The organism is Frigoribacterium sp. PhB160, from assembly GCF_003751785.1.
Taxonomy (GTDB): Bacteria; Actinomycetota; Actinomycetes; order Actinomycetales; family Microbacteriaceae; genus Frigoribacterium.
The window spans coordinates 1-55,890 of record NZ_RKIE01000003.1; the positions used below are offsets into that span (position 1 = coordinate 1).

Genomic DNA, 55,890 nt, shown 5'->3' on the forward strand with positions numbered 1-55,890 from the left:
TGACAAGAAAGAACATTACAGGCACACCAGCCCCAACGTCCAAACCCCCACACATCCCGGGCGTGTCGCAACACACTCCCCCGGAAAATCAAGGGTCCCAGGGCTGAACGCCCGCCCACGAGGCACACACGGCGTCCCTGGCCCCCGTGAGGCGAGCGACCGCCGGCCCCTCCGGACGCGATCCGACCGAGTCGGCCCCGGACGATCGACCGGACGGGAGCACCCGGCTCAGCCCAGGGGCAGGACGCGGACGACCACGAGCGAGAGCCCGGCGATGAAGACCCACGACGCGAGTCCGACCCCGACGGCCCGGGCCCCGGTGCCCACGAGCTTCTCGAGCCGGACGCTCGTGCCGAGCCCGACGAGTGCCAGGGCGAGGAGCAGGGTCTGGACCGTGTCGGCGACCGTGAGCACCGCCTCCGGGAGGGGCAGCAGGGTGCGGATCGTCACCGCGACGAGGAACCCGACGACGAACAGGGGCACCACCGGAGGCCGCGCGCCGGCTCCCCCGCCCCGGCGCCGGACGACCAGCGAGGTCACCGCCACCAGGGGAGCGAGCATGACCACGCGGGTCAGCTTGACGACGACCGCGATGGCGAGCGCCGTCGCGCCCGCGGTCTGCGCGGTCGCGACCACCTGGCCCACGTCGTGCACGCTCGCGCCGGTCCACGCGCCGAACTGCACCTCGGTCAGGCCGAACGCGCTGCCCAGGAAGGGCAGCACCACGATGGCGGCCGTGCCGCACAGGGTGACGAGGGCCACCGGGGTGGCCGCGTCCTTGCCGCGATCGCGCGTCACCGCGCTCATCGCCCCGATCGCCGACGCCCCGCAGATCGCGAAGCCGGCCGCGAGCAGCAGGGGCTGGTCACCGGGGAGCCGGGCCCACCGACCCAACGACCAGGTGACGGCGAAGGTCGCGAGCAGGATGCCCACCACCGAGACGATCGTCAGCCAGCCGAGCGACGCGACGTCGACGAGGCTGAGCTTGAGGCCGAGCAGCACGACCCCGATCCGGAGCAGGCGCTTCGCGGCGAGCGTCAGGCCGGGCGCGAGCACCCCGTCGAGCGGCGCCCGGGCCGGTCGCACCTGCCCGAGGACGATGCCGAGGACGACGCTCGCGGTGAGCAACGGCACCGCCGGCACCACCAGATGCACGGCCCACGCGAGGCCGACGACCACCGCGGCGACGCCGACGCCCGGCAGCCACGGCGCCCGGTCGGGCGCGGCCGAGCCGCCGGGCGTCGTCATCGACGCGGGGTCAGACGCGGTTCTTGGCGGGGTTGATCAGCGAGCCGATGCCCGAGATCGCGACCTCGACGGTCTCACCCGCGGCGATCGGGCCGATGCCGGCGGGGGTGCCGGTGAGGATCACGTCGCCCGGCAGCAGGGTGAACACCTCGGTGACGTACTCGATCAGCTCGGGGATCTTGTGGATCATCTGCAGCGTCGACTCACGCTGCTTGACCTCGCCGTCGACCCGCGTCTCGATCGTGATGTCGGTCCAGTCGAGCTCGTTCTCGATGTACGGGCCGAGCGGGAGGAACGTGTCGTAGCCCTTGGCCCTGGTCCACTGGCCGTCGGCGGCCTGGACGTCGCGGGCCGTCACGTCGTTCGCGATCGTGTAGCCGAAGACCACGTCCTGGAAGTCCTCCGCCTTGACGCGCTTCGCGATCGACCCGATCACGATGGCGAGCTCGCCCTCGAAGTCGACCTGGCCGACGTCGGGGGGCAGCTGGATCGAGTCGCCGAACCCGATCACGGTCGTGTTGGGCTTGATGAAGAGCAGCGGCGCCTCGGGCGGCGTCTGCCCCAGCTCGTCGGCGTGGTCGTGGTAGTTCAGGCCCACCCCGACGATCTTCGAGCGCGGGATCACCGGCGCGAGGATCTTCGCCGAGCGCAGGGACACCCGCTCGCCCGTGGTCTCGTAGCCGCTGTACATCGGGTCGCCCGCGAGCACGATCAGCTCGCGCTCGTCGACGATGCCGTAGCGGGGGTCTTCTCCGGGGGTCGCGAACCGTGCGATCTTCATGCGTCGAGCCTCGTCATCCATCCGTGCGTGTCAGGTCGTCGGCCGTACTGGATGTCGGTGAGCTCCTCGCGGAGCGACATCGTGAGCGGACCGCCCTCGGCGGCGGGCGAGCCGACGTGGAAGCCGTCGCCCTTGAGCTCGGCGATCGGGACGACCACCGCTGCGGTGCCGCAGGCGAACACCTCGACGATGTCGCCGTTCTCGACGCCGTCGCGCCACTCGTCGAGCGTCACGCGTCGGCGCTCGACCCGGTGACCACGCGCCTCGGCGAGCTCGAGGATCGAGTCGCGCGTGATGCCCTCGAGGATCGAGTCGCTGTCGGGGGTGACGAGGGTGCCGTCGGCGTACACGAGCACGACGTTCATGCCGCCCAGCTCTTCGATGTACCGGCTCTCTGACGAGTCGAGGAAGAGCACCTGCTGGCACCCGTTCTCGTAGGCCTCCTGCTGCGGCAGCAGCGACGAGGCGTAGTTGCCGCCGGTCTTGGCCGCGCCCGTGCCGCCCTTGCCGGCGCGCGCGTAGTTCGTCGTCAGCCAGATCGAGACGGGGCTCACGCCGCCGGTGAAGTACGCCCCGGCCGGGCTCGCGATGACGTGGTAGTCGACCTGCTGCGCCGCACGGACGCCGAGGAAGCTCTCGCTCGCGATCATGAACGGCCGCAGGTACAGGCTCGTCTCGGGCGCCGAGGGCACCCACGACGCGTCGACCCGGACGATCTGCCGCACGCTCTCGACGAAGTCGTCCGTCGACAGCTCGGGCAGCGCGAGGCGCCGGGCCGAGCGCTGCAGCCGCCGCGCGTTCGCGTCGGGGCGGAAGGACCAGATCGAGCCGTCCGCGTGGCGGTAGGCCTTCATGCCCTCGAAGATCTCCTGCGCGTAGTGCAGGACGGACGCCGCGGGGTCGAGCTGCAGCGGCCCGTACGGGTGCACGCGCGCGGCGTGCCAGCCCCCGTCGAGCGTCCAGCGGATCGACACCATGTGGTCGGTGAAGTGCTTGCCGAAGCCGGGGTCGGAGAGGATGACCTCCCGCTCGGCGGCGTCGCGGGCGCTCTCGGAGGGGGTCAGCTCGAACGTCAGCCCGAACTCGGTCGACGCGGTGTCGTCGGTGGTCGTCATGGTCTTCTCCTCAGCCGGGCCGCGGGTCAGGCGCTCGGGGTGGACGTCGTGGTGCGCACGCGGTCGGCGATCGCCGTGCCGACCTCGGCGGTGCCGCGCGGGCCCGACCGCTCGGCGATGTCGGCCTCGACGGCACGGGTGACGCGCCCGGCGGCCTCAGGCAGGCCGAGGTGCTCGAGCATGAGCGCCGTCGAGAGGATCGCGGCGGTCGGGTCGGCCAGCTGCCGGCCGGCGATGTCGGGTGCCGAGCCGTGCACGGGCTCGAACATGCTCGGGAAGGCGCCGGTCGGGTTCAGGTTGCCCGAGGCCGCCAGGCCGATGCCGCCGCTGATCGCGCCGGCGAGGTCGGTGAGGATGTCGCCGAAGAGGTTGTCGGTGACGATGACGTCGAACCGCGCGGGGTCGACCACCAGGTGGATCGTCGCGGCGTCGACGTGCTGGTAGTCGACGGTCACGTCGGGGTACTCGGTCGCGACGGCGTCGACGACGCGCTGCCAGAGGCCGCCGGCGTGCACGAGCACGTTGGTCTTGTGCACGAGCGTCAGGCGACCGCGGCGCGAGCGGGCCTTCTCGAAGGCGAAGCGCACGACGCGCTCGACCCCGAAGGCGGTGTTCACGCTGAGCTCGTTGGCGATCTCGTGCGGGGTGCCGGTGCGGAGCGACCCGCCGTTGCCGACGTACGGCCCCTCGGTGCCCTCGCGCACGACGACGAAGTCGACGGCGCCGGGGTCGGCGAGCGGTGACGGCACGCCGGGCCAGACGGTGGTCGGGCGCAGGTTGACGTGGTGGTCGAACGCGAAGCGCAGCTTCAGCAGCAGCCCGCGCTCGATGACTCCGCCCGTCAGGCGGGGGTCGCGCGGGTCGCCGCCGACCGCCCCGAGCAGGATCGCGTCGTGCGTCGCCAGCGCCGCCAGGTCGTCGTCGGTGAGGACGTCGCCCGTCTCGAGGTACCGCGCCGCGCCGAGGTGGTACGTCGTCACGTCGAAGACGGCGTCGTCGCCGGCCGCGACCTCGAGCACCTTGAGGGCCTCGGCGACGACCTCGGGGCCGATGCCGTCGCCGGGGACGGCGGCGAGGCGGACGGTTCGCGACATGGGGCTCCTGCACGGGCGGGGGTGGACGCACCTACATTACCCGCCGGGGCCCCGCCCCCGCGGCCCCCGCCCGACCGCGGCCCGACGCCCGCCGGAGGCGCGGCCTCAGTCGTCCGCGGAGGCCCGGCGGAGCGTCGTCAGGGCCACGAGCACGGCGAGCAGCATGATCCCGGCGCCGACCGCCGCGGTGGCCACGAGCCCGGCGTCGAACGCGTGGGTCGCCGCGTCGAGGAGGGAGGCGGCGGCCGAGGCGGGCAGTCCCTCGGTGGCGGACACCGCGCCTCCCAGGGTCTCGCGGGCGGCGGCGCCGGCCTCGGCCGGCACGCCCTCGGGCACGACGAGCGTGCCGCGGTAGATGGCGGTGAGCATGCTGCCGAGCACGGCCGTGCCGAGCACCGCGCCCACCTCGTAGGCGGTCTCGGAGACGGCCGAGGCGGCACCGGCCCGGTCGGCGGGGACGGCGGCGATGATCAGGTCGTTCGAGATCGTCTCGGCCGAGCCGACGCCGAGGCCGACGAGCGCGAAGGCGATGACGAAGGTCGCGACGGAGGCGTCGGCCCCGGAGATCCAGACGGTCGCGTAGGCGACGCCCGCGGCGGCGAGCCCGACGGCCACGATGGTGCGCGGCCGGACGTGCCGCACGATCGGCACGACGACGAGGCCGGCGACGATCATCACGGCGAGGCCGGGCAGCAGCGTGAGCGCGGCCGGCAGCGGACGGAGCCCCACGACCAGCTGCAGGTGCTGCGTCGTGAAGAAGAGGAAGCCGACGAGCGAGGTCACGGCCAGCAGGTTGACGAGCACCGACCCGGCGAAGACCGAGTTCGTGAAGAGGCGCACGTCGAGCAGCGGGCGGGGGCGCCGCAGCTGACGGCGGACGAAGAGCCAGCCGGAGGCGCCTCCCACGACCGCGAGGACGAGCACGTCCCAGCCCGGTCCGTGGGTGGCGAGCAGCTTGATCGCCGCCACAACGGGGGCCATCGCCGCGAGCGAGAGCAGCACCGACACGAGGTCGAACGGACCCGGCTCGGGGTCGCGGCTCTCGACGAGCAGGATCGGCGCGGCGATGAGCAGGGGCACGAGCACCGGCACGGCGATGAGGAAGATCGAGCCCCAGGCGAAGTGCTCGAGCAGCACGCCGCCGACGATCGGGCCGAGCGCAGACCCCGCCGCGAAGCCGCTCGCCCAGACGGCGATGGCGAGGCGGCGCTGGTCGCGGTCGGTGAACGTGCTTCGCAGGAGCGACAGGGTGGCGGGCATGATCATCGCCCCGAAGAAGCCGAGGACGGCACGGGCGGTGATGAGCGCCTCCGCGCTGGGGGCGAAGGCCGCGAAGACGGAGACCGTCGCGAAGCCGGTCGCGCCGATCAGCAGCAGGCGCCGGCGGCCGAAGCGGTCGCCGAGCGAGCCCATGGCGACCAGCAGGCCGGCGAGGACGAGGGAGTAGGCGTCGACGATCCACAGCTGGGCCGCGGCCGACGGGCGGAGCGCGGTCGAGATCTCGGGCAGGGCGAAGCTCAGCACGGTGTTGTCGACCGACACGAGCAGCACGGGCAGCATGAGCACGACGAGGGCGGCCCACTGGCGGGCCCCGGCGCGGGCGGGGGCCGGGGCGGCGGCGGGTCGGCGGGCGGTGGTGCTCATGGCGTCTCGGTCTCGTGGTCGTGGGCGGGGCGGGGCGGGCGTGGTCGCAGACCGTCCGGACGGTGCAGTATTACCGTCCGGACGGTACAGTAACAGGATGAGTCCACGCCCGTCAGCCCGAGGATCGATGCTCGACGCGTTCGAGCGCCTCGTCGTGGCGACGGGCGAGCGCAGTGCGACCTTCGACGCCACGGCCGCCGAGGCCGGCGTCTCGAAGGGCGGGCTGCTGTACCACTTCCCCTCGCGCGAGGCGCTGGTCGACGGGCTGGTCGACCGGCTGGGGGCCCTCCTCGACGCCGACGTCGCCGCCATGACGAGCGCGCCCGACGGCGTCGTCGACTACGTGCTCCGCACCTCGTCGCCCTCGGCGATCCCGGCCGACGACCCGCTCGACCGCTGCATCACCGCGGTGGCCGGCCTCGCGGCGAGCGGGCTCTGGCCCCGGGCCGCGTCGGCCCTCGCCTCGATGCAGCAGCGCTGGCACGACGTCGTGCTCGACGAGGTGGGCGACCCGGCCGTGGCGCAGGTGGTCAGCCTCGTCTCGGACGGCCTCTACTTCACGCCCGGCCAGTTCAGCTCGGACGGCTCGGGCAGCCCGGACCCGGCCCGGCCCCGGGCCTCGCTCGACGAGGTCATCGCGCTGCTGCGCGGCCTCGGTCGCTGAGCGCGGCCCGACGGCTCAGGCGACGACGATGCAGGCCGGGCTGCCGAGCGAGAACACGTCGATCGGCTCGCCGGGCACGCCCGTCTCGGGGTCGAGCGGCAGCACCGCGACGGTGTCGGACCCCTGGTTGGCGCAGTAGAGCACGCCGGGCGTGATCGCGAAGTGGCGCGGCCAGGCGCCGCCGCAGGGGGCCTCGCCCACGAGCCGCAGCCGCCCGTCGTCGCCGACGGCGAGGACGCTGATGGTGTCGCGGCCGCGGGTGGCGACGTAGGCACGCCCCGCGTCGACCGCGAGGTGCGACGGGAAGACGCCAGGGGTCGAGGACGAGCCCTCGAAGACCTCGACCGAGTGGTCGAGGACGAGCTTCTCGCCGACGTGCTGCAGCACGTGGAGGCGCGCGTCGAGCTCGCCCGCGACGACGAGGCGTCCGTCGTCGAGCCAGGCCAGGTGGCGCGGGCCCGCACCGGCGGGCAGCGGGTGCACGGCGACGACCTCGGGGTCGAGCGAGACGGGGTCGACGGTCAGCTCGACGAGCCGGTCGGTGCCGAGGTCGGCGACGAGCGTGGTGCCCCACGGGGTCGCGACGGCCTGGTGGGCGTGCGGACGCTCTTGTCGCTCGAGCACCGGGCCGTGGCCGAAGGGCAGCGCGACCGTGCGGGCGACGCGGCTCGGGTGCGACGCGTCGGCGGAGAGCACGCTCACGGTGCCCCCGACGTAGTTCGAGGCGACGAGGGCGCCCGAGGCCGGGTCGTGGTGGACGTGGCACGGCGAGGCGCCGCCCGACGGTGCACTCGAGGCCGCCACGAGGCGACCGGCCGAGATCGTGTACGAGAGCACGCGGCCCTCCGTCGTCTCGGAGGCGGCGTGCAGCGCGCCCTCCGTCACGACGAGGAACGACGGGTCGTCGGCCTCGACCGTCTGCACGGCCTGCCAGTGCGCCCCGGGCGCGGCGCGCTCGAGCACGGTGATGCCGGTGCCCGACCCGCCGCTCGTCGCCGTGTACGACCCGATGTAGAGGCGCTGCGGCTCGACGCCGGGCAGCGACCCGGCGACGTCGGCGTCGCTCACGCCCCTGCCCCGCCGCCCGGCGCGACGGCGCTCGAGGCCGTGTCGGCCGCGATGCGCTCGTGGTGGTGGATGACCTCGCCGACGATGAAGTTCAGGAACTTCTCCGCGAAGGCCGGGTCGAGCCGCGACTGCTCGGCGAGCTGGCGGAGGCGCTGGATCTGCACGCGCTCGCGCTCGGGGTCGCTCGCCGGCATGCCCGCGGCCGCCTTGAGGTGGCCGACCGACTGCGTGAACTTGAAGCGCTCGGCGAGCAGGTGCACGAGGGCGGCGTCGATGTTGTCGATGCTCTGCCGGATGTCGGCCAGCTGGTCGATCGCGGACTGGTCGTCGTCGCTGAGCGGGCTGTCCGCCCCGAGGGGACTGTCGAGTGCCATTGCACGAGCCTATCGGCGGACCGTCGCCGAGGGCACCCGCCGGGGGACGGACGAGGAGGCGCGCCCCGCTCTCGCAGGACGCGCCTCCTCGAGGGGGCGGTCGCCTCGGCTAGTCGACGAGGGTCAGCGTGACCTCGACGTTGCCGCGCGTGGCGTTCGAGTACGGGCAGACGTGGTGGGCGGCGTCGGCCAGCTCCTGCCGACGCTCGGCAGGCACGTGGGGCGTGTAGATGTCGAGCTCGACGGCGAGGCCGAAGCCGCCCTCGCCGTTGCCGCCGATGCCGACGCTCGCGCTGACCGAGCTGTCGCTGGTGTCGACGTCGAGCTTCTTGGCGATGCTGTGCATCGCGCTGAGGAAGCACGCGGCGTAGCCCGCGGCGAAGAGCTGCTCGGGGTTGGTGCCCTCGCCCGAGCCGCCGAGCTCCTTGGGGGGACGGGTGTCGAAGTCGAGGCGGTCGTCCTCGCTGCGGACGTGGCCGTCCCGGCCGCCGCCCGTGGCGTGGGCGATGGCGGTGTATGCGATCTCCAGAGTCATGCCTGCCAGCGTCGCCCTACGATCTGGACGGTTCCTGGGAGTTCTCCAGACGAATCGTGAGCCCCTCTCGGATGCCGGGCCACTCGTCGGCCAGCACCGAGTAGACGGCCGTGTCGCGCCACGATCCGTCGGCCCTCGGCTGCGTGCGGCGCAGCACGCCCTCGAACGTCGCGCCGAGCTTCTCGATCGCGGCACGCGACCGCCCGTTCGCCGCGTCGGCCTGGATCTGCACCCGACCGAAGCCGTGGTCGAAGGCCTGCCCGAGCACGAGCAGCTTGGTCTCGACGTTGACCGCGGTGCCCCAGGTCTCGGGCGCGTAGGCCGTCCAGCCGAGGTGGGCGCTCTCGTTCGCGAGCTGGAACTCGCCGAGCGTCGTCGTGCCCACCAGCTCGCCCCGGGCACCGTCGGAGGACGCGGAGGCGCGGCGCACGCCGTAGACGTTCGCCGCCCCCCACAGCAGGTAGCGCCGCATGAACTCGGCCCACTGCTCGTAGTCGTCGCGGTAGGCGCCCGGCCCGCCGCCCCAGCCGCCGGCGAAGACCTCGGGCCGGCCGATCGCGCGGAACAGCTCGGGCAGGTCGTCGTGGGTCAGCGGGCCGACCTCGACGACGCGGCCGGACAGGGTGGCGAGGGGCGGGCGCACGGCGGTCACGGGGCGATCCTGCCAGCACCTGTCACGATGTGCGGATGAGCAACGCCGTGGCCTTCAGCCAGTCCGCCGAGTCGTTCGTCGACCTCCTCGCCCGGGTGCGCCCCGAGCAGTGGTCCGAGCCGGGCCTCGACCGCTGGACGGTGCGCGACCTCGCGGGGCACACCTCGCGCGCCGTGCTGACCGTGTCGACCTACCTCGCCCTCGACGAGCCGAGCGACGTCACCATCCCGTCGGCCGAGGCCTGGTACTCGGCCTACGCGTCGCAGTTCACCGACGCCGACGGGGTGCACGCCCGGGGCGTCGAGGCGGGGCGCTGGCTCGGCGACTCCCCCGCGACCGTGGTGGCGGCGGCGCTGACGGAGTCGCGGGAGGCGCTGCGACGTGCGCCGGGCGACCGCGTCGTGTCGATCGGCGGCATGGGCATCCTGCTCGACGAGTACCTCCGCACCCGCGTCTTCGAGCTCGTCGTCCACACGATCGACCTGTCGCGGGCGACCGGGCTCCCCCACACGCTGCCGACGGCCGCCGTCGCCGACACGGCGGCGCTGGCCGCACGCTCCGCCACGCTGCAGGGCCACGGCGAGGAGGTGCTGCTCGCGCTGACGGGACGCGGCCGCCTCACGGACGGGTTCAGCGTCGTCTAGCGGCGCCGCGCCTCCGGCCGGCCCGGGTCTCAGCCGAGCAGGTCGTGACGGACGACGATCGCCTCGCGGCCCGGACCCACGCCGATCGCGGAGATGCGCGCGCCGCTGATCGCCTCGACGGCGAGCACGTAGTCCTGCGCGGCCTGGGGCAGGTCGCTGAACTCGCGGGCGCCGGTGATGTCCTCCGACCAGCCGGGGAACTCCTCGTAGATCGGCACGGCGTGGTGGAAGTCGCTCTGCGACACGGGCACCTCGTCGTGACGGACGCCGTCGACGTCGTAGGCGACGCAGACGGGGATCGTCTCGAGGCCGGTGAGCACGTCGAGCTTCGTCAGCACGAAGTCGGTCACGCCGTTGATGCGGGCCGAGTAGCGCGCGATCGGGGCGTCGTACCAGCCGCAGCGACGCGGCCGGCCGGTCGTCGTGCCGAACTCGAACCCGTTCGCGCGGAGGAACTCGCCGGAGGCGTCGAACAGCTCGGTCGGGAACGGCCCCGCGCCGACGCGAGTCGTGTAGGCCTTGACGATGCCGATGATGCGCTCGAGCTTGCCCGGGCCGATGCCCGAGCCGGTCGCGGCGCCGCCGGCCGTCGCCGACGACGAGGTGACGAACGGGTAGGTGCCGTGGTCGACGTCGAGCATCGTGGCCTGGCCCGCCTCGAAGAGCACCGTCTTGCCGCCCTCGAGGGCCTGGTGGATCTCGAGCGCCGTGTCGGCCACCATCGGCTTCAGCCGCTCGGCGTACGACAGCAGCGACTCGACGACCTCGTCGGCCTCGATCGCGCGGCGGTTGTAGATCTTGACGAGCAGGTGGTTCTTCTGGTCGAGGGCCGCCTCGACCTTCTGGCGGAGGATGCCCTCGTCGAAGATGTCCTGCACGCGGATGCCGACGCGGTTGATCTTGTCGGCGTAGGTCGGGCCGATGCCGCGGCCCGTGGTGCCGATCTGGCGCTTGCCGAGGAAGCGCTCGGTCACCTTGTCGAGGGTGCGGTGGTAGTGCGTGATGACGTGCGCGTTGGCGCTGACCTTGAGGCGCGAGACGTCGACGCCGCGGGCGATGAGCGCGTCGAGCTCGTCGAAGAGCACCTCGATGTCGACGACGACGCCGTTGCCGATGACGGGCGTGACGCCGGGCGACAGGATGCCCGACGGCAGCAGGTGCAGCGCGTACTTCTGGTCGCCGATGACGACGGTGTGGCCCGCGTTGTTGCCGCCGTTGAACTTGACGACGTAGTCGATGCGGCTGCCGAGCAGGTCGGTCGCCTTGCCCTTGCCCTCGTCGCCCCACTGGGCTCCGATGATCACTACTGCGGGCATGGCATCTCCTCACGTCGGGGGAACGCACCCCGGTGAGGTGCACCTCAGCCTACAAGGACGGGTGTGGGCACGACAGGGCGGCGCCGGTCCCGGGGACCGGCGCCGCGCCTCCCGCAGGTCACTGCAGCCGGGTCACCGTGGCGTGGGCGCCGTCGTCGACGAGCCCGGCGAGCGCGTCGAGGTAGGGCTCGGTGAAGCGGGGCTCGTCGACGAGGTCGCCGAACAGCTCGCGGTCGCGGAGGAACGCGAGCCGGTCGTCGCGCTGGGTCAGGGCCGTCTCCGTCAGCCGCTCGGCCAGCCGGTCGACGACGGTGATCTGCTCGCCGTTCTCGTCGGTGCCCTCGGCGTAGCGTGCCCAGCTCGCCACGATCGCGGCCGACCGGGCCACCTCGCCGCCCGAGGCCAGGTTCTCGCGCACCACCGGCAGCAGCCACTTCGGGATGCGGTCGCTCGACTCGGCGCAGAGCCGCGCGAGCGTGTCGCGCACCTCGGGGTTGCGGAAGCGCTCGATCAGCGTCGCCTTGTAGTCGTCGAGGTCGATGCCGGGCACGGGCGGCAGGGTGGGCGTGGCCTCGCGGTCCATGTAGCTGCGGAGGAAGGTCGCGATCGCCGGGTCGGCCGTCGCCTCGTGGGCGTAGCGGTAGCCCGACAGGTAGCCGAAGTAGCAGAGGCCCTGGTGGCTGGCGTTGAGCAGGCGCAGCTTCATGAACTCGTACGGCTCGACGTCGTCGACGAGCTGCACGTCGGCCTGCTCGTACGGCGGGCGGCCGAGCGGGAAGTCGTCCTCGAGCACCCACTGGAAGAACGGCTCGGCCACGACCGGCCAGGCGTCGTCGACGCCGAGCACGTCGCGCACCTCGGCGCGGTCGTCGTCGCTCGTCACGGGCGTGATGCGGTCGACCATGCAGTTCGGGAACGAGACCGACTCGCGCATCCACGTCGCGAGGTCGGGGTCGACCAGGTCGGCGTAGGCCGAGAACATCTTCTTGGCGACGTGGCCGTTGCCCGGGATGTTGTCGCACGACATCACCGTGAACGGCTCGACGCCGCGCTCGCGACGACGCTGCAGCGCGGCCGCGACGAGCCCGAAGGTCGTGTGCGGCAGCCCGCCCGCGGCGACGGCCTCGACGTCGGCCCGCACGGCCGGGGTCGACTCGTCGAATTCGCCGGTCACGTGGTGGAAGTTGTAGCCGCCCTCGGTCACCGTCAGCGAGACGATGCGGGTCTCGGGCGACGCCATCTTCTCGATGACGGCCTCGGCGTCGTCGACGGCGAGCAGGTACTCGACGATGCTGCCGATGACCCGCGCCTCGCGACGGCCGTCGGGGTGCTTGAGGACGAGCGTGTAGAGGCCGCCCTGGGCGTCCATCACCTCCTTCATGCGGCGGTCCTGCTCGAGGACGCCGACGCCGCAGATGGCGAGGTCGCGGGCCTCCCCGGCGGCGAGCAGGCGGTCGACCACCATCGCCTGGTGGGCCCGGTGGAAGCCGCCGACGCCGAAGTGGACGATGCCGGCGGTGAGGCCCTCGCGATCGTAGGTCGGCACGGCCACCCCGCGGGCGGCGATCTCGTCGAGGGTGTCGGGGCGCAGGGCGATCGGCTCCCGGGCGGCGGTGCCGGTCGCGGCGTCGCTGCCGGCGGCCGGGGTGGTCTGGTCGGTGTCGGTCATGGTGTCTCCGTCGTACGGGGTGAGTGTGTGGGTGGGGTGCGCGCGCCGGTGCCGGCTACTTGACCGCGCCGAGGCTGAGGCCCTGCACGAGCTTGTCCTGCGCGGCGAACCCGGCGACGAGCACGGGGAACGAGACGGCCACCGCCGCGGCGCAGACCTTGGCGAGGAAGAGCCCCTGGCTCGTGACGAAGCTCGTGAGGAAGACCGGCGCCGTGAACGCCTGCGTGCTGGTGAGCACCGACGCGAACAGCAGCTCGTTCCAGCTGAAGATGAAGCAGATCAGCGCCGTGGCCGCGAGCCCGGGGCCGGAGATCGGGATGATCACCCGGCGGAAGATCGACGGCAGGCTCGCCCCGTCGAGCGCGGCGGCCTCGAGGATCTCGACCGGGATCTCGGCGAGGAACGACCGCATCATCCAGACCGCGATGGGCAGGTTCATCGACGTGTAGAGCACGATCAGCAGCCCGACCGAGTCGAGCGCGCCGATGCGCGAGGCGATGAGGTAGATCGGCAGCAGGCCGGCGACCATCGGCAGCATCTTCGTCGAGAGGAAGAAGAACATCACGTCGGACCACTTCTGCACGGGCCGGATGCTCAGGGCGTACGCGGCCGGCAGGGCCAGGCAGAGCACGAGCAGGGTCGACACGACCGACGCGGTGGCGCTGTTGATCAGCGGCGGCCAGGGGCTGGCGCCCGAGTTCGCGCCGAAGAAGTTCGCGTAGCCGTCGAGGGTGAGCGGCGCGAAGATCGAGGGCGGGTTCGTCGCCGCGTCGGTCTCGGAGTGGAAGCTCGTGAGGACCATCCAGGCCACCGGGGCGAAGAACGCGAGCCCCACGATCCAGGCGAGCAGGCCGAGCAGGCCCCCGCGGGCACGCCCGCCGAGGGTGCGTCCGGCGACGACCCCCGGGGCCGAGGAGGCGCGGGTCGAGCGGACGCGCCGCCCCCCGCCGGTCGTCGGGCCGGCCGGGCGCTCGAGCGTGGGTGCGCTCATCGGTTCTCCTCCTTCAGAAGGGTCGAGACGCTGCGGAGCGCGAACGTCGCGATGGCGATGGTGCCGATGACGACGACCACGCCGGCCGCGGACGCGGCGCCGTAGTCGTGCGCCTGGAAGAACTGCTGGTAGATCGTGTACGGCAGGTTCGCCGTGCCGAGGCCGCCCGAGGTGATCGTGAAGACCGCGTCGAAGTTCTGCACGATGTAGATCGAGCCGAGCAGGGCCGCGAGCTCGAGGTAGCGACGCATGTGCGGCAGCGTCATGTAGCGGAACAGCTGCCACGACGTGGCGCCGTCGACCCGGGCCGCCTCGATGACGTCCAGCGGCCGGCTCTGCAGCCCGGCCAGCAGGATGAGCATCATGAACGGCGTCCACTGCCAGATGAGGGCCGCCTCGACGGCCATCAGCGGGTTGTTCGTGATCCAGTCGGGCTGCGGCGCCTGGAGGCCGACGAGCCCGAAGAGCCAGTTCAGGGCCCCGTTGAAGAGGCCGTACTCGGGGTTGAAGAGGGCGTGCTTCCAGAGCAGGGCCGCCGCGACCGGCACGACGAGGAACGGCGCGATCATGATCGTCCGCACCACGCCCCGGCCCCAGAAGGTGCGGTCGAGCAGCAGCGCCACGACGAGGCCGATGACGAGGCTGACCAGCACCACGGTGACGGTCAGCGCGATGGTGGTGAGCACCGACGAGCGCATGGCCGAGTCGGTGAAGACGTTGACGTAGTTGTCGAACCAGCCGAACGCGATGTCGTTCGGGTAGAGCGAGTTCCAGTTGACGAACGAGACGATGATCGTGATGACGAACGGCACCTGGGTGACGGCGATCACGAAGATCAGGGCGGGCAGCAGGGGGGCCCGGCGGGCCCACGCCCCGGCCCGGGCCAGGGCTGCCGCATCCTTGCGAGGGGTGCGGAAGCCCGGGGCCGCGGGCCGGGGCTCGTGCGGAGCCGGTGCTTCGACGGTGGCGGTCATGACTACTTCTGGTACTTCTCGCTGACCTTCTCGGCGAGGCCCTGGCCGGTGGTCAGCGCCTCCTCGACGGTCTCCTTGCCGGCGATCGCGGCGCTGACGTCCTGCGAGACCTGCGTCGCCATGTCGGCGAACTCGGGCACCGCGACGAACTGGATGCCCGCGGCGGGACGCGGCTGCACCCCGGGGTCGTCGGGCTTGGCGCTCGTGATGGCGTCCTCGGTCTGCTGGTAGAACGGCGCGGCCGCGGCCTGGTAGTCGGCGTTGTCGTACGTGCTGGCGCGCTTGCCCGCGGGGACGCTCGACCAGCCGATCTCGTCGGCCACCAGCTCCTCGTACTCCTTGCTCGACGCCCACTCGACGAACTTCGCCGCGGCGTCCTGGTTCGCGCCGGCCTTCTGGATGCCCCAGGCCCAGGTGTAGAGCCAGCCCGAGCTGTCGGTCTCCTTGACGGGGGCCGCGGCGTAGCCGATCTTGCCCTTGACGGGCGAGTCGTCGGCCTCGAGGCTGCCGGCGGCGCTGGTGGCGTCGTACCACATGGCCACCTTGCCCTGCTGCAGGTTGTTGAGGCACTCGGTGAAGCCGGCCTGCGGGGCGCCGGACTCGCCGTGCTCCTGGACGAGCTTCACGTAGAAGTCGACCGCGGCGGTGAACTCGGGGCTGTCGACCTGGGCGTTCCAGTCCTCGTCGAACCAGGTGCCGCCGAAGGTGTTGACGACCGTGGTGAGCGGGGCGAAGATCTGGCCCCAGCCGGGCTGGCCGCGCAGGCAGATGCCCTTCATGCCGTCCTGTGCCCCGTCGACCTGGGCCGCGAGCTCGGCGACCTGGTCCCACGTGGGCTTGTCGGGCATCGTCAGCCCGGCCGCGTCGAAGACGTCCTTGCGGTACATGAGGAACGAGCTCTCGCCGTAGAAGGGCTCGGCGTAGAGCTTGCCGTCCTCCGCGGTGAGGGCCTTCGTCATCGGCTCGAGGATGTCGCTCTGGTCGAAGTCGGCGCTCGCGGCGACGGTGTCGTCGAGGGGCGTCAGCCAGCCGTTCGCGGCGTAGCTCGGCACCTCGTAGTTGCTGAGCGACGCGACGTCGTACTGGCCGGCCTGGCTCGAGAACTCCTGGCTGATCTTGGCGCGGACGTCGTTCTCGGGCAGGACGGTGTAGTTGACCTTGATGCCCGTGTCCTTGGTGAACGAGTCGGCCGTCAGCTTCTGCAGGTCGACCATCTGCGGGTTGTTGACCATGAGGACGTTGACCTCGTCGGAGCCGCCGCCGGCCGCGCTTCCGCCGCCACCGCCCGCCCCTCCGCAGGCGCTCAGGCCCAGTGCTGCTGCGACGCCCACCGACATCGCGATCGTGAGCTTGCTGGCTCGGTTGATGGATCTCACGGGACCTCCATTGGTCGTGACAGGGCGGTGCGTCGGGGGTGCTGCGGGTGTGCGTCGTCCGGGGACGGGACCGAGGGAGGCGCGGGGTGCGTCGCTCAGATGAGCGCGCCTCCTCAGATGTGAGGGGAGTCTGACACGGCGTTCACAGATGTGCAAGGGGTCTCAGATGAGCCATGATGAGCGGATGGAACGACGAACCGGACCCGACCGCGAGCGCTGGCTCCTGCTCGCCGACGTCGCCCGCGCCTACTACCTCGACGACCTCTCGAAGGTCGACATCGCGGCCCGCTTCGACCTCAGCCGCTTCCAGGTCGCGAAGCTGCTCAAGCAGGCCCGCGACCAGGGCGTCGTCTCGATCGAGATCCGCGACCCGCGACGACCCTCGCGCGACGACGACCTGGCCCGCCTGCTCGGCGTCGAGCGCGTGCAGGTCGTCGACGTCACCGGCACGACCGAGACGGAGGGAGCCGAGCGCGTCGGCACGGCCGTGATGGGGGCGCTCCGCCACACCCTCCGCAGCCGCATGACCGTCGGCATCTCGTGGTCGCGCACGATGGACCTCGCCGCGAAGTTCCTGCCCGACCTGCCGCCGTGCACCATCGTCCAGCTGGCCGGGGCCCTGCAGGTGCCGGGCTCGGGCACCCTGCCCCAGGTCATCTCGAACCTCGGCTCGTCGCCCGGCATCCGCACGTTGCCGATCCACGCCCCGCTCGTCGTCGACGGCGCCGCGACGGCCCGCGACCTCATGCGCCAGCCCGAGATCGCCCAGGCCCTCGAGCGCGCCGACGACCTCGACCTGGCCGTCGTCGCGATCGGCGCGTGGCAGGCCGGGGAGTCGAGCGTCTGGGAGAAGGTCTCGCCCGCCGACCGCGACGAGGCCGCCGCCGCCGGCGCCGTCGGCGAGATCTCGGGCCGGCTCTTCGACGTCGAGGGAAGCCACGTCGCGACCGCGCTCGACGACCGCCTGATCGGCGTGCGGTTCGACCAGCTCGTGCGGACGCCCCGCGTCGTGGCCGTCGCCCACGGCCCGGGTCGCGCCGCCGCGGTCGTCGCCGCCGCCCGCGCCGGGTTCGTCACGCACCTGATCGTGGACAGTACGCTGGCCGAGGCGTTGGCCGACCTGCTCGACGACGGGTCGTGACCGCGCCCGCCCACCCGCTCGAAGAGGAGTAGTCCGTGACGATCGACAACCCGACCCCCCGCGTGCTCGTCGCCGGGGTGGACTCGTCCACCCAGAGCTGCAAGGTGGTCGTCCGCGACGCCGCCAGCGGCGAGCTCGTGCGCCAGGGGACGGCCAAGCACCCCGACGGCACCGAGGTGCCGCCCGCCGCGTGGTGGGACGCCCTCGTCACCGCGATCGAGGCCGCCGGCGGCCTGGACGGCGTCTCGGCGATCGCCGTCTCCGCCCAGCAGCACGGACTCGTCGCCCTCGACGCCGAGGGCGAGGTCGTCCGCGACGCGCTGCTCTGGAACGACACCCGCAGCGCCGACGCCGCCCACCAGCTCATCGCCGAGGTCGGGGCCGACGAGTACGCCCGCCGCACGGGATCGGTGCCCGTGGCCTCGTTCACGGCGACGAAGCTCCGCTGGCTGCGCGACGCCGAGCCCGAGAACGCGACCCGCGTCGCCGCGGTGGCCCTGCCGCACGACTGGCTGACCTGGCGGCTGCTCGGGTACGGGCCCCGCGCCTCCTCGGCCCTCGGTCCCGACCTGGAGGCGCTGGTCACCGACCGCAGCGACGCCAGCGGCACCTCGTACTGGAGCCCCGTCGACGACGACTACGACCTCGAGCTGTTCGAGCGCGCCCTCGGCCGCGCCGGGCGGGTCGCCGCCGGGGCCGGCTCGACCGCGGAGGGCGACGCCGTCGTGCTGCCCCGCGTGCTCGGACCGTCGGAGGCGGCGGGCACGACGACCGCGCACGGCCCCGTCCCCGAGGGCCTCGTCGTCGGCGCCGGGGCCGGCGACAACGCCGGCGCGGCCCTCGGCCTCGGCGCCGCGGTCGGCGACCTCGTGATCAGCATCGGCACGAGCGGCACCGCCTTCGCCGTCACCGACGCGCCCGTGTCGGACGGCAGCGGCACGGTCGCGGGCTTCGCCGACGCGGCCGGCGGGTTCCTGCCGCTCGTCGCGACGCTCAACGCGGCCCGCGTGCTGTCGTCGATCGGCACCCTGCTCGGCGTCGACCACGACGAGTTCGCGCGCCTCGCCCTCGCCGCCGAGCCGGGCGCGGGCGGCGTCTCGCTCGTGCCGTACTTCGAGGGCGAGCGCACCCCCGACCTGCCCGACGCGACCGCCACCCTCTCGGGCCTCACCATCGCCTCGACCACCCGCGAGAACCTCGCCCGGGCCGCGGTCGAGGGCATGCTCTCGGCCCTCTCCGACGGCGCCTCCGCGGTGCGCGACCAGGGCGTGGAGGTGCGGCGCGTGCTGCTCATCGGCGGAGCCGCGCTCAACCCCGCCGTGCAGGCCGTCGCGGCCCAGGTCTTCGACGCGCCCGTCACGATCCCGGCGCCGGGCGAGTACGTCGCCGACGGCGCCGCCCGGCAGGCGGCCTGGGCCCTCTCGGGGACCCGGCCGACGTGGGCCGTGTCGACCCGCGCCTCCTCCGAGCCCGACCTCGTGCCCGCGATCGGCGAGCGGTACCGCGCGGCGCGGGGGCTGGGGTCGCTGCCGCGCTGAGGCGGTCGCGGACCAGGACGCGGAGGTGGGCCCGGGCGGCGGCGAGCGGCGCCCGGCGGGTGCTCGACGACGGCGGCCGGACCTAGGATCGGCTCATGCCACCGGAACCGGGACCCACCCGCTCGACGATGACCGAGGACTACCTCAAGGTGATCTGGAAGGCCGAGGAGTGGGCCGTCGAGGTCGACCCGGCCGCCGCTTCCCCCGGCTCGGCGCCGGCCCGCGGCATCACGACGAACGAGATCGCGGCGACCCTCGGCGTCGGGGCCTCGACCGTCTCGGGCAACCTGCGCAAGCTCGAGCGCGAGGGCTGGATCGACTACGAGCCGTACCGGCGCATCGCGCTCACCGAGCTCGGGCGCAGCGTCGCCGTCGGCATGGTGCGTCGCCACCGGCTGATCGAGACCTACCTCGTCGAGCGGCTCGGCTACGGCTGGGACGAGGTGCACGACGAGGCCGAGGTCCTCGAGCACGCCGTCAGCGACCGCCTGCTCGAGGCGTTCGACGTCGAGCTCGGCCGCCCGACCGCCGACCCGCACGGCGACCCGATCCCCGCCGCCGACGGCACCGTCACCCGACCCGTCGCGCACACCCTGCAGGAGTTCCGCGAGGGCGAGTGCGGCTTCGTCGTGCGCGTCTCCGACGACGAGCCCGAGCTGCTGCGCTACCTCGGGTCGCTCGACCTGCGCGTCGGCGCGCACGTGCGGGTCGGCGAGCGCCGCGACTACGCCGGGTCGCTGCAGGTCGTGCTCACCGACCAGCACGACGTCCCGGTCGGCAGCGTCGAGCTCGCCGGGCCGGCGGCGGCGTCGGTCTGGGCGAGCTCCGAGCCGCACACGCACGCCTGACCCGGCGGCGTCGCGCCCGGCGGGCGGGGCGATCGGCCGCGCGGCCGGTCAGCGCCGCGGCGCCGCCGCAGGGTCGTCGAGGAGGCGCGCGAAGGCCAGCTCCGCCGCCCCGATCACGAGGCGGTCGGCTCCCAGCGCCGCGCGCACGAGCCGCACGTCCTCCGCGGGCCCGGGCAGCGCCTGACGGGTGACGCCCGCGAGCAGGCGGTCGGGCTCGGCCGCCAGCAGCGACCCCAGGAACCCGCCGAGCACGACGAGCGACGGGTCGAAGGCGTTGACGACGGTGCGCAGGGCGACGGCGAGCTGGTCGACCTGGCGCTCGACCTCGCGGCGGGCGGCGGAGCCGGGGGGCGCCTCCTGCAGGGCGGTGTCGAGCTCGTCGGCCTGGCCGCGGTCGAGGCCGGTCGCCGCGAGGAGCGACGCCTGGCCCACCTCGGTCTCGAGGCAGCCGGTGGCGCCGCAGTGGCAGACCCGGCCGACCGAGTTGACGAGGGTGTGGCCGATCTCGCCGGCGTAGCCGCCGACGCCGCCGAGCGGTCGTCCGGCCGAGATGACGCCGCCGCCGACGCCGCTCGCCCCGCCGTTGAGGAAGACGAGCTCGTCGACCCCGCGACCCGCCCCGAACCGGTGCTCGGCGACGGCCGCGAGCGAGGCGTCGTTCGCGGCCTCGGTGAGCAGCCCCGTCGCCTCCGCGAGCAGGGCGGCGAAGGGCTCGTCGACCCAGCCGAGGTGCGGGGCGAGGCGGACGAGCCCGCCGTCCGCCCGGACGAGGCCCGGCACCGCGGCGCCCACGCCCACCTCGACGAGCCGGGGGCCGAGCTCGGCGCGGAGCTCGGCGATGACGGCGGCGGCGATCCCTGCGGCCTCGGCGGCCGTCGGCACTCCCTCGGTCTCGCGGCGGACGCGGCGACGCACGACCCCGTCGAGCCCGACGACGCCGACCGTGACGGCGTCGATCTCGGGGTTGACCGACCAGGCGACGACGTCGGGGCTCGCCGACACGACGGGGCTGGGGCGGCCGACCCGCGAGACGCCGACCGGGTCGGCCTCGGTCGCGAGGCCCCGCTCGACCAGGTCGCCGACGAGCGAGGCGATCGTCGACCGGTTGAGCCCGGTCGCGCGCGTCAGCTCGGACCGCGAGACCGCGCCGCCCTCGTGCACGAGCCGGAGCACCGTCGCGAGGGTGCCGCGGGTGCGCTCGACCCGTCCTGCCTGCTCGAGCGTCACGTCGCCTCCCCGTCTCGGTCGTCGGTCGACCCTACTGCGGCGCGGGTGCCGCTCGGACCTCCTCGACCCGCCAGCCGGAGGCGGTGGTCTCGACCGCCACCGCGCCTCCGGCCCGGGTGACGACGAAGTCGGCCGCGGTGCCCTCGGGCGTCGTGACGGTGACCGTGCGCTCGCCGTCCGCCCCCGGGAAGACCCTCAGCACGAGGCCGTCGAGGTAGTCGTGGTCGGGGCGGTCGTCACGACCGCCCACCGGCACGACGGCGCCCTCGCGCACCCAGAGCGGCAGCGTCGTGACGTCGTGCACCTCGGTGCGCCAGCCCCCCTGGCCGGCGTCGACCACCTCGCCTGTGAACCAGTCGGTCCAGCGCCCCGCGGGCAGGTAGACCTCGACCCGTCCGTCGGCCGAGAAGACCGGAGCCACGAGCAGGTCGGGCCCGAGCATGTACTGGGTGTCGACGTGGGCCGCGCCGCGGTCGTCGGGGAAGGCGAGCGCCATCGGTCGCATGACGGGCAGGCCCGTGCGCGAGGCCTCGAGCCCGGCCGCGTAGAGGTACGGCATCAGCGAGAGCTTGAGCTTCGTGAAGCGACGAGTCACCTCGACGGCCTCGTCGTCGAACGCCCACGGGACCCGGTACGAGCTGCTGCCGTGGAACCGGCTGTGGCTCGAGAGCAGGCCGAAGGCGGTCCAGCGCTTGTAGACCTCGGGGTCGGGCGTGCCCTCGAAGCCGCCGATGTCGTGGCTCCAGAAGGAGAAGCCGCTCATCGCGAGCGAGAGCCCGCCGCGGAGGGTCTCGGCCATCGACTCGAAGGTCGACGTCGAGTCGCCGCCCCAGTGCACCGGCAGCGCCTGGCCCCCCGTGGTCGCCGAACGGGCGAAGACGACGGCGTCGCCCTCCCCGCGCACCTCCTCCAGCACCTCGAAGACGGCCTGGTTGTAGAGCTGCGCGTAGAGGTTGTGCATGCGCTCCGGGTCGGAGCCGTCGTGCCAGACCACGTCGGTGGGGACGCGCTCGCCGAAGTCGGTCTTGAACGCGTCGACGCCCTGCGCCTGCAGGCCGCGGAGCTTCCCCTGGAACCAGGCGGTCGCCTCCGGGTTCGTGAAGTCGACGAGGCCCATGCCGGCCTGCCAGAGGTCCCACTGCCAGACGCTGCCGTCGGGGTTCCGCACGAGGTAGCCCGCGTCGGCCGCCTCCCGGAACAGCCGCGAGCGCTGGCCCACGTAGGGGTTGATCCACACGCAGACCCGCAGGTCGCGCTCGTGCAGGCGGGCGAGCATGCCCTCCGGGTCGGGGAAGACCCGAGGGTCCCACTCGAAGTCGCACCACCGGAACTCGCGCATCCAGAAGCAGTCGAAGTGGAAGACGCTCACCGGCATGTCGCGCCGGGCCATCTCGTCGACGAACGAGGTCACGGTCGCCTCGTCGTAGTCGGTCGTGAACGACGTCGACAGCCACAGGCCCCACGACCAGGCCGGCACGTGGGCCGGGCGGCCGGTCAGCCGGGTGTACCGGTCGAGCACGTCGGCCGGGGTCGGGCCCGCGACGACGTGGTAGGTCAGCGACTGGCCGGCGACCGAGAACTGCACGCGCTCGACGGCCTCCGAGCCGATCTCGTACGAGACGTGGCCCGGGTGGTCGACGAGCACCCCGTAGCCTCGGTTCGTCAGGTAGAAGGGCACGTTCTTGTAGGCCTGCTCGCTCGACGTGCCGCCGTCGGCGTTCCAGACGTCGACGGTCTGGCCGTTCTTCACCAGGGGCCCGAAGCGCTCACCGAGCCCGTAGACGAGCTCGCCCACGCCGAGCGAGAGCTGTTGCGACACGTAGTCGGAGGAGAAGCGTCGGCCGGTGCCCGCCCGGGCGTTGCCGGTCATCGCCCCGTCGAGCTGCGCGTCGGGCGCCACCGCGTGCCAGGCGACCGACTTGGCGCCCGAGCGCGTGAGCACCTGGTCGCCGTCGTGGAAGGCGAGGTCGAAGGGGGCTCCCGGGGCGACGGTCGCGGTGAGGCGTCCCGAGGTCAGGGACGCGCCTCCGGAGTCCGTCGTCGTCACGGTGCCGACCCCGGCCCGGCCGCCCTCGGCCCCGACCAGGTCGAAGCCGATCTCGTCGCGACCGCCGGAGAAGTGCTCGACGGTGACGCTGACGACGCCGTCCATCGGCGATCGGAGGGTGATCGTGAGCACGGGCCGGTTGAGGGTGTCGCCCCGGCTCGCGATGACCTTGGTCGGCGCGGTGACGACCAGGCCGTGGCCGTCGTCGGTGGCCTCGACGTCGTAGGCCTCCTGCCCGAACGAGGAGGTGACGCCCGGGCGGGTCTGCCAGAAACCGTCGGTGAACTTCATGTGGTGCCTCTCGGAGGTGGTCGCGTCACTTGACCGCGCCGGCGGTGATGCCGCGGGTCAGGGTGCGCTGGAAGATCAGGAAGAAGACGAGCGTCGGGATGAGCCCGAGCAGCGCCGACGCGCTGGTGGTCGTGACGTCCATGAGCCGGTCGCCCTGCAGCGCGGTGATCGCGACGGGCACCGTCTGGTTGTCGTTCGACACGAGGAACGTCAGCGGGATGAGGAACTCGTTCCACGTCCAGATGAAGAAGAAGATGGCGAGCACCGCCAGGGTCGGGCGGCTGATCGGCACGATCACCCGCCAGAGGATCTGCCACCGGCTCGCGCCGTCGAGGGACGCGGCCTCGAGCACCTCCTTCGGGAAGGTGCCGTAGACGCTCGAGAGCAGGTACGTGCCGAAGGCGCTCTGGATCACCGTGAAGATGATGATGACGGCCCAGATGTTGTCGTAGAGCCCCACCTGCTTGAACATGAAGTACAGCGGGTAGAGGAGAGCCTCCTGGGGCAGCATGTTCGCCAGCAGGAACAGCACGATGATCCAGGTGCGGCCGCGCACCCGGCCGATGCCGAGCGCGTACGCGTTCAGCACCGAGATCACCACGGCGAAGAACGCGACCAGGCCCGCGATGACGAAGCTGTTCCAGAGCTTCGCCGGGAACTCGACGCGGTTCCAGAACTCGACGATGCCGTCCAGGTACAGCGACGTCGGCAGGCTGAGCGGCCCGCCGGCCGTGTAGTCCTGCGGCGACTTGAACGAGTTCACCAGGATCAGCAGGAACGGCAGCGCGACGAGCACCCCGAACGCGACCGCCACGGCGAGCACGACCCAGTCGGTCGCCGTCTTGGGGCGCTTGCGCTGCTTCGCCACGGGGAGGCGCGGCGTGGGCACCGCGGGTCGGATGCGGTCGTCCTGGACCGGTGGCACGACGGACGTGGCCATCAGCGTTCCCTCTCTGTTCGCTCGACCCGGTTCTGGGCCCTGATGAAGAACACCGTGATGACGACGATGACGAGGGTCAGCGCCGTCGCTATCGTCGCGCCGTAGCCGACCTGCTGGCTCTGGAAGAACTCGCTGTAGGCGTAGTAGCTCGGCACGATCGTCGAGTCGCCGGGCCCGCCCCGGGTGAGGGCGTAGATCGGCCCGAACACCTTGAGCGCCGCGATCGTGCAGGTGAGCACGACGACGAAGATCTCGGGACGGATGATGCTGATCGTGATCGCGCGGAAGCGCTGGAACCAGCCGGCGCCGTCGAGCTCGGCGGCCTCGTAGAGCTCGGGGTCGACGCGCTGCAGGGCTGCCATGAAGATCACCACCGGGTAGCCGAGCTGCACCCAGACCATCACCACCATGATGCTCAGCAGCGCCGTGTCGGGGCTCCCGAGCCAGTTGTGCTGGAACGCGCCGAGGCCCACGGCCTCGAGGACGGTGTTGAGGGCGCCGTTCTCGGGCCGGAGGATCCAGCCGATGACGATCGCGGCGATCGCCACGGGGAGGATCTGCGGCAGGTAGTACGTCGCCCGCAGGAACGAGGCGAGGCGCCCGCCGAACTTCCGGCCGACGAGGTCGAACAGCATCGCGGCGAGCAGGAGTCCGAGCACGGTCGGCACGACCACCATGGCGATGATGAGGAAGACGCTGTTGACGAACGACGTCCAGAAGCGGTCGTCGGTCATCAGCTCGCGCCAGTTGTCGAGCCCCGCCCAGGTCGGCGGGCGGATGCCGCGGTAGTCGGTGAAGCTGAGGTACACGTTCCAGACGAGCGGGACGAGGATCACGACCGTGAAGAGGACGAACCCGGGGATCAGGTAGAGCCAGAACCCACGACGGTCGGAGCCCGGCAGGAGGCTCTCCTCCGGCGGGAGGGCGGCGGACGACCGCCGGCCCTCCCGCGCGGGGCGCGCCTCCGTCGTCCCGGTGTCGACGACGGCCACGACCTACTCGCCCGTGATGTCGTCGACGCCGCTCTGGTACTGCTCGCCCAGCGTCGACAGCATGTCGTCGGGCGTGGTCGAGCCGTTGACCAGCTCCTGCGTGGCCGCCACGATCTGGTCGTAGAAGGTCGGCGTGGGCCAGTCGGGGTAGAACGCCAGGCCGTCGCGCTCGAGCAGCGTGTTGAAGTTGGCGATGAGCTCCTGGCTCTTGGGGTCGGTGATGTCGGCCGGGTCGGCCTTCACGGGGACGCCGCCGTTGTTGCCGATGAGGTTCTGGATCTCCGGGCGCATCGTGATGTCGATGAACTCGTACGCGAGGTCCTTGTTGGCGGCGTTCTCGGGGACGACCCAGAGGTTGCCGCCCGAGCCGGGGGCCATGTCGCTGCCCGGGAAGAGGAACGAGCCGTAGTCGAAGGTCGCCTCGTCGGCGAGGCGCCCGGCCCACCAGCTGCCGGAGACCATCATCGGGGCGCCGCCGCTCATGAAGGTGGTGCCCATGTCCTCGGCCTTGATGCCGGTGACGTCCTTCGAGATCCAGCCGTTGTCGACGTACTCCTGGAGCTTCTCCGCGGCGTAGGTCAGCTCGGGGCCCTGCCAGTCGACGTCGCCCTCGTAGAGCTGGTAGTCGTCGACGAACGACCGGTCGGCCTGCGAGAGGGCCAGCTGGTAGAAGAGCTGGCCGAGGGGGTACTCGGCCCCGGCCTCGGCCAGCGGCGTGATGCCCGCGTCGGCGAAGGTCTGCAGCGCGGCCTCGAACTCGTCGTAGGTGGTGGGGACCTCGACGCCCTGCTCGGCGAACGCCTCCTTGTCGTAGAAGACCTCGACGTACTCGCCGTAGTTGGGGATGCCGTACCAGGCGCCCGAGCCCATGATGCCGCGCTCGTCGTAGCGCGAGGTCGTGGCGATCGAGGGAGCGAGGTCGTCGTCCCAGCCGTGCTCCTCGACGGCGTCGGTCATGTCGGTCAGGAGGCCCTGGCTGGCGAGCAGCCCGGCCGTGGCGTTGCCCTTGTTGTACTCGAGGATGTCGGGCGCCTCGTCCGAGTTGAGCACTTGGCTGGCCGTCGAGCGGATCTGCTCGAAGCTCTTCTCCTCGAACTCGACCGTCGCGCCGGTCTCCTCCTCGAAGGTCTCGATCGCCTGGGTCCAGGCGATGCCCATGGCGCTGGTCTCGCTCTCGAAGTGCCAGAGCTTGAGGACGTCGGGGTCGGACGATCCCGACCCGGCGGAGCAGCCGGTCAGCAGCCCGGCGGTGGCCGCGAGGGCCGTGCCGATGGCGAGCACGCGTCGTTTCTTCATGGTTCTACCTCCTCGTAGAGGCCCCTCGCATCGTCGAAGCGTTTCGACGATCGTCGCGGGGCGATGACTTCGGTGTCGGTGGTGCGGGGTGGTGGTGCCGTGGTGGGTGGTGCGTCAGGTGGTGCGGTCAGGGACGTCGGGAGGCGCTGGGCGGGCCGGTGACCGACCCCTGCGCCAGGTAGGTGGGGGCGATGAGCTCGACGCCGGCCTCGACGCGCCCGTCGATGCGGTCGAAGGCGGCCTCGACCGCACGGCGGCACATCTCGTCGATCGGCAGGGGGATCATGTCGAGGGCGGGGTCGAGCTCGTCGGCGGGGTAGCTCGCGCAGGCGGCGAGCACGGACAGGTCGCGGGGCACCTCGAGCCCGAGCTGCCGGACGCGCTGCAGCACCGCCTCGGCCGTCGGCTCGCTGCAGTGCAGGACGAGTGCCGTCATGCCCGGCAGGCGCGAGCGCAGCTCGTCGAAGGCCCGCCCGCCGGAGGCGCGGCTCAGGTCGGTCGGGATGGTCACGGTCTCGACGCCCCGCGCCGCGGCCCTGGCCGCGAACGAGTCGTCGAACCGGCGGATGAAGCCGGTGTCGCGCTCGTGGTAGGAGGCGGGGTGGCCGACGACGCCGACCACGGCGTGCCCGGCGTCGGCGAGCCGGTCGACGCTCTGGGCGGCGGCGGCCTCGAAGTCGAGGTCGACGCAGGCCAGGCCCTCCGCGCCCTGGGGGATGCCGATGAAGCCGACTGGGAGGTCGAGCTCGCGGACCAGGTCGACGCGCTCGTCGACGGTCGCGACCCCGATCGCCACGACGCCGTCGACCAGCGAGCTCGACGCGACGCGCCGGATGCCCGACACCTCGTCGTCGGTCGCGAGCAGCAGCACGTCGTAGTCGCGACGGCGGGCCGCCTCGACGACGGCCGTGACGAAGCGCATCTGCGTCGGCTGGTGGTTGTCGGGCCGGATCGGCGCGCTGAGCGCGAGGATGTTGGTCCGCGCCCCGGCCAGCATGCGGGCCCCGGCGTGCGGTCGGTAGCCGAGTCGGTCGACGGCGTCGGTGACGCGCTGACGCGTCGTCGCGGCGATCGAGCGCTTGCCCGAGAGGGCGTACGAGACCGTGGAGATCGACACGCCGGCGGCCTCTGCCACGTCGTGGATCGTCGCCATGATGACCTCGCTGTCTCGGTGCTCCGGAGTCGGCCTCGTCGTGGCGGAAGCGCTTCGACGGGCTGCGATGCGAGACACTACGTCAGCAGTGAGCCGCCGCGCAACCCCTTTCGTTGCCTCCGACGACAAATGCCCGGGAGGGCTTCCGTCCACCGGTCGGACCGGATATGTTGAGCAGCACCACAATTGCGGCGGGGCCCCTGGCGCCCCCGTCGAGCGCCACCCCGCCACCCCGCACGCCGGGGACGACCCCCTGGAAGGGACATCGATGTCCGACACCACCGCCTCCACGCCCGCTCCCACGCGCGACGACAAGTTCTCGTTCGGCCTCTGGACCATCGGCTACACCGGGGCCGACCCGTTCGGCGGGCCCACGCGCCCCGACCTCGACGTCGTCGAGGCCGTCGAGAACCTCGACCGGCTGGGCGCCTACGGCCTCACCTTCCACGACGACGACCTCTTCGCGTTCGGCTCGACCGACGCCGAGCGCCAGACGCAGATCGACCGCCTCAAGGGCGCCCTCGACGCCACCGGCATCGTCGTGCCGATGGTCACCACGAACCTCTTCAGCGCGCCCGTCTTCAAGGACGGCGGCTTCACGTCGAACGACCGAGGCGTGCGCCGCTTCGCGCTCCGCAAGGTGCTGCGCAACATCGACCTGGCCGCCGAGCTCGGCGCCCAGACCTTCGTCATGTGGGGCGGCCGCGAGGGCGCCGAGTACGACAGCGCGAAGGACGTGCAGGCTGCGCTCTCCCGCTACAAGGAGGGCGTCGACATGCTGGCCCAGTACGTCGTCGACAAGGGCTACGACCTCCGCTTCGCCATCGAGCCGAAGCCCAACGAGCCCCGCGGCGACATCCTGCTGCCGACGCTCGGCCACGCGATCGCCTTCATCGACACGCTCGAGCGCCCCGACCTGTTCGGCGTCAACCCCGAGGTCGGCCACGAGCAGATGGCCGGCCTGAACTTCACGGCCGGCATCGCCCAGGCGCTGTACCAGGGCAAGCTCTTCCACATCGACCTCAACGGCCAGCGCGGCATCAAGTACGACCAAGACCTCGTCTTCGGTCACGGCGACCTGCAGAACGCGTTCTCGCTCGTCGACCTGCTCGAGCACGGCTCGCCCGCCGGCGGCCCCAGCTACGACGGCCCCCGCCACTTCGACTACAAGCCCTCGCGCACCGAGTCGATCGACGGCGTCTGGGAGTCGGCGGCCGCCAACATGCGCATGTACCTGCTGCTGAAGGAGCGCGCGCAGGCCTTCCGCGCCGACCCCGAGGTGCAGGAGGCGCTGCTCGCCTCCCAGGTCGCCGAGCTCTCCACGCCCACCCTCGGCGACGGCGAGGGCTACGAGCAGCTGCTGGCCGACCGCGCCTCCTACGAGGACTTCGACGCCGCCGCCCACTTCGGCGGCCACGGCTACGGCTTCGTCCGCCTGCAGCAGCTCGCGATCGAGCACCTGATGGGCGCTCGCTAGTCCTCCACCGCACCACGAGCACGGTCGGCGTCGCGCCGGGCGGACGTCGCGTCCGCCCCGGCGCGGCGCCGTTCGCGTCGGAGGAACTTCTCCCGGTCGTCCAGGTCCCGCTGCCGCGCCTCGACCGCCGCGAACTCGTCCCGCAGGCGCCGGAGGCCGTCGGCCACCTCGTCTCGCGAGCGGGCGAGCTCGGCCCAGCGCGCCTCCACGTCGTCCCGCTCGGACTCGGCCTGCTCGGCGGCGCGCTCGGCCTCGTCGGCGGCCTGCTCGGCCGAGCGGCGACGGGCGGCCCGGTCGTCGTCCGGCGACGCGCGTCGCGCCGGCCGGGGGCGCGGACGACTCGGGGCCTCCCCCGCGACCGCGTCGTCGAGGTCGGCCTCGTCGACGCCGTCGGCGACGAGCGCCCGGACGAGGGCCCCGCTGCGGGCCGCGCCGGCGGCTCCCTCGTCGGCCACGACAGCACGGAGGGTCCCGTCGACGCCGGTGACGGCGGAGGCGGCGAGCGGGGCGCCCGCGTCGGACGCGAGTCCGCGGGCACGGCTCGTCAGGTCGGCGAGCGCCGCCTTCCGCTCGGCGGACAGGCGCCCCACCTCGTCACGGTCGCCGTGACGCTGGGCCGTCCGGAAGCGGTCGCCCAGCTCGGCGAGCTCGTCGAGGCCGCCCTCGGCCGCGAGCAGGTTCACCGCCCACGCCGCGGCGGAGGGCCTCCGGAGGGCCCTCACCCGGGCGGCGAGGTCGCGGTCGCCGTCGTCGGCGGCGTGACGGGCGAGGTCGGTGCGGGCCGCGACGAACCGCGGGGGCGGCGTGCCGTAGAGCTGCCGGACGGCCTCGGCGAAGTCCATCCGCCGACCCTACCGAGCGGTGCGGCCCGGCGGCTCAGGCCGCGACGGGCTCGTCGCCGGACGAGGCGAGGAGGTCGACGTCCTCCGCGAGCGGGGAGGACGACGCGCGCCGCGCCTCCACCGAGTCCAGGGCGAACGAGACGTGGGGCGCCAGCGCCTCGGCCCAGGTGCGGTGCATCGAGGCCCACGAGAAGAGGTCCTGCACGAAGAGGCCGTCGAGGTCCCAGGCGGGGAACGGCACGGCCGTCACGCCGTCGATCTCACGGGCGAGCCGGCGGGTGACGGCGTCGAGGCGGGCGATCTGGGCGGTGATGAGGCGGCGGGCCAGCGGCGGGATGGGCCGGAAGTCGGCCATCGGCGGCAGCTCGGCCACGACGACGGCGCAGTCGCGTCCGGCCTCGCGGCGGGCACGCTCGATCAGCTTGCGGAGGCTGCGCTCCCACGACGCCGGGCTGGTGACCGTGAGCACGTCGGCGATGCCGAGCAGCAGGACGGCCACGTCGGTGCCGGGCGCGGCGAGCGCCGGGAGGGTCGAGGCCGTCTCGGCGGTGAGCACCGGCGACGAGACCTCGGTCCAGCCCATGCCCCGGCGGCGGTTCGCGGCGACGCGCTGGGCGGTCTGGCTCGACGTCGTCATGCCGTGGCTCAGCACGCCGAGGCCGGCGACCGCGACGCTGCCGACGAAGGCGAGGCTCTCGGGTCGCGGGCCCTCGACCCGGGAGGTGCGCTCGTCGCGCGGGAAGATCGACGTCGACATCTCGCGACGATAGATTTCGAAGTGGATGCCGAGCAGGGGCCGGGCCGCGGCGAGGAGGCCGCCGACGACGACCGAGCGCACGCGGCGGCGCCGCGGCGCGGGCGTCAGCGCCACCTCGACGCCCGGCACGGGCTCGGGGAGGGCCGGGTGGCCGGTGATGGTGTCGTCGTGCATGTGCGTCCTGCGTCCTGCTGACCGAGCGTGTGTCGGGGTCCCCGTCCTGGGGCACTGCCGAGTCTCGCCGCGCGGTCCCTCCCGCGCGCCCCCCCTTGCGCAATGGGGACAATGCGCATGCATGGACCCACGTCCGCAGAAGTGTGGACACGACCTCGAGGAATGCCTGGTCAGAGGCCTGGCGCCGACCCCGCGGGGAGGCGCGGTGCACGCCGACCGAGCCCGCACCCGTCCCGCGAACTGGGGGCATGTCGATGGGCGTCCGCCCGACCCGGGCCGTGGCGGACCGTGATCTTGCACACGGCTGTGCAAGATCGTAGAGTGAGCGGGTGCCGACGACCCACCCGACCCCTCCCCCGACGCCCGCCCGTGCGCCGCGCCGCGACGCCGCGGCGAACCGCGAGGCGCTCATGGCCGCGGCGGTGCGGCTGCTGAACCGCGACCCCGCCGTGCCGCTCGAGGCGATCGCGGCCGAGGCGGGCCTCTCGCGCCGCAGCGTCTACGGGCACTTCGCGACCCGCGACGACCTCGTGCGCGAGGTGACCCTGCGCGGGGCCGCCCGCGTCGGCGCGGCCGCGCTGCCGGAGCCGACCGACGACCCGGTCGTGCAGCTCGCCACCCTCGGCGCCCGGCTCTGGGCCGAGGTCGCCCACGTGCGCGTGATGGCCCAGCTGACCGTCCGCGGGCCGATGATGCACGACGTCGCGACGGCGCTCGCCCCGCTGCGGGCCTTCCTCCGCGAGACCGTCCGACGAGGCGTCGCCGAGGGCCGGATGCGCGACGACGTCGCGCTCGACACCCTCGCCCGCCTCGTCGAGGGCGCCGCCCTGTCGGTTCTCGACGAGGCCGCGACCCACGGCCTCGACCGGGCCGAGGGACACCGTCTGGTGATGCTGACCGTCCTGGCCGTCGTCGGGCTCGGCTGGCGCGAGGCCGCCGAGCTGATCGCCTCGACGCCCGAGCTCGCCCGCCCGCTCGACCCGGCCGCGCCCGCGACCCTCGCCGCGCCCGCTTCCCCTCCCCCGTCCGCCACCCCGACCACGCCCTCGGAGCAGAACGCATGAGACTCGAGCTCGACCAGGTCGCCGTGGGCGACGGACCGGGGGCCCCGCTGCCCGAGATCAGCGCCGTCGCCGACCGGGGCGCCCCCGGCTTCGTCGGCGTCGAGACGGTCGACGCGCCCACGCTGGCCTCGCTCGTCGCCGGCGGCCGGATGCTGCCCGACCGGGGCCGGGTGACGCTCGACGGGAGGGAGGCGACGGACGCGATCCGCGCCTCCTTCGCCCTCGTCGACACGCCCTCGGTGGCCGAGCCGTTCGCGACCCTCACCGTGGCGCAGGTCGCGCGGGAGGAGCTGGCCCTGGCCGGACTGCGCTCCGACCGCGCGAGCGCCGCGCTGCTGCTCGACGAGATCGGGCTGGCCGACCACCGGGGCACGCGCCTGAGCGCGCTGCCGTCCGAGCTCCGCGTCCGGCTGCTGACCGAGCTGGCCGTGCTGCGGCCCGGCGTCGCGGGCCTCGTCCTCACGACGCCCGAGCGCCACGGCGGCGACGTGCACGGCTGGCTCGCGGTCGTGCGCGACCTCGCCGAGCGCGGCTACACCGTGCTGACCGTGACGAGCCTCGCGGCGATGACCGTGATCGCCCCCTCCGACACCGACCCCGACACCGCCCCCAGGAGCGACCCCTCGTGAAGATCATCGCCCTCGTCCGCTCCGAGCTGCAGCGCCTCACGTCGACCGGCCTCGCCCGGCTCGCCCTCGTCGCGCTGATGACCGTGCCCCTGCTCTACGGCGGCCTCTACCTCTGGGCCAACCAGGACCCGTACGCGAAGCTCGACCAGGTCCCCGCGGCGATCGTCGACGCCGACCTCGGCACCGTCGTCGACGGGAAGGCCACGAACTACGGCGAGCAGGTCACCGACGAAGTCGTCGACGGCGGCGACTTCGACTGGCACGCGGTGTCGGCGGCCCAGGCGGCGGCAGGCCTCCGCGACGGCACCTACGACTTCACCTTCTCGATCCCGAGCGACTTCAGCGCCGACCTCGTCAGCGCCTCGAGCGACGACCCCACGCGCGCGCAGATCACGCTCGCGACCAACGACGCCAACAGCTACCTGTCGACGACCATCGCCGGGCAGGCCGGCAAGACGATCCGCGCGTCGGTCACCGAGAAGGTCGGCAAGGAGGCCGCGGAGCAGCTGCTCGTCGGCCTCGCCGACATCCGCACCTCGCTCGGCAGCGCGGTCGACGGCGCCGACCAGCTCGTCAGCGGCACCGTCTCGGCGACCGACGGCGCCGACCAGCTCGTGGCGGGCGCCTCCGACGCCTCTGCCGGGGCCGACCGCCTCTCGACCGGGGCCTCCGACGCCGCGACGGGCGCCGACTCCCTCGCGGCCGGCACCGCCCGGCTCGCCACGGGAGCGACCGCCCTCTCCTCCGGCCTCGACCAGCTCGAGACCGCGACGAGCGGCCTGCCCGCGAGCACCCGGCAGCTGGCGACCGGCGCGCAGCAGGTCGCCGAGGGCGACCGCGCCCTGGCCGACGCCCTCGGCCCGGTCGCCGCGCAGAGCGCCGCCGACGCCGCGCAGATCCCCACCGAGGCCGAGGTGAAGGAGGCGCTGCTCACGAGCCCCCTGCAGCTGACCGACGCGCAGGCCACGGCCCTCGCCGCCCAGATCAGCGGCCTCAACGGCCGGCTCTCGGCGGCGAACGACCAGGTGCAGGCGCTGAACGGCCAGGTCGGGACGCTCGCCGACGGGGCCGAGCAGGTCTCGGCCGGAGCAGCGCAGCTGAGCGCCGCGGCACCCGCCCTCGCCTCCGGCGTCTCCGACGCCGCCGACGGCGCGGGGCAGCTCGAGACGGGCGCGGCGAGCGCCGCCTCGGGCGCCTCGACGCTGGCCACGGGCCTCGACGACCTCGACACGGGCGCGGCCTCGCTCGCGAGCGGGCTGGCCGCGCTGGACGAGGGGTCGACGACCCTCCGCGACGGCGTCGTCCAGCTGCGGGACGGGACCGTGCGCCTCCGCGACGGCCTCCAGAGCGGCCTCGGCGAGATCCCCGCGAGCACGGAGCAGAGCCGGGGGGACCAGGCCTCGGCGATCAGCGACCCCGTCGCCGTCTCCGACCAGGCGCTCACCAGCGCGGGCACCTACGGCGCCGGCCTCGCGCCGTTCTTCATCAGCCTCGCGGCGTGGATCGGCATCTACGCCCTGTTCCTCATCGTCAAGCCCCTCTCGAAGCGGGCCGTCACCGCCGTCAAGGCCCCCGTGCGGATCGTCACGGCGGGCTGGCTCGCCCCCGCGCTGCTCGGCGTCGTGCAGATGGTCGCGCTCTTCGCGGTGGTGCGCGGCGCGCTGGGCTTCGACGTCGCGCACCCCTGGGGCATGGTCGGGCTCATGGCGCTCGCGTCGGTCACCTTCGCGGCGATCATCATGATGCTCAACGTGCTGCTGGGCAGCGTCGGGCAGTTCCTCGGGCTGGTGCTCATGGTGGTCCAGCTCGTGACGGCGGGCGGCACCTTCCCGTGGCAGACCCTGCCCGGGCCGCTGGCGGCGCTCCACTTCGTGCTGCCGATGAGCTACGCGACCGACGGTCTGCGCCAGCTCATGTACGGCGGCAGCACCGCGGCGGCCTGGACCGACGCCGGGGTGCTGGCGCTGTGGATGCTCGGGGCCCTGCTCGTCTCGCTGCTGTCCACGGCCCGCATGACGCGACGGCGCACCCTCCGCGACCTGCGGCCCTCGCTGATCGGCTGAGGCCGGGCGGCGTCGCGGCGACGGACCGTCGCCCGGGGCCGCCCCGCGCCTCCCCGGGGCTCGGGAGCGGCCGGGCCGGCCGGGTCAGGCGCGCTCGGCCTCGATGGCGGGCGCGGCGGCCGGGTCGGCGTCGGCGAGGAAGGTCGTCAGGCGCTCGACCTCGTCGGCCTCGCCGATCGCGGCGGCCCCGCGGCGGAGCGCGAAGAGCGCCCGCAGCACGCCCCGGTTGGCCTCGTGCGACCACGGCACCGGGCCCTGGCCGCGCCAGCCGGCCTTGCGCAGCGCGTCGAGGCCGCGGTGGTACCCGACCCGGGCGTAGGCGTACGCCTCGAGCTCGGCCCCCCGGGCCGCGGCCTCGTCGCTGAGCAGGGCCCAGGCGAGGGACGACGTCGGGTGCGCCGTGACGACCTCGACGAGGTCGAGCGTCTCGAGGTCGGCGAGCACGTCGGGCTCGGCGGGCAGCAGGGTCTCGGGCACGCCGAGGAGGTTCGTGGAGGTCATGCCGACCACGCTAGCGGGCGCCCCCGACGGATCCGCCCGTTCCGTGCTCGCTCAGAACCGGTGCTGCCGCACCCAGGCGTGCATGACGACGGCCGCGGCGGCGCTGGCGTTGATGCTCCGCGTCGAGCCGAACTGCGAGATCGCGAGCAGCGCCTCCGACGCCTCGACCGCCTCGGGGCTGAGGCCGGGCCCCTCCTGGCCGAAGAGCAGCACGCAGCGCTCGGGCAGGTCGAAGGTCTCGACCGGCACCGAGCCCTCGACGTTGTCGACGCCCAGGACGGGGAGGCGCTGCTCGCGCGCCCACGCCACGAACGTCTCGACGTCGGGGTGGTTCATCACGTGCTGGTACCGGTCGGTCACCATCGCGCCCCGCTTGTTCCACCGCCGGCGGCCGACGATGTGGACGGTGTCGGCCGCGAACGCGTTGGCGCTGCGGACGATCGAGCCGATGTTCATGTCGTGCTGCCAGTTCTCGACGGCCACGTGGAAGGGGTGCCGGTGCTGGTCGAGGTCGGCGACGATCGCCTCCATGGTCCACCAGCGGTAGCGGTCGACCACGTTGCGGCGGTCGCCGTCGCGCAGCAGCTCGGGGTCGTACCGGGGGTCGTCCGGCCACGCGGCGGGGCCGCCGGGCCACGGCCCGACCCCGTGCTCGACCTCGGGCTCGACCTCGGGCTCCGTGCGCTCTCCGTCCACCGCACCAGGGTACGGCGGACGGGGCGACCCCCGGACCCGGGCAGGCATCGCTCATGCCGCACGGGGGATGCAGGCCGGCCCGACCCCGGCCGGGCGGCGGGCGTCGCGACGACAGCCGCCGTCGCTAAGGTGTGCCCATGGCTGATCGAAGCGACGTGGAGTGCTGGCTGACCGACATGGACGGCGTGCTCGTCCACGAGAACCAGGCCCTGCCCGGCGCCGCCGCCCTCATCCAGCAGTGGCAGGACGAGGGCACGCCCTACCTCGTGCTGACGAACAACTCGATCTTCACCCCGCGCGACCTCGCGGCCCGGCTGCGCGCCTCCGGGCTCGACGTGCCGGAGGAACGCATCTGGACCTCCGCGCTCGCCACCGCCGACTTCTGCCGCTCGCAGATGCCCGGGGGCTCCGCCTTCGTGATCGGCGAGGCCGGCATGACCACGGCCATGCACGAGGCCGGCTTCATCATGACCGAGACGAACCCCGACTACGTGGTCGTCGGCGAGACCCGCAACTACTCGTTCGACTCGATCACCAAGGCAGTGCGGCTCATCCGCGCCGGGGCCCGCTTCATCGTGACCAACCCCGACGCGACCGGTCCGAGCGCCGAGGGCGTGCTGCCGGCGACCGGCGCGATCGCCGCCATGATCCAGACCGCGACGGGCAAGACGCCCTACGTCGTGGGCAAGCCGAACCCGATGATGTTCCGGTCGGCGATGAACCGCATCGGCGCCCACAGCGAGAACACGGCCATGATCGGCGACCGGATGGACACCGACATCATGGCCGGCATCGAGGCGGGCCTGCACACGATCCTCGTCATGACGGGCATCAGCGACCAGGCCGAGATCGACCGCTACCCGTTCCGCCCCAACGAGGTGCTGAGCGGCGTCCACGAGCTCGTCCGCGCCGAGCCGGTCGAGAGCGACGTCGTCCCCGCCGAGGCCTGACCCGGCCAGGAGGCGCGGGTCGACCCCGTCAGCCCGCCGTCGGAGCCAGGCTGGTCGCCAGCGCCTCGCCGCCCGACCTGTCCACGAAGCACGAGTACGTCCGAGCACCCGCCGCCCACTCGTCGGACGTCGTCGGGTAGCTCGCGCTGAACTGCAGGTCGGCGTAGGAGGCCGCCGCGCCGAGGTCGAGGGCGGTGGCCGAGGTGCAGAGCACCGTCATCTGGTTCTGGAGCGTGTCGGCCCCGGGGAAGGCCGCGGCCGCATCGCCCGGCAGGGTGCCGGTCGAGGCGAGCTGCGCGGCGTGCGGGGCACCGCAGTCGACCACGTCGTACTCCTGCTGCCACGCGTTCTCGAAGGTCGCGAAGCACTCGCCGCCCTGGAGGTCGCTCCACGCGTGCACCCCCGGGGAGAGCGGACCGGTCGCGACGTCGGCCGCCGCCTCCGCCGGCGCGGCGACGACGGTCTGCGTCGTGGCCGCGGCGGGCTCGGTCGTCGGCTCGGGCGCGCCCGCGAAGAGCGACCGGCTGAGGAAGAACAGCGCCAGCAGCGCGAGCACGACGACGAGCACGGCGGCAGCCCCCAGCAACAGCTTGCGGTTGCGCGACCACCCGGCGATGCCCTCGGGCCGGCCTCCGCCGGGCGCGCCCCCGTAGGGCTCGCCCGCCGCGACGACCGGGAACGTGGTGGTCAGGGTGGGCCCGACCTCCGGCCTCGCGACGGAGAGCCCGGGCAGCTCGCCCGGCGCCGACGGCGTGGTCCGCGGACGCTCCGCGCCCAGGGCGGCAGGGGCTGTCGCGAGGGGAGAGGCCGGCGTGACCGCGGCCGGTGCGGGGCGGTACGGCGGCGGGAAGGCACTCGTCGGTGCAGGCGCCTCCGGCCGAGGCGCGGCCTCGGCACGCGCCAGGTGCTCGTCGGAGACGTCGTCGTCGGGCACGTCGTCGAGGGGCGTGTCGCTCAGGTCGGTCGAGTCGTCGGCCTCCCCCTCGGCGGCGATGGCGCTGGCGTGGGGCTCGTCGTCGAGGCTGCTGAGCGACCACGAGCCCGCCGACGACTCCTCGACGGGGTCGTGACGACCCGCGTCGGCCGCCCCGTCGCCGGGGACGTCGGCCGGGGACTCGTCGTCGCCCTGCTCACGGTCCGGCACGGAGATGCCGAGCAGCTCGGTGAAGGTCGGCTCGCTCGCGGGCCGGGCGGCGGGCGGTGACGTCGGCGAGGCAGCGCTCGCGGACGCGGCAGCAGCTGCGGCCGCGGCCGCGGCGGCCTCGGCGAGACGCCGCTCACGACGCGTCATCTCGTGGTGTTCCTCGACCCACCACGGGTCTCCCTGACCGGCGGCGGCAGCGGAGCCTGCTGCCGGGGTCGACGGGGGTGCGGGGTCCGTCTCGACGGGCTCGGACGCCAGCCTCGGCGCCTCGGCGGCGCCAGGTCCCGGCTCAGGCTCGGATGCCGGTTCGACCTCGGGCTCGGGCTCGGATGCCGGTTCGAGCTCGGGCTCGGGCTCGGGCTCGGGCTCCGACGTCGGTTCCTCGTCCGGTGCCGTCTCGGGCACCGCGGCGGCGGGCGCGACCGCCTCGACGGCGCGGGTCGGGGCGTCCGGCTCGGGGCGCGCCTCCTCGTGTCCGTCGTCGTCGACGAGGGCCTCGACCGGCTCGGGCTCCGTCGCCGACGGCGTCACGGGCTCGGGCTGCGCGTCACGCGCGGGCAGGGCGTCCCACTCGAAGACGGACGGGGCCGGGGCGACCGGGGCGCTCGCGATGAGGGCGGTGAAGGGACCCGGCTCGCCGGCCGGTCGAGCGGGCTCGTCGGCGGGCGGCGAGAAGACGGGGGGCGCGGCCGGGCCGGAGTCGGCGCCGTCGTCGTCGGCAGGCGCGTCGGCGGGTGCGGTCGCGGGTGCCGCCGTCGCCGGCTCGACGGGGGGGACGGTCTCGTCGGTCGCGGCCGGGGGCTCGGGGGCCTCGACGGAGCCCTTCAGCTGGGAGAGGTCGAGCGCCATCGGGTGGCCCGAGCTCCGGGGCACGTCGGTCTCACCGGTGGGCGCGGCGGGCACGACGAACGCGGGGACGATCGGGGGCAGGTCGTCGTCGGCGGACGGACCCGCGGCAGGCTGTGTCGGCAGAGCTCGCGTCGCCGCGTCGGGCCCGGGCGCGGGCTCGGCGTCGGGCCGGAGCGCGGGCTCCGTGTCGACCGCCTGCGACGGCTCGCGATCGGTCGCGTCGGCGGCAGCGGCCTGGGCGTCGTCGTCGTCCTCGCCGAACTGCGCGGCGAGCCAGTCGCTCGCGTCGTCGGGAGCAGCACCGTCAGCAGCAGCCCCGTCGGGCTCCGCGCCCTCGGGCTGTCGGTCGTCGGGCCTGCGTTCGTCGTCGGTCACGGCTCCAGCCCCAGGTCGGCCAGCCCGATCGCGGCGAAGTAGGGGTAGCCGGCCTCCTCGATCACCTCGCGGGCGCCCGTGCTGCGGTCGACGACGACGGCGACGCCGACGACGATCGCGCCGACCGCCTCGAGGGCCTTCGCGGCGGTGAGGGGGGAGCCGCCCGTGGTGGAGGTGTCCTCGAGGACGATCACGCGCTTGCCCGCGAGGTCGGGGCCCTCGACCTGCTTGCCGCGGCCGTGGTCCTTGGGCTCCTTGCGGACGACGAAGGCGTCGTAGTCCTTGCCGAGGGCGACGCCCTGGTGCAGCACGGCCGCCGCGATGGGGTCGGCGCCCATGGTGAGGCCGCCCACGGCGGAGACGTCGGGGACCTCGGCGATGAGGTCGACCATGACGCGGCCGATGAGGGGCGCGACGCGGTGGTCGAGGCTGACCTTGCGGAGGTCGATGTAGTAGGTCGCCTTCTTGCCGCTCGTGAGCGTGAAGTCGCCGTGGAAGACGGCCTCGGAGCCGATGAAGTCGATGAGCTGCATGCGTGCGTCGGTCACGGTGGTCCAGCGTAGGGCAGGAGGCCTGCGAGCACACCGGCCCGGGGCGCCGCCGGTAGCGTGGACGCATGCGTGTCGCCACCTGGAACGTGAACTCCGTCCGCGCCCGAGCGGGGCGGGTCGTCGACTGGCTCGTGCGGGAGGACGTCGACGTCGTCGGCCTGCAGGAGATCAAGTGCAAGCCCGAGCAGTTCCCCCACGACCTCTTCCGCGACGCCGGCTACGAGGTCGAGCTGCACGGCCTCAGCCAGTGGAACGGCGTGGCCTTCGCCAGCCGCCTCCCGATGGAGGAGGTGGAGATCACCTTCCCGAGCCAGCCCGGCTTCCTCAAGGGCCAGGAGGGTCCCGACCTGCCGAAGGAGGCCCGCGCGATCGGCGTGACGGTCGAGGGCGTCCGGCTCTGGTCGCTCTACGTGCCGAACGGGCGCGAGCTCGGCGACCCGCACTACGACTACAAGCTCGACTGGCTGGCGAAGCTCGCGGCCGAGACCGAGGCGTGGCTCGCCGAGCGCCCCGACCAGCCCCTGGCCCTGATGGGCGACTGGAACGTCGCCCCGCTCGACACCGACGTGTGGGACATGGCGGCGTTCGAGGGCCACACCCACGTCAGCGCCCCCGAGCGCGCCGCCTTCGCCGAGTTCGAGCGGGTCGGCCTCACCGACGTCGTCCGGCCCCGACTGCCCGAGGGCTACACGTACTGGGACTACAAGCAGCTGCGGTTCCCGAAGGACGAGGGGATGCGCATCGACTTCATCATGGGCTCGCCCGCCTTCGCCGAGCTGGTCACCGACGCGCGCATCCACCGCGACGAGCGCAAGGGCGACGCCCCGAGCGACCACGTGCCGGTGGCGGTCGACCTCGACCTCGAGACCGAGCTCGACGACGACCGGCCGATGATCTTCTGAGACGCTACGCGAGCAGGCCGGCCACGAGCACCAGGACGGGCACGGACAACACCGTCGTCACGAGCACGGTGTCACGGGCCACGGCCACGCCGGTCTGGTACCGCTGGGCGTAGTTGAAGACGTTCTGTGCGCTCGGCAGGCCCGCGAGCACGACCGCCACGAACAGCTCGTCACGGTCGAAGTCGAAGGCGAACGCCCCGAGCAGCCACGCGGTCACGGGCATGACCACGAGCTTCAGCGCCGTCGCGATGAGCACGTCGACGCGCCCCTCCTTCGCCTGCAGCGGCTTCGACCCCGACAGCGACATGCCGAACGACAGCAGCACGACGGGCACGGCCGCGGCCCCGACGAGCGCGAGCGGCTCGAGCACCGGCTCCGGGATGTCGAGGCCGGTCACCGCGACGAGCACGCCGAGGGCCGAGCCGATGAGCAGGGGGTTCGTGAACGGGCGGGCGATCGTGCGGCCGAGGCTGCTGCCGCGGTTCGTGACGGTGTCCATGACGGCCAGCACGACCGGGGTGATGACGAGCAGCTGGTAGAGCAGCACGGGGGCGACGAAGGTGGCGCTGCCGAGGACGTACGTGGCCACGGGCAGGCCGATGTTGTTCGCGTTGACGTAGGCGCCGCCCATGGTGCTGATGGTCGTCTGGGCGGTCGACCGTCGGAGCACGAACCGCAGCAGCACCACCGAGATGACGGCCGCGACGAGCGAGGCGAGGGCCGAGACGACCAGCAGCCGCGAGAACAGCACGTGAACGTCGGCCTGCGAGATGGTCGAGAAGAGCAGGCAGGGCGTCAGGACGAAGAAGACGAGGCGCGAGAGCACCTGGTGACCGCTCGCGCCGAGCAGGTCGACGCGGCCCACGACGTAGCCGGCGGCGATGACGACGCCGATGATCGCGAACCCGATCAGAACTCCACCCATGAGCCCATCCTGACGCACGCCCCGCCCGGGGCCGTCGCGGTCGGGCTCCCGAGAAGGAGGCGCGGGTCGGCTCAGCGGGTCGGCGCACCCGACAGCACGGGCGCCCCGATGCGCGACAGCAGGTACCGCACGTGCTCGGCGCCGTCGGGGCCGAGGGTCCAGGCGACGTCGGCCGACGCCTCCTGCGCCCCGGACGTCGCGTCGGGCCACGCGCTGCACTCGACGCCGGCGACGTGGAAGTCGCGGCCCACGTCGAGGCCGCTGCGGCGGCCCAGCTCGACGGCGAAGCACCGGCCCAGCGACTCGGCCGGGCCGCGCGAGGCGATCACGACGAGGGCGCCGCGGCGGAGCCCGGGAGCGAGCAGGTCGGCGGCCGCCTCGAGCTGCCGCGCGACGTCGTCGGCCTCGACCGCGACGATGGCCACGTCGAACCCGGCCACGTCGGCCACCGGGGCGGGGGCAGGGGACTCGACGACGGGCGCGCCGACGAGGACGACCTCGGCGTCGAGCGCGGCCGCGCGGTCGGCGAGCGGGCGGAGGGCCGGCAGGAGCCCGGTCAGGACGAGTTTCGGGGCGTGGGCGAAATACACGGCGGGCCTCTCGGGTCGGAGTCGGGGGCGATTGTCAGGGCGAGGATCAGGCGAGGTCGACTGAGGGCCGCCCTGCTCGCGGACAGGAGCGGCACGGCCGAGAACTGTTCACACTCTACGTGTGACATTCGCATTTCACAAGGGTGATGAACCTGCGCGGCCTGTCTGCGCCTCCTCGACCCGCGCCTCCTCGATCCGCCCGACGAGCCCCGGCACGGCAGGATGGACGGGTGACGCGACTCCACGACCCCTCGGCCCACACGTTCGCCTCCGACAACTACGCCGGCGCCCACCCGGAGGTGCTGCAGGCCCTGGTCGACGCCAGCGGCGGCCACGTCGGCTCGTACGGCGCCGACCCCTACACGGCCCGGCTGCGCGAGGTCGTGGTCGAGCAGTTCGGCGAGGGCGCCGAGCTCGACCCGGTGCTCACCGGCACGGGGGCCAACGTCGCCGCCCTGCAGGCTCTCGTGCCGCGGTGGGGCGCGGTCGTCTGCGCCACGACGGCGCACGTCTACACCGACGAGGGCGGCGCGCCCGAGCGGCTCGGCGGCATCAAGCTGCTCACGGTGCCGACGCCCGACGGCAAGCTGACGCCCGAGCTGATCGACCGGCAGGCCTTCGGCTGGGGCGACCAGCAGCGTCCGCAGCCCCTCGCCGTGACCATCACCCAGAGCACCGAGCTCGGCACGGTCTACACGCCCGACGAGATCCGCGCCGTGACCGACCACGCCCACGCGCTCGGCATGCGGGTGCACCTCGACGGCGCGCGCCTCGCCAACGCCGCCGCGGCTCTCGGCCTGCCGCTGCGGGCGCTGACGCGCGACGCGGGCGTCGACTCCGTGTCGCTCGGAGGCACGAAGAACGGCCTGGTGCTGGGCGAGTCGGTCGTGACCTTCTCCGAGGAGGCGCGGGCCGGCCTCGTCTACCTCCGCAAGATGGACGCCCAGCTCGTCTCGAAGATGCGCTTCGTCTCGGCCCAGTTCCTCGCGATGCTCGAGGGCGACCTCTGGCGGCGGTCCGCGGCGAGCGCCAACGCCCGGGCGGTGCGACTGGCGGCGGGACTGGCCGACCTGCCCGGCGTGACGATCACGCAGAGCGTCGACGCGAACGCCGTCTTCGTCGTGCTGCCGCGCGAGGTCGTCGAGCCGCTGCGAGCCGCCCACCACTTCTACGACTGGGACAGGCAGACCGGCGAGGTGCGGCTGATGTGCTCCTTCGACACGACCGACGAGCACGTCGACCGGTTCGTCGACGACGCCAGGGCGCTGCTCACCTAGCCCCTGGACACGAACCCTCCTCCTGTGAGGGACGGGTCGCGGCGACCACGCAGTCCTTCCGCATCGACGGGGCCCACCTCGTCCCCGTCACGGCCGTCCCGGTCCCGCAGGGCCTCGAGGCCCTGCCGGTCGAGGACCCCGTCCGGCTCCGGAGCGGCTCGTCGGCGCCCGTGCCGCTCGGCGTGGAGACGGCCTCGGCGCTGGGCTCGCTCTCGGCCACGCTCACCCCCACCGCCCCCGCGGGCACGCACGTCGACGACCTCGAGGGGGAGCTCACGACCTGGCTGCGCCGCCCGGGCGGCGAGTGGGCCACGACCGACCTCGTCGTCGCCGACGGGATGACGACCCGGGAGGACGGCACCGTCAGCGTGTCCGTGCGGAGCAGGGGCGAGGTCGACCTGCCCGCCGGCTCGCAGCTCCGGTGGTCGCCCTCCCTCACGGTGTCGGCGGACGCCCCGAACGGCCCGGCGGCCCTGGCCTGGCGGCTCACGGGCACGATCGACGGACGCTCCGTGACGACCGGGGGCCAGGCCCGGGAATCCCGGCGCGCCGAGCGAGGTTGGCGTGGGGGCGGCCCGACGGCGCGCCGCTCCCCCGCTCGTCCCCCACGAAAGCCGATGCCATGTCGCTCACCGAGACCCCCTCGTCCACCTCGCGATCCGCCGAGACCAGCGTGCCCATCACGCCGCTGCTCGACGAGCGCTGGAGCCCCCGCTCCTTCGACCCGACCGCGGTCCTCACCGACCAGCAGCTGGACGCGCTGCTCGAGGCCGCCCGCTGGTCGCCCTCGGCCAACAACTTCCAGCCCCGCCGCTTCGTGGTCGGCCGCCGCGGGACCGAGACGTTCGAGGCGATCCACTCCGCCCTCGTCGGCTTCAACGCGGCCTGGGCCGGCAACGCCTCGGCCCTCGTCGTCGCGATCGCCGAGACGTCGACCGTCGAGGGCGACCTGCGCCCGACCGCCGCCTACGACCTGGGCGCCGCGATCGCGCACCTCACGGTGCAGGCGCACGCCGAGGGGCTGCACACCCACCAGATGGCCGGCGTCGAGTGGGAGAAGATCGTGGCGGCCTTCGGCCTCACCGACAACCTCTCCCCCCTGACGGTCACGGCGGTCGGCACGGTCGCCCCGGCGACCGAGCTCGCGGAGGCGCTCGCCGAGCGCGAGGTCGCCCCCCGCAGCCGCCTGCCCCTGAGCGAGCTGGTGCTCGTCCGCGACTGACCCCCGCAGACCCCGGGAGGCGCGGTGCCGGTCGACCCGGCACCGCGCCTCCCTGCGTCCCCGGCGGTCAGCGCACGACGACCCGCAGGCCGCCCCCGCCGCGCGGCCCGACGTCCACCGACCAGCCGTGGGCCCGGGCGACGGACGCGACGATCGCGAGGCCGAGGCCGCTGTGGCGGACCGGCGGGGCGCCTCCGGACCGGTCCGGCCGCCGAGGGTCGTCGTGCCCCCGCGTGAACGGCTGGGCGAGGGCCGCGGCCACCGCGGCCGACACGACGGGACCCGTGTTCTCGACCACGAGCACGGCGTCCGGCGCCCCGTGCACGCGGACGCAGCCCCCCGGCACGTTGTACTCGACCGCGTTGTCCACGAGGTTGCGGACGAGCTGCCCGAGCAGCACGGCGTCGCCGCGCACCCGCGAGAACGTCCCGCGGGCCACGACGACCTCGACGCCGAGGTCGTCGGCCCGGTCGAGCTGGCCCGCCACGACCTCCCCGACGAGCTCGCCGAGGTGCACGTCGGCGTCCGCGACGACGCCGCGGTCGGCCGTCGCCAGGGCGAGGAGGCTCTCGATGAGGTGCTCGCTCGACCGGTTGACCTCGAGCAGCTGCTCGCGCGTCGCGACCACCTGCGCGGGCGTGGGGTCGTCGAGGCCGATCTGCAGCGCCGCGCGCTGCACGGCGAGCGGGGTGCGCAGCTCGTGCGACGCGTAGGCCACGAAGCGCCGCTGGGCCTCGAACGACGCCTCGAGCCGGTCGAGCAGCTCGTCGATCGTCTCGGCCACGCGGGCGACCTCGTCGCGGGGCCCGACGAGCCCGATGCGCTCGTGGAGGGTCGTCGCGGTGATGCCCCGGGCGGTCTCGACCACCTCGTCGAGGGGCCGCAGCATGCGTCCGCTGACGAACCAGCCGACCGCGGCCGCGAGCAGCGAGGCGACGACGACCCCGAGGCCCGACCAGAGCAGCTGCTGCCGGCGGAGGACGCCCGACACGAAGAGCTGCGGCGCCTCGGCCGCGAGGTCGCGGTCGCAGCCGTCCTCGCCGCAGCCCGTCCCCGTCTCGAGGAACACCGGCGGCGACGCGGCGGGCACGTCCGCCGCGTCGGACCCCAGCGACGGCACGGCGGCCATCGACACGGCCACGCCCTGCGAGGTCCCGGCCGCGACGCCGACCAGCACGAGGCCCGCCAGCAGGGCGAAGACGCCGCCGAAGGCGACGGCGGTGCGGGTGCGGATGCTCCACCGACGCGGCGACAGCGCGGCCGTCCATCCGTCGAGGGCCGGGACCGCGGTCACACCTGGTACCCGCGACCCGGCAGCGTGCGGATCGGGTCGGGGGCGCCGAGCTTGCGGCGCAGCTTGCTCACCGTCACGCGGACGGCGTTGGTGAAGGGGTCGACGTTGACGTCCCAGACCTTCTCGAGGAGCTCCTCGGCGCTGACGACGCGGCCGTCGGCGGCGAGCAGCACCTCGAGCACCATGAGCTCCTTCGTCGAGAGCCCGAGGTCGAGGCCGGCCCGGGTGGCGACGTGGCGGGAGGTGTCGAGCACGATCTCGCCGCGACGCAGCACCGGCGGCGAGGCCGGCCCGGACCGGCGGCCGAGCGCGCGCACCCGGGCGACGAGCTCGGGGTACTCGAAGGGCTTCGCCAGGTAGTCGTCGGCCCCGAGCTCGAGGCCCCGGACGCGGTCGCCCAGGTCGCCGGACGCCGTGAGCATGAGGATGCGCGTGGTGGCCCCCCGCTCCGCCACCGCCTGGGCCACGGCGTCGCCGTGCATGCCCGGCAGGTCGCGGTCGAGCACCACGACGTCGTAGTCGTTGACCGCCAGCAGCTCGTCTGCGTCGTCGCCCCGGTACGCCACGTCGACCGCCATCGCCTGCCGCGCGAGGCCCGCGGCGACGAGGTCGGCGAGGCTCCGTTCGTCGTCCACCACGAGCACCCTCATCGTCTCTCCTCGTGATCTCCGACCGATCGCCCCGCGAATCGGAGCCCTGCATGGAACATAGATGTCCGATGTTTCACGAGTGTAAGCACGAGACCTCGGATCGCGAAAGGGCCGGGGCGGTGGAGTGGTCGCCGTCCCCGATGGAAGGAACCCCCATGGACCTCTCGACCACCCCCTCCCCCCGGTCGGCAGCCCCGCGACGACGTCGACCGCTCCGCGCCGTCCCGGCGCTCCTGGCCGCGTCCGTGCTGCTGCCGGGCCTGCTCACGGCCTGCTCCTCCCCGGCGGCCGACGAGGCCGCATCAGGGGCGACGGCCTCCGACGCGGCCACCGTCGGCCAGTGCGTCCGCGATGCGGGCTACGACGTCGTCGACGACGACTTCGGCAACTCCGCCCTGGTCCGCCTCCCCGACGCGATCGAGCCCGAGACCGACGAGGCCGACGCGTTCTTCAGCGTCGTCTCGGACTGCCACGACGCGGCCGGCAGCGCCTCGCCTCGCCTCTCGGAGGGCGAGAAGGACGCCTTCGCGCAGAAGCTCGTGGAGATGGCGCAGTGCCTCCGCGACGAGGGCTTCGAGAACGTCCCCGACCCGGTCGAGGGCGTGTGGGAAGGGCCGGCGGAGTACGAGGGAGACCCGGCGTACGCCGTCGCGTCGGAGAAGTGCATGGCCGGCATGAAGGTCGCGGGCCGATGACGTCGACGAGGCCCGTCTCCCGACCGGGCCGGGCCGCCGCGGCCCGGTCGCTCCCCGCCGCGGCGCTCGGGCTCGCCGCCGTCGCGGTCCTCGCCGCGTGCACCGGCGTCGCGGCGTCGGACCCCGCAGGCTCGACCTCCCCCGGCACCAGCTGGTCGGCCGCCATGGGGTCGTGCCTGCGGGCGGCCGGACACGACGTCGCGGACGACGACCTCCACGAGGGGGTCGTCGCGGCGCCCGACGGGGTCGACCCCGACGAGTACGCGAGCAGCTTCGACCGGTGCCGGGACGGCCTGCCGGCCGACCTCGGCGGCGGGCGGCAGGAGCCGTCGGCCGAGGACGTGGCCGAGCGGCAGGCATCCGGGGTCGAGATCGCCCAGTGCGTCCGCGAGGCCGGCTTCCCGGACTTCGCCGACCCCGTCGACGGCGACTTCGGCCCGATGTCCACCGAGGAGTCGCCGCTCGCCCGGGCCCTCTGGGACTGCGACGCGATGCACGGGCTACACGCCGACGACGGGGCCGACCGATGAGGCGCGTCCCCGTCGTCCCGCTTCGTCGCGCGACCCGGGCCTGGGTCGCCCTCACCGCCGGGGCGGCCTGCCTCGGCGTCCTGAGCGGGTGCACCCTGCCCGCCGACGGGCCGCCGACGGCCGAGGCCAGCGCCGGGTCGAGCGCCTCCCGCCCCACCACCCCGGTCACCCGCGGCGACCTCGTCGAGGGCAGGAAGATCCCCGGCACGCTCGGCTACGGCACGCCCGTGCCGGTCACGTCGTCCGGGTCCGGCACCGTCACCGGCCTGCCGGGCTTCGGGGACGTGATCGGCCTGGACGGCGTCCTCTACTCGGTGGACGAGCGCCCCGTCCGTGCCCTGCACGGGTCGGTCCCGATGTGGCGCACCCTCGAGCGGGGCCTCCGCGGCGCCGACGTCGACCAGCTCAAGGACAGCCTGCGCGCCCTCGCCCACGACCTGGCCGACGACGACCGCTTCGACCGGCGCACCCAGGTCGCCGTGACCGCGTGGCAGAAGCAGCGGGGCCTGGAGCAGACGGGACGACTCACCTCGTCCGACGTCGCGTTCGTGCCCGGCGACGTCCGCGTCGACGACCTCCGGGGCCGCGTCGGCGATCCCGCCGGCGAGGTGGTCTACGGGTACACCTCGACCGCGCTGGTCGCGGTCGCCTCCGTCTCGCCCGCCGACCTCGTCCGGTTCCAGGGCGGCGCCGCCGTCGACGTCGGCCTCGCCGACGGGACCCGCGTGCCCGGCACCGTGCAGAGCATCGGAGGCGACGTCGACAGCGGCTCGGGCGACGAGCCCGGCTCCGGCGGCGGCGGACAGAAGGCCACGCTCGTGGTGCACCTCGACGACCCCCTGCCCGAGGGCACCTCGACGACCGCGCCCGTCGACCTCCTCGTCGACGGGGAGTCACGGGAGGACGTGCTGAGCGTCCCCGTCACCGCCCTGCTGGCGACCGCGGACGGCTACGCCGTGGAGAAGGCCCACGCCGACGGCTCGACGACCCGCGTCCCCGTCGAGCTCGGCTTCTTCGCGCAGGGCCGGGTCGAGGTGATCGGGGACGACCTCTCCGACCGCGACGACGTGGTGGTGCCGTCGTGAGCGGGCTCGAGACGGCGACCTCCCCGCTCGACCCGGCCCGCGCCTCCTCGTCCGTGGCCGGGTCGGCCTCGCCGCCGACCGCACCCGTGCTCGAGCTGACCGGCGTCACGAGGGTCTACGGCGAGCTGGCCGCCCTCGGCGGCGTCGACCTCGTCGTGGGGCGGGGCGAGTTCGTGGCCGTCGTCGGCCCCAGCGGGTCGGGCAAGTCGACGATGCTCAACGTGATGGGCACCCTCGACCGGCCGACGGCCGGCTCGGTGCGCGTGGCGGGACACGAGATCGGCGACCTCGGCGACGACGCCGTGTCGCAGCTGCGGGCCGAGCACATCGGGTTCGTCTTCCAGCACTTCCACCTCGCCGCGGGGGCGACCGCCACCGAGAACGTCGCCGACGGCCTGCTCTACGCCGGCGTGCCGCGCCGCGAACGCGCCGAGCGGGCGCGCGCGGCGCTGGCCCGCGTCGGGCTCGGGCACCGCGTCGACCACCAGCCGCACCAGCTCTCGGGCGGCGAGAAGCAGCGCGTCGCCATCGCGCGTGCCGTCGTCGGCGAACCGACGCTCCTGCTGGCCGACGAGCCGACGGGCGCCCTCGACTCGGCCTCGGGATCGGCGATCCTGCGGCTGCTCGGCGACCTCAACGACGCCGGGACGACCATCGTCGTCATCACGCACGACCTCGCGCTGGCCGCGAGCCTGCCGCGGCAGGTGCGCATGCGCGACGGGATCGTCGACGACGTGTCCGGGCTCGACGCGGCGGGCCTCGCGGCAGTCCTGCCCGCGTCGTCGGGCTCGGCCGCCGAGGCCGCGGCGCGTGCGGCACACCCCTCGGGCCGGACGGGGGCGGCCTCGTGACCGCCCCGGCCGCCCGTCGGGCCGGACGCCTCACCGGGGGCGACCTCCTCCGCCTCGGGGTCTTCGGCCTCCGCACCCGTCCGACCAGGGTGGTCCTCTCCGCCCTCGGCATCGCGATCGGCATCGCGGCGATGATCGCCGTCGTGGGCATCTCGTCGTCGAGCCAGGCCTCGTTGGCCCGCATCCTCGACGGCCTGGGGACGAACCTCCTCGAAGCTGCACCGGGCACGGACGTCGGAGGGGACTCCGTGCCCCTGCCCGAGGAGGCCGTCGCGATGCTCGACCGTCGCGACGACGTCGAGTCCGCGGCCGGGGTCGGGCGGGTGGCCGACCAGAAGGTGTACCGCAGCGACCACGTGCCCGCGGCGGCGTCCGGGGGGATCACCCTCGACGTCGTGGAGGGCGACCTCACGGGCGTGCTGCGGGGCGAGCTCGCCTCGGGCAGCTGGTTCGGGGCGACGGCCGACGAGCACCCCCAGGTCGCGCTCGGGGCGACCGCCGCCGCGACGCTCGGGCTCGACCGCGTCGAGGGCGACACCCGCATCTGGATCGCCGGTCGGTGGGTCGCCGTCGTCGGCATCCTCGAACCCCTGGCCCTGGCGCCCGGCCTCGACGGCGCCGCGCTCGTGCCGGCGGCGGTCGCCGAGCACGAGTTCGGCTGGGACGGGCACCCGACGGAGCTGTTCGCACGCGCCGACCCGGACCACGTGGCCGAGGTGCGCGACGTGATCGCCCGCGCGGTGAACCCCGCCGCCCCCGGGGGCGTGGCGGTCAGCCGCCCGTCCGACGCCCTCGCCGCCCAGGAGGCGACCGAGGCGTCGTTCACGGGGCTGCTGCTCGGCATCGGGGGCGTGGCCCTGCTCGTCGGCGGGATCGGCGTGGCCAACACGATGGTCATCACGGTGCTGGAGCGCCGCGCCGAGGTCGGCGTGCGGCGGGCGCTGGGGGCCAGGAGGCGCCACATCCGCGACCAGTTCCTGGTCGAGTCGCTGCTCCTCTCGCTCCTCGGCGGCGTGGTCGGCGTCGTGATCGGCGCGGGGGTGACCGCCGTCTTCGCGGTGACGCAGGGCTGGCCCGTGACCGTCCCGGCGTGGGCGGTCGGCGGCGGGCTCGGGGCCACGGTGCTGATCGGCGGCGTCAGCGGCCTGTGGCCCGCCTCACGGGCCGCCCTCATCCCGCCGACGTCGGCGCTCGCGGCGGCCTGACGAGCGGCGCTCGCGGTGGCCGGGCGTCGGGCGGGCGTCGGGCGTCGGGCAGAATCGACGCATGCGCACCTGGGTCAAGATCTGCGGTCTCTCCACGACCGACACCGTCGACGCCGCCGTCGAGGCCGGCGCCGACGCGGTGGGGTTCGTCCTCGCGCCCGGCAGCCCCCGGACGGTCGACGCCGAGACGGCGCAGGCGTTGGCGGTGCGCGTGCCCGAGCACGTCACGGCGATCGGGGTGTTCCGCGGCCAGCGCATCGACGAGGTGATCGAGACGGCCCGCGCCGCCTCGCTCTCGACGGTGCAGCTGCACGGCGACGAGCAGCCGTCCGACGTGGCCGCCGCGCACGACGCCGGCCTCCGAGTCGTGCGCGCGGTCGACGTCGCGACCTACGCCGCCGAGTCCGAGGAGGCACGGCTCGCCTTCCGGGAGGACCTCCTCCTCATCGACGCGGTCACCCCCGGTGCCGGCGCCGGCTTCGACGCCGCCCCTCTCGTGGCGTCCCCGCCGCACCGCGAGTGGGTGCTGGCCGGCGGGCTGACTCCCGACGCCGTCGCGGCGCGGGTGGCCGAGCTGCGACCGTGGGGCGTCGACGTCAGCAGCGGGGTCGAGTCGAGCCGCGGGGTCAAGGACGTCGCGCTGATCCGCCGGTTCGTGGCGGAGGCCCGACGCCCCTGACCGCAGCGGTCACGCGAGGTCGTCGAGCGCCTCCGGCGACGGCTCCGCCACGATCTGGCGGACGACCGTCAGGCTCTCGCCGTCGTCGGCCACGTCGACGAGCACGGTGTCGCCGTCGACGATCGTGCCGCCGAGCAGCGCCATGGCGAGCTTGTCGTCGATCTGGCGCTGCATGAGGCGCCGCAACGGCCGGGCGCCGTAGATCGGGTCGTAGCCCCGCTCGGCGAGCCACGCCCGGGCGTCCGGGGTGACGGCGAGCGACAGGCGACGGTCGGTGAGGCGGCGGCCCAGGCGGTCGACGTACAGCGAGACGATCTGCCCCAGGTCGTCGGTCGACAGGGTCGAGAACACCACGATGTCGTCGAGCCGGTTGACGAACTCGGGCTTGAACGCCTGCCGCACGAGCCCCTGCACGAGCTCTTCCTTCTGCGGGTCGCTGAGGCCCGGGTCGGTGATGACCTGCGAGCCGAGATTCGAGGTCAGCACGAGGATCGTGTTGCGGAAGTCGACCGTGCGCCCCTGGCCGTCGGTCAGGCGACCGTCGTCGAGCACCTGCAGCAGCACGTCGAAGACCTCCGGGTGAGCCTTCTCGACCTCGTCCATGAGCACGACGCTGTACGGGCGACGCCGCACCGCCTCGGTCAGCTGCCCGCCGGCCTCGTAGCCCACGTAGCCGGGAGGCGCGCCCACGAGGCGGGACACGCTGTGCTTCTCCCCGTACTCGCTCATGTCGATGCGCACGAGGGCCTTCTCGTCGTCGAACAGGAAGTCGGCGAGGGCCTTCGCGAGCTCCGTCTTGCCGACCCCGGTGGGGCCGAGGAAGAGGAACGAGCCGGTCGGGCGGTCGGGGTCGCTGATGCCCGCGCGGGTACGACGGACGGCCTCGCTGACGGCCTGGACCGCGGCGCGCTGGCCGATGAGGCGCCTCCCCAGCTCGCTCTCGAGGTGCAGGAGCTTCTCGGTCTCGCCGCTCAGCAGCCGACCGACCGGGATGCCCGTCCAGGCCGCGACGACCTCGGCGATGTCGGAGTCGGTGACGCTGTCGCTGACCAGACGGTCGTCGGACTTCTCGAACGACTCGGCGTCGGCCAGGCGCTTCTCGATGTCGGGGATGCGCTCGTAGCTGATGCGGGCGGCGTCCTCGTAACGCCCCTCTCGGAGCGCCCGGTCGGCGTCGATGCGCGCCTCGTTGAGGTCGCTGCGGAGGGTGCCGACGCCCTGCAGGGCGGCCTTCTCGGCCTGCCACCGGGCGTTCAGGTCGTCGTAGGCGGCCTGCTGCTGGGCGAGCTGCTCGCGGAGCGTCGCGAGCCGCGCCTGGGCGGCGTCGTCCTTCTCCTTCTTGAGGGCGAGCTCCTCGATCTGCAGCCGCACGAGGCCGCGATAGAGCTGGTCGAGCTCGACGGGCGACGAGTCGATCTCCATCTTGAGCCGCGACCCGGCCTCGTCGACGAGGTCGATCGCCTTGTCGGGCAGCTGACGGCTCGGGATGTACCGGTTCGACAGGGAGGCGGCGGCCACCAGGGCCCCGTCGGTGATCGTCACGCCGTGGTGCGCCTCGTAGCGCTCCTTCAGCCCGCGGAGGATGGCGACGGTGTCCTCGACGCTGGGTTCGCCGACGTAGACCTGCTGGAACCGGCGCTCGAGGGCGGCGTCTTTCTCGACGTACTGGCGGTACTCGTCGAGGGTGGTGGCGCCGATGAGCCGGAGCTCGCCGCGGGCGAGCATGGGCTTGAGCATGTTGGAGGCGGCCACCGAGCCCTCGCCGCCGCCCGCGCCCATGAGGGTGTGCAGCTCGTCGATGAAGGTGATGACCTGGCCGTCGCTCTTCGTGATCTCGCTGAGCACGTCCTTCAGGCGCTCCTCGAACTCGCCGCGGTACTTCGCTCCCGCGACGAGGGCGGCCAGGTCGAGGCTGATGAGCCGCTTGTCCTTCAGACTGTCGGCGACGTCGCCCTCGACGATGCGCTGGGCGAGCCCCTCGACGACGGCCGTCTTGCCGACGCCCGGCTCGCCGATGAGGACGGGGTTGTTCTTGGTGCGCCGGGTGAGCACCTGGCTGACCCGGCGGATCTCGGCGTCGCGGCCGATGACCGGGTCGAGCTTGCCGCTGCGGGCGACGGCCGTGAGGTCGACGCCGTACTTCTCGAGCGCGCTCTTCTGCTTCTCGGTGGAGGCGGGTGCGCCCTGCATGTTCGCCATGATCGTTCCCTCCAGGACTTGAGTGGACCAGACTCAAGTTTACGCACACGATCTCCCGACGCAAGACGTCGCGATGGTCGGGTCCGTTCGTCTGGGAGCACGCACCAGACGTCGAGGGCAGGATGTCGGCATGATCGACGTCGACCTCGCCCGCCGCCTCCGAGACGCCGGCCTCCGCTGGCGTCCCGCCCCGGGGGACCGCTTCGTCGTCGAGCGCCTCGTCGACAGCGACGAGGGCGTCGGCGACGTGTTCACCATCAGCGACATGACCATCGAGGCGCACGAGCACCCGACCGGCACCGTGCTCGGCTTCAACGGCACGACCGAGTGGGCCCTCGACTCGGTCGCCGCCGAGGACGCGCTCTGGCTCCCGCGCGAGGACCAGCTCCGTGAGCTCCTCGGACGGTCGTTCGTGGGCCTGAGCCGGGTCTTCGTCGACGACGAGCACGTCGCCTACGAGGTGCGCGTCCTCGACCGCGACTCGTCGACGGGCGACGAGGTCCACGCGGCCGACGACGCCGAGACCGCCTACGCGCACGCCCTCCTGGCCTACGTCGACGCCTCCCTGCGCCTGGGCGAGATCGAGTAGCGACCGCCCGGCCCCGCGACGACGCGGGGCCTCGGGGTCAGCGGCGGGTCGAGACCGTCACCGTGAACTTGGGCCCCCGCGCCGCCTGACGCGTCGGACCGACGGTGCGCTCGAGGGCCGCGCGGTAGCCGAGGTGCGAGTTCCAGACGCACCAGAGCTCCCCGCCCGGCCGCAGCAGCCGGGCCGCGCCGTCGAACAGCTTGTGGGCGATGCCCGCGTGCACGGCGGCCCCGACGTGGAACGGCGGGTTGAGCAGCACCAGGTCGGCGGAGCCTGCGGGGAGCGAGGCGCCGGCGTCGTCGCGCCGCGCCTCCACGCGTCCGGCGACGCCGTTGGCCTCGGCCGTGAGCCGGGCCGAGGCGACGGCCGCCCACGACTGGTCGGTCGCGACGACCCGGGCCGCCGGATGCGCGAGGGCGAAGGAGGCGCCGAGCACTCCCGTGCCGCAGCCCAGGTCGACGACGTGCGCCGCCTGCGCGAGCCCGGGCGCGTCCGCCTCGGCCGAGAGCGCCGCCAGCAGCGCGCGCGTGCCGACGTCGATCGAGGTCCCGGCGAACGCCGCGCCGTGGGCCACGACGACGAGGTCGCCGTGGCGACGTCGCTGCGGCCACGCCGGGTCCCCGGATCCGGGTGACGGCGACGTCGCGGTCAGCACGCGCGACTTCTGCCGGGCGAGGCCGGCTCGCACGTCGCCGAAGTGACGGCCGAGCACGCCGTTCATGGCGATCGTCATGTGCTTGACCCTGCCGCCCGCGACGACGACGACGTCGGGATGCGCGTGGGCCGCGACGAGCTCGGCGATCTCGTCGAGGGCGTCGAGGCCCCGGGGCAGCTGCAGCAGCACGACGCGGGCGTCGGCGACCAGGTCGGGCTCGAGGGGCAGCGACCGCCAGCGCGCCTCGACCCCCAGGGCCTCGGCGTTGGCGGCCAGCGCGAGCTCGCCGGAGAGGGCGTCCTGGTGGACGCGCAGCTCGGCGCCGTCGACGAGGTCGGACGCACCGAGGGCGAGGGCGCCGTGACGGTCGCCGATGACGACGACGCCGTCCGGGTGGGCGACCACCGCCTCGCGCGCCGTGTCGAGCAGCAGCCGGTCGGTCGCGTCGTACGCGACGAGCTCGGGGGCCTCGACGTCGGGCCACCGGCGGAGCTGGTCGAAGTCGATCACCCGCACACGTTACCGGCAGGCAGGCTCAGCGCAGGGGCCGCCAGACGACGACCGAGGTCTGCCGGGACGGCCGCGTGCCGTGCCGCAGGGGGACGACGCCGCTCTCGCCCGCGGCGAAGACCCGGGCGCCGGGCCGTGTGACGAGCTCGTCGGCGAGGGCACGCTCGAGCTCGCGCACCCGCGACTGCAGCGCCGTCACCTGGTTCTCGAGCTCGAGGATGCGCCGGATCCCCTCCAGCGAGACGCCCTCGCCCCCGAGCCGGGCGACCTCGCGCAGCTGCACGACGTCGCGCATCGAGTAGCGCCGGGACTTGCCCGCCGTGCGCTGCGGGACGACGAGGC

The 55,890-nt window shown here is 73.7% G+C and carries 53 protein-coding genes (1 of these 53 only partly in view); 20 read left to right on the forward strand and 33 right to left on the reverse strand.

Annotated features, from left to right (window positions below; all coding sequences use genetic code 11):
• Positions 1-228 precede the first annotated feature (228 nt).
• From EDF38_RS12990 to EDF38_RS13010, 5 genes are all read right to left on the reverse strand, one after another.
• On the reverse strand, positions 229-1,248 hold the full coding sequence (locus EDF38_RS12990; RefSeq protein WP_123356101.1) for a YeiH family protein: 1,020 nt from the start codon (positions 1,246-1,248) through the stop codon (positions 229-231).
• A gap of 10 nt (positions 1,249-1,258) precedes the next feature.
• On the reverse strand, positions 1,259-2,029 hold the full coding sequence (locus EDF38_RS12995) for a fumarylacetoacetate hydrolase family protein (protein WP_123356103.1): 771 nt from the start codon (positions 2,027-2,029) through the stop codon (positions 1,259-1,261).
• Positions 2,026-3,144 (reverse strand): branched-chain amino acid aminotransferase, encoded by a 1,119-nt coding sequence (locus EDF38_RS13000; protein WP_123356105.1) that lies wholly within the window; start codon positions 3,142-3,144, stop codon positions 2,026-2,028. The genes EDF38_RS12995 and EDF38_RS13000 overlap by 4 nt, the downstream gene beginning before the upstream one ends.
• A 26-nt stretch (positions 3,145-3,170) precedes the next feature.
• Positions 3,171-4,238, reverse strand: a complete 1,068-nt coding sequence (locus tag EDF38_RS13005; protein WP_123356107.1) for a 3-isopropylmalate dehydrogenase — start codon at positions 4,236-4,238, stop codon at positions 3,171-3,173.
• Positions 4,239-4,343: 105 nt separating this feature from the next.
• A complete protein-coding gene (locus EDF38_RS13010) occupies positions 4,344-5,882 on the reverse strand; it encodes an MFS transporter (protein ID WP_123356109.1) in 1,539 nt (512 codons plus the stop codon).
• A 127-nt stretch (positions 5,883-6,009) separates the two neighbouring features.
• On the opposite strand from EDF38_RS13010, the gene EDF38_RS13015 reads away from it, so the two are divergent.
• A complete protein-coding gene (locus tag EDF38_RS13015; RefSeq protein ID WP_233572458.1) occupies positions 6,010-6,546 on the forward strand; it encodes a TetR/AcrR family transcriptional regulator in 537 nt (178 codons plus the stop codon).
• 15 nt (positions 6,547-6,561) lie between these two features.
• On the opposite strand, the gene EDF38_RS13020 is transcribed toward EDF38_RS13015, so the two are convergent.
• From EDF38_RS13020 to EDF38_RS13035, 4 genes are all read right to left on the reverse strand, one after another.
• Positions 6,562-7,614: a beta-propeller fold lactonase family protein gene (locus EDF38_RS13020; RefSeq protein ID WP_123356113.1), complete on the reverse strand. Its 1,053-nt coding sequence runs from the start codon at positions 7,612-7,614 to the stop codon at positions 6,562-6,564.
• Positions 7,611-7,988, reverse strand: coding sequence for a chorismate mutase (locus EDF38_RS13025; RefSeq protein WP_123356115.1), 378 nt, complete (start codon positions 7,986-7,988; stop codon positions 7,611-7,613). Before EDF38_RS13025 ends, EDF38_RS13020 begins: the two co-directional genes overlap by 4 nt.
• Before the next feature lie 109 nt (positions 7,989-8,097).
• Positions 8,098-8,517 carry an organic hydroperoxide resistance protein gene (locus tag EDF38_RS13030; protein ID WP_123356983.1) on the reverse strand — a complete coding sequence of 140 codons (420 nt, stop codon included), beginning with the start codon at positions 8,515-8,517 and terminating at the stop codon, positions 8,098-8,100.
• Between the two features lie 22 nt (positions 8,518-8,539).
• Positions 8,540-9,175, reverse strand: coding sequence for a GNAT family N-acetyltransferase (locus EDF38_RS13035; RefSeq protein WP_123356117.1), 636 nt, complete (start codon positions 9,173-9,175; stop codon positions 8,540-8,542).
• 35 nt (positions 9,176-9,210) lie between these two features.
• Between EDF38_RS13035 and EDF38_RS13040 the strand changes: the two genes are divergently transcribed.
• The gene (locus tag EDF38_RS13040) at positions 9,211-9,819 is read left to right on the forward strand and encodes a maleylpyruvate isomerase family mycothiol-dependent enzyme (protein ID WP_123356118.1); all 609 of its coding nucleotides are present in this window, start codon (positions 9,211-9,213) and stop codon (positions 9,817-9,819) included.
• Positions 9,820-9,848: 29 nt separating this feature from the next.
• On the opposite strand, the gene EDF38_RS13045 is transcribed toward EDF38_RS13040, so the two are convergent.
• From EDF38_RS13045 to EDF38_RS13065, 5 genes are all read right to left on the reverse strand, one after another.
• Positions 9,849-11,135: an adenylosuccinate synthase gene (locus tag EDF38_RS13045; protein ID WP_123356120.1), complete on the reverse strand. Its 1,287-nt coding sequence runs from the start codon at positions 11,133-11,135 to the stop codon at positions 9,849-9,851.
• A gap of 118 nt (positions 11,136-11,253) precedes the next feature.
• Positions 11,254-12,804: a mannitol dehydrogenase family protein gene (locus EDF38_RS13050; RefSeq protein ID WP_123356122.1), complete on the reverse strand. Its 1,551-nt coding sequence runs from the start codon at positions 12,802-12,804 to the stop codon at positions 11,254-11,256.
• Between the two features lie 55 nt (positions 12,805-12,859).
• On the reverse strand, positions 12,860-13,795 hold the full coding sequence (locus tag EDF38_RS13055; RefSeq protein ID WP_123356124.1) for a carbohydrate ABC transporter permease: 936 nt from the start codon (positions 13,793-13,795) through the stop codon (positions 12,860-12,862).
• Complete coding sequence (locus tag EDF38_RS13060; protein WP_123356126.1) at positions 13,792-14,769, reverse strand: carbohydrate ABC transporter permease; 978 nt, start codon at positions 14,767-14,769, stop codon at positions 13,792-13,794. The genes EDF38_RS13055 and EDF38_RS13060 overlap by 4 nt, the downstream gene beginning before the upstream one ends.
• A 2-nt stretch (positions 14,770-14,771) precedes the next feature.
• Complete coding sequence (locus EDF38_RS13065; protein ID WP_123356985.1) at positions 14,772-16,106, reverse strand: sugar ABC transporter substrate-binding protein; 1,335 nt, start codon at positions 16,104-16,106, stop codon at positions 14,772-14,774.
• A 223-nt stretch (positions 16,107-16,329) separates the two neighbouring features.
• Here EDF38_RS13065 and EDF38_RS13070 point away from each other — a divergent pair, with 223 nt between their 5' ends.
• The 3 genes from EDF38_RS13070 (at position 16,330) to EDF38_RS13080 (ending at position 19,672) form a co-directional block, all read left to right on the forward strand.
• On the forward strand, positions 16,330-17,286 hold the full coding sequence (locus EDF38_RS13070) for a sugar-binding transcriptional regulator (protein WP_158613376.1): 957 nt from the start codon (positions 16,330-16,332) through the stop codon (positions 17,284-17,286).
• A gap of 35 nt (positions 17,287-17,321) precedes the next feature.
• A complete protein-coding gene (locus EDF38_RS13075) occupies positions 17,322-18,824 on the forward strand; it encodes a xylulokinase (RefSeq protein WP_370275637.1) in 1,503 nt (500 codons plus the stop codon).
• A 95-nt stretch (positions 18,825-18,919) separates the two neighbouring features.
• Entirely contained in the window at positions 18,920-19,672 is a 753-nt protein-coding gene (locus EDF38_RS13080) for a metal-dependent transcriptional regulator (RefSeq protein ID WP_123356130.1), read from the forward strand.
• 48 nt (positions 19,673-19,720) lie between these two features.
• On the opposite strand, the gene EDF38_RS13085 is transcribed toward EDF38_RS13080, so the two are convergent.
• The 6 genes from EDF38_RS13085 to EDF38_RS15740 form a co-directional block, all read right to left on the reverse strand.
• Complete coding sequence (locus tag EDF38_RS13085; protein WP_123356131.1) at positions 19,721-20,899, reverse strand: ROK family transcriptional regulator; 1,179 nt, start codon at positions 20,897-20,899, stop codon at positions 19,721-19,723.
• A gap of 31 nt (positions 20,900-20,930) precedes the next feature.
• Complete coding sequence (yicI, locus tag EDF38_RS13090) at positions 20,931-23,237, reverse strand: alpha-xylosidase (protein WP_123356133.1); 2,307 nt, start codon at positions 23,235-23,237, stop codon at positions 20,931-20,933.
• Between the two features lie 25 nt (positions 23,238-23,262).
• Positions 23,263-24,177 carry a carbohydrate ABC transporter permease gene (locus EDF38_RS13095; RefSeq protein ID WP_123356135.1) on the reverse strand — a complete coding sequence of 305 codons (915 nt, stop codon included), beginning with the start codon at positions 24,175-24,177 and terminating at the stop codon, positions 23,263-23,265.
• The gene (locus EDF38_RS13100; RefSeq protein WP_123356137.1) at positions 24,177-25,169 is read right to left on the reverse strand and encodes a carbohydrate ABC transporter permease; all 993 of its coding nucleotides are present in this window, start codon (positions 25,167-25,169) and stop codon (positions 24,177-24,179) included. Before EDF38_RS13100 ends, EDF38_RS13095 begins: the two co-directional genes overlap by 1 nt.
• Positions 25,170-25,172: 3 nt before the next feature.
• On the reverse strand, positions 25,173-26,465 hold the full coding sequence (locus tag EDF38_RS13105; RefSeq protein WP_123356139.1) for an ABC transporter substrate-binding protein: 1,293 nt from the start codon (positions 26,463-26,465) through the stop codon (positions 25,173-25,175).
• A 127-nt stretch (positions 26,466-26,592) separates the two neighbouring features.
• Complete coding sequence (locus EDF38_RS15740) at positions 26,593-27,618, reverse strand: LacI family DNA-binding transcriptional regulator (RefSeq protein ID WP_158613377.1); 1,026 nt, start codon at positions 27,616-27,618, stop codon at positions 26,593-26,595.
• A 268-nt stretch (positions 27,619-27,886) separates the two neighbouring features.
• Between EDF38_RS15740 and xylA the strand changes: the two genes are divergently transcribed.
• Positions 27,887-29,095 carry a xylose isomerase gene (gene xylA, locus EDF38_RS13120; protein WP_123356141.1) on the forward strand — a complete coding sequence of 403 codons (1,209 nt, stop codon included), beginning with the start codon at positions 27,887-27,889 and terminating at the stop codon, positions 29,093-29,095.
• Here xylA and EDF38_RS13125 read toward each other — a convergent pair.
• Together EDF38_RS13125 and EDF38_RS13130 are read right to left on the reverse strand one after the other, a co-directional pair.
• A complete protein-coding gene (locus tag EDF38_RS13125; protein ID WP_123356143.1) occupies positions 29,092-29,937 on the reverse strand; it encodes a transposase in 846 nt (281 codons plus the stop codon). The genes xylA and EDF38_RS13125 overlap by 4 nt on opposite strands.
• A gap of 34 nt (positions 29,938-29,971) precedes the next feature.
• On the reverse strand, positions 29,972-30,868 hold the full coding sequence (locus tag EDF38_RS13130) for a GDSL-type esterase/lipase family protein (RefSeq protein ID WP_158613378.1): 897 nt from the start codon (positions 30,866-30,868) through the stop codon (positions 29,972-29,974).
• Between the two features lie 329 nt (positions 30,869-31,197).
• Here EDF38_RS13130 and EDF38_RS13135 point away from each other — a divergent pair, with 329 nt between their 5' ends.
• Genes EDF38_RS13135 through EDF38_RS13145 form a run of 3 tightly spaced genes read left to right on the forward strand, consistent with a single transcriptional unit; the run spans position 31,198 to position 34,624 of the window.
• Positions 31,198-31,932 (forward strand): TetR/AcrR family transcriptional regulator, encoded by a 735-nt coding sequence (locus EDF38_RS13135; RefSeq protein ID WP_233572459.1) that lies wholly within the window; start codon positions 31,198-31,200, stop codon positions 31,930-31,932.
• A complete protein-coding gene (locus EDF38_RS13140) occupies positions 31,929-32,561 on the forward strand; it encodes a hypothetical protein (RefSeq protein WP_123356147.1) in 633 nt (210 codons plus the stop codon). Before EDF38_RS13135 ends, EDF38_RS13140 begins: the two co-directional genes overlap by 4 nt.
• Positions 32,558-34,624 (forward strand): YhgE/Pip family protein, encoded by a 2,067-nt coding sequence (locus tag EDF38_RS13145; RefSeq protein WP_123356149.1) that lies wholly within the window; start codon positions 32,558-32,560, stop codon positions 34,622-34,624. The genes EDF38_RS13140 and EDF38_RS13145 overlap by 4 nt, the downstream gene beginning before the upstream one ends.
• 84 nt (positions 34,625-34,708) lie before the next feature.
• Here EDF38_RS13145 and EDF38_RS13150 read toward each other — a convergent pair whose 3' ends face one another.
• Positions 34,709-35,125, reverse strand: a complete 417-nt coding sequence (locus EDF38_RS13150) for a DUF3151 domain-containing protein (protein WP_123356993.1) — start codon at positions 35,123-35,125, stop codon at positions 34,709-34,711.
• 51 nt (positions 35,126-35,176) lie between these two features.
• Positions 35,177-35,869, reverse strand: a complete 693-nt coding sequence (locus EDF38_RS13155; RefSeq protein WP_123356151.1) for a TrmH family RNA methyltransferase — start codon at positions 35,867-35,869, stop codon at positions 35,177-35,179.
• A gap of 89 nt (positions 35,870-35,958) precedes the next feature.
• Between EDF38_RS13155 and EDF38_RS13160 the strand changes: the two genes are divergently transcribed.
• Entirely contained in the window at positions 35,959-36,771 is an 813-nt protein-coding gene (locus EDF38_RS13160) for an HAD-IIA family hydrolase (RefSeq protein WP_123356153.1), read from the forward strand.
• Between the two features lie 28 nt (positions 36,772-36,799).
• On the opposite strand, the gene EDF38_RS13165 is transcribed toward EDF38_RS13160, so the two are convergent.
• Both EDF38_RS13165 and pyrE read right to left on the reverse strand, forming a co-directional pair.
• Positions 36,800-39,139, reverse strand: a complete 2,340-nt coding sequence (locus EDF38_RS13165; RefSeq protein ID WP_123356155.1) for a septum formation family protein — start codon at positions 39,137-39,139, stop codon at positions 36,800-36,802.
• Positions 39,136-39,687: an orotate phosphoribosyltransferase gene (pyrE, locus tag EDF38_RS13170; protein WP_199734746.1), complete on the reverse strand. Its 552-nt coding sequence runs from the start codon at positions 39,685-39,687 to the stop codon at positions 39,136-39,138. The genes EDF38_RS13165 and pyrE overlap by 4 nt, the downstream gene beginning before the upstream one ends.
• 68 nt (positions 39,688-39,755) lie before the next feature.
• Between pyrE and EDF38_RS13175 the strand changes: the two genes are divergently transcribed.
• Positions 39,756-40,592 (forward strand): exodeoxyribonuclease III, encoded by an 837-nt coding sequence (locus tag EDF38_RS13175; RefSeq protein ID WP_123356157.1) that lies wholly within the window; start codon positions 39,756-39,758, stop codon positions 40,590-40,592.
• Between the two features lie 4 nt (positions 40,593-40,596).
• Here the strand turns inward: EDF38_RS13175 and EDF38_RS13180 are convergent, their stop codons facing one another.
• Positions 40,597-41,517 carry an AEC family transporter gene (locus EDF38_RS13180; RefSeq protein ID WP_123356159.1) on the reverse strand — a complete coding sequence of 307 codons (921 nt, stop codon included), beginning with the start codon at positions 41,515-41,517 and terminating at the stop codon, positions 40,597-40,599.
• 71 nt (positions 41,518-41,588) lie between these two features.
• Complete coding sequence (locus tag EDF38_RS13185; protein ID WP_123356161.1) at positions 41,589-42,107, reverse strand: hypothetical protein; 519 nt, start codon at positions 42,105-42,107, stop codon at positions 41,589-41,591.
• A gap of 230 nt (positions 42,108-42,337) precedes the next feature.
• Between EDF38_RS13185 and EDF38_RS13190 the strand changes: the two genes are divergently transcribed.
• Entirely contained in the window at positions 42,338-43,384 is a 1,047-nt protein-coding gene (locus EDF38_RS13190) for a low specificity L-threonine aldolase (RefSeq protein ID WP_233572461.1), read from the forward strand.
• Positions 43,385-44,006: 622 nt separating this feature from the next.
• Positions 44,007-44,606, forward strand: coding sequence for a nitroreductase family protein (locus EDF38_RS13200; protein WP_123356167.1), 600 nt, complete (start codon positions 44,007-44,009; stop codon positions 44,604-44,606).
• 67 nt (positions 44,607-44,673) lie between these two features.
• On the opposite strand, the gene EDF38_RS13205 is transcribed toward EDF38_RS13200, so the two are convergent.
• The gene (locus tag EDF38_RS13205; protein WP_123356169.1) at positions 44,674-45,900 is read right to left on the reverse strand and encodes a HAMP domain-containing sensor histidine kinase; all 1,227 of its coding nucleotides are present in this window, start codon (positions 45,898-45,900) and stop codon (positions 44,674-44,676) included.
• Entirely contained in the window at positions 45,897-46,550 is a 654-nt protein-coding gene (locus tag EDF38_RS13210) for a response regulator transcription factor (RefSeq protein ID WP_123356171.1), read from the reverse strand. The genes EDF38_RS13205 and EDF38_RS13210 overlap by 4 nt, the downstream gene beginning before the upstream one ends.
• A 155-nt stretch (positions 46,551-46,705) precedes the next feature.
• On the opposite strand from EDF38_RS13210, the gene EDF38_RS13215 reads away from it, so the two are divergent.
• From EDF38_RS13215 to EDF38_RS13240, 6 genes are all read left to right on the forward strand, one after another.
• Positions 46,706-47,245, forward strand: coding sequence for a hypothetical protein (locus tag EDF38_RS13215; protein ID WP_123356173.1), 540 nt, complete (start codon positions 46,706-46,708; stop codon positions 47,243-47,245).
• A complete protein-coding gene (locus EDF38_RS13220; RefSeq protein WP_123356174.1) occupies positions 47,242-47,775 on the forward strand; it encodes a hypothetical protein in 534 nt (177 codons plus the stop codon). The genes EDF38_RS13215 and EDF38_RS13220 overlap by 4 nt, the downstream gene beginning before the upstream one ends.
• Complete coding sequence (locus EDF38_RS13225) at positions 47,772-48,860, forward strand: peptidoglycan-binding protein (protein WP_123356176.1); 1,089 nt, start codon at positions 47,772-47,774, stop codon at positions 48,858-48,860. Before EDF38_RS13220 ends, EDF38_RS13225 begins: the two co-directional genes overlap by 4 nt.
• Complete coding sequence (locus EDF38_RS13230) at positions 48,857-49,711, forward strand: ABC transporter ATP-binding protein (RefSeq protein ID WP_370275638.1); 855 nt, start codon at positions 48,857-48,859, stop codon at positions 49,709-49,711. Before EDF38_RS13225 ends, EDF38_RS13230 begins: the two co-directional genes overlap by 4 nt.
• Positions 49,708-50,916, forward strand: coding sequence for an ABC transporter permease (locus EDF38_RS13235; RefSeq protein WP_123356178.1), 1,209 nt, complete (start codon positions 49,708-49,710; stop codon positions 50,914-50,916). Before EDF38_RS13230 ends, EDF38_RS13235 begins: the two co-directional genes overlap by 4 nt.
• A 61-nt stretch (positions 50,917-50,977) precedes the next feature.
• Positions 50,978-51,595, forward strand: coding sequence for a phosphoribosylanthranilate isomerase (locus EDF38_RS13240; protein ID WP_123356180.1), 618 nt, complete (start codon positions 50,978-50,980; stop codon positions 51,593-51,595).
• Positions 51,596-51,604: 9 nt separating this feature from the next.
• On the opposite strand, the gene EDF38_RS13245 is transcribed toward EDF38_RS13240, so the two are convergent.
• Positions 51,605-53,794: an ATP-dependent Clp protease ATP-binding subunit gene (locus EDF38_RS13245; protein ID WP_123356182.1), complete on the reverse strand. Its 2,190-nt coding sequence runs from the start codon at positions 53,792-53,794 to the stop codon at positions 51,605-51,607.
• 130 nt (positions 53,795-53,924) lie between these two features.
• Here EDF38_RS13245 and EDF38_RS13250 point away from each other — a divergent pair, with 130 nt between their 5' ends.
• On the forward strand, positions 53,925-54,383 hold the full coding sequence (locus EDF38_RS13250) for a pilus assembly protein CpaE (protein ID WP_123356184.1): 459 nt from the start codon (positions 53,925-53,927) through the stop codon (positions 54,381-54,383).
• A 37-nt stretch (positions 54,384-54,420) separates the two neighbouring features.
• Here EDF38_RS13250 and EDF38_RS13255 read toward each other — a convergent pair whose 3' ends face one another.
• Positions 54,421-55,554: a methyltransferase gene (locus EDF38_RS13255; RefSeq protein WP_199734747.1), complete on the reverse strand. Its 1,134-nt coding sequence runs from the start codon at positions 55,552-55,554 to the stop codon at positions 54,421-54,423.
• Between the two features lie 19 nt (positions 55,555-55,573).
• Positions 55,574-55,890: the 3' portion of a heat shock protein transcriptional repressor HspR gene (locus tag EDF38_RS13260; protein ID WP_123357001.1), read on the reverse strand. The gene runs 121 nt beyond the window's last position; the window shows 317 of its 438 coding nt (coding positions 122-438); its start codon lies off the right edge, out of view — the gene reads right to left on this strand; the stop codon is at positions 55,574-55,576.

Excerpts from the sequence above, each read along its gene's own strand:
- EDF38_RS12990 (WP_123356101.1), bottom strand. The coding sequence starts at position 1,248 with ATGACGACGCCCGGCGGCTCGGCCGCGCCCGACCGGGCGCCGTGGCTG.
- EDF38_RS12995 (WP_123356103.1), bottom strand. The coding sequence starts at position 2,029 with ATGAAGATCGCACGGTTCGCGACCCCCGGAGAAGACCCCCGCTACGGC.
- EDF38_RS13000 (WP_123356105.1), bottom strand. The coding sequence starts at position 3,144 with ATGACGACCACCGACGACACCGCGTCGACCGAGTTCGGGCTGACGTTC.
- EDF38_RS13005 (WP_123356107.1), bottom strand. The coding sequence starts at position 4,238 with ATGTCGCGAACCGTCCGCCTCGCCGCCGTCCCCGGCGACGGCATCGGC.
- EDF38_RS13010 (WP_123356109.1), bottom strand. The coding sequence starts at position 5,882 with ATGAGCACCACCGCCCGCCGACCCGCCGCCGCCCCGGCCCCCGCCCGC.
- EDF38_RS13015 (WP_233572458.1), top strand. The coding sequence starts at position 6,010 with ATGCTCGACGCGTTCGAGCGCCTCGTCGTGGCGACGGGCGAGCGCAGT.
- EDF38_RS13025 (WP_123356115.1), bottom strand. The coding sequence starts at position 7,988 with ATGGCACTCGACAGTCCCCTCGGGGCGGACAGCCCGCTCAGCGACGAC.
- EDF38_RS13040 (WP_123356118.1), top strand. The coding sequence starts at position 9,211 with ATGAGCAACGCCGTGGCCTTCAGCCAGTCCGCCGAGTCGTTCGTCGAC.
- EDF38_RS13045 (WP_123356120.1), bottom strand. The coding sequence starts at position 11,135 with ATGCCCGCAGTAGTGATCATCGGAGCCCAGTGGGGCGACGAGGGCAAG.
- EDF38_RS13050 (WP_123356122.1), bottom strand. The coding sequence starts at position 12,804 with ATGACCGACACCGACCAGACCACCCCGGCCGCCGGCAGCGACGCCGCG.
- EDF38_RS13055 (WP_123356124.1), bottom strand. The coding sequence starts at position 13,795 with ATGAGCGCACCCACGCTCGAGCGCCCGGCCGGCCCGACGACCGGCGGG.
- EDF38_RS13060 (WP_123356126.1), bottom strand. The coding sequence starts at position 14,769 with ATGACCGCCACCGTCGAAGCACCGGCTCCGCACGAGCCCCGGCCCGCG.
- EDF38_RS13065 (WP_123356985.1), bottom strand. The coding sequence starts at position 16,106 with ATGTCGGTGGGCGTCGCAGCAGCACTGGGCCTGAGCGCCTGCGGAGGG.
- EDF38_RS13070 (WP_158613376.1), top strand. The coding sequence starts at position 16,330 with ATGGAACGACGAACCGGACCCGACCGCGAGCGCTGGCTCCTGCTCGCC.
- EDF38_RS13080 (WP_123356130.1), top strand. The coding sequence starts at position 18,920 with ATGCCACCGGAACCGGGACCCACCCGCTCGACGATGACCGAGGACTAC.
- yicI (WP_123356133.1), bottom strand. The coding sequence starts at position 23,237 with ATGAAGTTCACCGACGGTTTCTGGCAGACCCGCCCGGGCGTCACCTCC.
- EDF38_RS13095 (WP_123356135.1), bottom strand. The coding sequence starts at position 24,177 with ATGGCCACGTCCGTCGTGCCACCGGTCCAGGACGACCGCATCCGACCC.
- EDF38_RS13105 (WP_123356139.1), bottom strand. The coding sequence starts at position 26,465 with ATGAAGAAACGACGCGTGCTCGCCATCGGCACGGCCCTCGCGGCCACC.
- EDF38_RS15740 (WP_158613377.1), bottom strand. The coding sequence starts at position 27,618 with ATGGCGACGATCCACGACGTGGCAGAGGCCGCCGGCGTGTCGATCTCC.
- xylA (WP_123356141.1), top strand. The coding sequence starts at position 27,887 with ATGTCCGACACCACCGCCTCCACGCCCGCTCCCACGCGCGACGACAAG.
- EDF38_RS13125 (WP_123356143.1), bottom strand. The coding sequence starts at position 29,937 with ATGGACTTCGCCGAGGCCGTCCGGCAGCTCTACGGCACGCCGCCCCCG.
- EDF38_RS13130 (WP_158613378.1), bottom strand. The coding sequence starts at position 30,868 with ATGCACGACGACACCATCACCGGCCACCCGGCCCTCCCCGAGCCCGTG.
- EDF38_RS13140 (WP_123356147.1), top strand. The coding sequence starts at position 31,929 with ATGAGACTCGAGCTCGACCAGGTCGCCGTGGGCGACGGACCGGGGGCC.
- EDF38_RS13150 (WP_123356993.1), bottom strand. The coding sequence starts at position 35,125 with ATGACCTCCACGAACCTCCTCGGCGTGCCCGAGACCCTGCTGCCCGCC.
- EDF38_RS13155 (WP_123356151.1), bottom strand. The coding sequence starts at position 35,869 with ATGCCTGCCCGGGTCCGGGGGTCGCCCCGTCCGCCGTACCCTGGTGCG.
- EDF38_RS13160 (WP_123356153.1), top strand. The coding sequence starts at position 35,959 with ATGGCTGATCGAAGCGACGTGGAGTGCTGGCTGACCGACATGGACGGC.
- EDF38_RS13175 (WP_123356157.1), top strand. The coding sequence starts at position 39,756 with ATGCGTGTCGCCACCTGGAACGTGAACTCCGTCCGCGCCCGAGCGGGG.
- EDF38_RS13180 (WP_123356159.1), bottom strand. The coding sequence starts at position 41,517 with ATGGGTGGAGTTCTGATCGGGTTCGCGATCATCGGCGTCGTCATCGCC.
- EDF38_RS13200 (WP_123356167.1), top strand. The coding sequence starts at position 44,007 with ATGTCGCTCACCGAGACCCCCTCGTCCACCTCGCGATCCGCCGAGACC.
- EDF38_RS13210 (WP_123356171.1), bottom strand. The coding sequence starts at position 46,550 with ATGAGGGTGCTCGTGGTGGACGACGAACGGAGCCTCGCCGACCTCGTC.
- EDF38_RS13215 (WP_123356173.1), top strand. The coding sequence starts at position 46,706 with ATGGACCTCTCGACCACCCCCTCCCCCCGGTCGGCAGCCCCGCGACGA.
- EDF38_RS13220 (WP_123356174.1), top strand. The coding sequence starts at position 47,242 with ATGACGTCGACGAGGCCCGTCTCCCGACCGGGCCGGGCCGCCGCGGCC.
- EDF38_RS13225 (WP_123356176.1), top strand. The coding sequence starts at position 47,772 with ATGAGGCGCGTCCCCGTCGTCCCGCTTCGTCGCGCGACCCGGGCCTGG.
- EDF38_RS13240 (WP_123356180.1), top strand. The coding sequence starts at position 50,978 with ATGCGCACCTGGGTCAAGATCTGCGGTCTCTCCACGACCGACACCGTC.
- EDF38_RS13245 (WP_123356182.1), bottom strand. The coding sequence starts at position 53,794 with ATGGCGAACATGCAGGGCGCACCCGCCTCCACCGAGAAGCAGAAGAGC.
- EDF38_RS13250 (WP_123356184.1), top strand. The coding sequence starts at position 53,925 with ATGATCGACGTCGACCTCGCCCGCCGCCTCCGAGACGCCGGCCTCCGC.